At 52.0% G+C, this 57671-nt stretch carries 52 protein-coding genes and 2 riboswitches (1 of these 54 running past the window's edge); of the genes, 37 read left to right on the plus strand and 15 right to left on the minus strand.

Going from position 1 to position 57671, the window contains the following annotated elements; translation table 11 throughout:
- A partial coding sequence (locus BLQ99_RS15270; protein WP_171904618.1) for a 4Fe-4S binding protein occupies window positions 1-78 on the minus strand: 78 nt, incomplete at its 3' end.
- A gap of 200 nt (window positions 79-278) precedes the next feature.
- Here BLQ99_RS15270 and BLQ99_RS06165 point away from each other — a divergent pair.
- Genes BLQ99_RS06165 through BLQ99_RS06175 form a run of 3 tightly spaced genes read left to right on the plus strand, consistent with a single transcriptional unit; the run spans window position 279 to window position 3540 of the window.
- Window positions 279-884, plus strand: a complete 606-nt coding sequence (locus tag BLQ99_RS06165) for a TetR/AcrR family transcriptional regulator (RefSeq protein WP_093689180.1) — start codon at window positions 279-281, stop codon at window positions 882-884.
- Window positions 885-936: 52 nt separating this feature from the next.
- Complete coding sequence (locus tag BLQ99_RS06170; RefSeq protein ID WP_245690302.1) at window positions 937-1962, plus strand: HlyD family secretion protein; 1026 nt, start codon at window positions 937-939, stop codon at window positions 1960-1962.
- A gap of 6 nt (window positions 1963-1968) precedes the next feature.
- Window positions 1969-3540, plus strand: coding sequence for a DHA2 family efflux MFS transporter permease subunit (locus BLQ99_RS06175; RefSeq protein ID WP_245690304.1), 1572 nt, complete (start codon window positions 1969-1971; stop codon window positions 3538-3540).
- Window positions 3541-3693: 153 nt separating this feature from the next.
- Here the strand turns inward: BLQ99_RS06175 and BLQ99_RS06180 are convergent, their stop codons facing one another.
- The 4 genes from BLQ99_RS06180 to BLQ99_RS06195 are packed head-to-tail and all read right to left on the minus strand — an operon-like array spanning window position 3694 to window position 7059.
- Window positions 3694-4509 carry a MetQ/NlpA family ABC transporter substrate-binding protein gene (locus tag BLQ99_RS06180; protein WP_093689184.1) on the minus strand — a complete coding sequence of 272 codons (816 nt, stop codon included), beginning with the start codon at window positions 4507-4509 and terminating at the stop codon, window positions 3694-3696.
- Between the two features lie 25 nt (window positions 4510-4534).
- Window positions 4535-5353 (minus strand): MetQ/NlpA family ABC transporter substrate-binding protein, encoded by an 819-nt coding sequence (locus tag BLQ99_RS06185; RefSeq protein WP_093689186.1) that lies wholly within the window; start codon window positions 5351-5353, stop codon window positions 4535-4537.
- A 25-nt stretch (window positions 5354-5378) separates the two neighbouring features.
- On the minus strand, window positions 5379-6032 hold the full coding sequence (locus BLQ99_RS06190; protein WP_093689188.1) for a methionine ABC transporter permease: 654 nt from the start codon (window positions 6030-6032) through the stop codon (window positions 5379-5381).
- Entirely contained in the window at window positions 6001-7059 is a 1059-nt protein-coding gene (locus BLQ99_RS06195; protein WP_093689190.1) for a methionine ABC transporter ATP-binding protein, read from the minus strand. The genes BLQ99_RS06190 and BLQ99_RS06195 overlap by 32 nt, the downstream gene beginning before the upstream one ends.
- An 82-nt stretch (window positions 7060-7141) precedes the next feature.
- A riboswitch (SAM riboswitch) is annotated at window positions 7142-7256 on the minus strand.
- A 179-nt stretch (window positions 7257-7435) separates the two neighbouring features.
- Between BLQ99_RS06195 and BLQ99_RS06200 the strand changes: the two genes are divergently transcribed.
- From BLQ99_RS06200 to BLQ99_RS06210, 3 genes are read left to right on the plus strand one after another with little or no spacing between them, the layout of a single operon-like run.
- Complete coding sequence (locus BLQ99_RS06200; RefSeq protein WP_093689192.1) at window positions 7436-7774, plus strand: YerC/YecD family TrpR-related protein; 339 nt, start codon at window positions 7436-7438, stop codon at window positions 7772-7774.
- Window positions 7761-8948 (plus strand): ATP phosphoribosyltransferase regulatory subunit, encoded by a 1188-nt coding sequence (hisZ, locus tag BLQ99_RS06205; RefSeq protein WP_093689194.1) that lies wholly within the window; start codon window positions 7761-7763, stop codon window positions 8946-8948. Before BLQ99_RS06200 ends, hisZ begins: the two co-directional genes overlap by 14 nt.
- A 2-nt stretch (window positions 8949-8950) precedes the next feature.
- The gene (locus BLQ99_RS06210; RefSeq protein ID WP_093689196.1) at window positions 8951-9478 is read left to right on the plus strand and encodes an HDIG domain-containing metalloprotein; all 528 of its coding nucleotides are present in this window, start codon (window positions 8951-8953) and stop codon (window positions 9476-9478) included.
- Here BLQ99_RS06210 and BLQ99_RS06215 read toward each other — a convergent pair.
- Window positions 9475-10428 carry a D-2-hydroxyacid dehydrogenase gene (locus BLQ99_RS06215; RefSeq protein WP_245690306.1) on the minus strand — a complete coding sequence of 318 codons (954 nt, stop codon included), beginning with the start codon at window positions 10426-10428 and terminating at the stop codon, window positions 9475-9477. The genes BLQ99_RS06210 and BLQ99_RS06215 overlap by 4 nt on opposite strands.
- Window positions 10429-10578: 150 nt before the next feature.
- On the opposite strand from BLQ99_RS06215, the gene hisG reads away from it, so the two are divergent.
- The 13 genes from hisG to BLQ99_RS06280 all read left to right on the plus strand — a co-directional run bounded on the left by hisG (window position 10579) and on the right by BLQ99_RS06280 (window position 22304).
- Entirely contained in the window at window positions 10579-11244 is a 666-nt protein-coding gene (gene hisG / locus BLQ99_RS06220; protein WP_093689198.1) for an ATP phosphoribosyltransferase, read from the plus strand.
- Window positions 11241-12581, plus strand: a complete 1341-nt coding sequence (hisD, locus tag BLQ99_RS06225) for a histidinol dehydrogenase (RefSeq protein WP_093689200.1) — start codon at window positions 11241-11243, stop codon at window positions 12579-12581. The genes hisG and hisD overlap by 4 nt, the downstream gene beginning before the upstream one ends.
- A gap of 5 nt (window positions 12582-12586) precedes the next feature.
- Window positions 12587-13651, plus strand: coding sequence for a histidinol-phosphate transaminase (gene hisC / locus BLQ99_RS06230; RefSeq protein ID WP_093689202.1), 1065 nt, complete (start codon window positions 12587-12589; stop codon window positions 13649-13651).
- A complete protein-coding gene (gene hisB, locus BLQ99_RS06235; RefSeq protein WP_093689204.1) occupies window positions 13648-14235 on the plus strand; it encodes an imidazoleglycerol-phosphate dehydratase HisB in 588 nt (195 codons plus the stop codon). The genes hisC and hisB overlap by 4 nt, the downstream gene beginning before the upstream one ends.
- Before the next feature lie 16 nt (window positions 14236-14251).
- A complete protein-coding gene (gene hisH / locus BLQ99_RS06240; protein WP_093689206.1) occupies window positions 14252-14857 on the plus strand; it encodes an imidazole glycerol phosphate synthase subunit HisH in 606 nt (201 codons plus the stop codon).
- The gene (hisA, locus tag BLQ99_RS06245; protein WP_093689208.1) at window positions 14857-15591 is read left to right on the plus strand and encodes a 1-(5-phosphoribosyl)-5-[(5-phosphoribosylamino)methylideneamino]imidazole-4-carboxamide isomerase; all 735 of its coding nucleotides are present in this window, start codon (window positions 14857-14859) and stop codon (window positions 15589-15591) included. The genes hisH and hisA overlap by 1 nt, the downstream gene beginning before the upstream one ends.
- Entirely contained in the window at window positions 15591-16349 is a 759-nt protein-coding gene (hisF, locus tag BLQ99_RS06250) for an imidazole glycerol phosphate synthase subunit HisF (protein WP_093689210.1), read from the plus strand. Before hisA ends, hisF begins: the two co-directional genes overlap by 1 nt.
- Window positions 16346-17005, plus strand: a complete 660-nt coding sequence (gene hisIE, locus BLQ99_RS06255) for a bifunctional phosphoribosyl-AMP cyclohydrolase/phosphoribosyl-ATP diphosphatase HisIE (RefSeq protein ID WP_093689212.1) — start codon at window positions 16346-16348, stop codon at window positions 17003-17005. Before hisF ends, hisIE begins: the two co-directional genes overlap by 4 nt.
- Window positions 17006-17147: 142 nt before the next feature.
- The gene (gene sdaAB, locus BLQ99_RS06260) at window positions 17148-17807 is read left to right on the plus strand and encodes an L-serine ammonia-lyase, iron-sulfur-dependent subunit beta (RefSeq protein ID WP_093689214.1); all 660 of its coding nucleotides are present in this window, start codon (window positions 17148-17150) and stop codon (window positions 17805-17807) included.
- A gap of 12 nt (window positions 17808-17819) precedes the next feature.
- Window positions 17820-18704: an L-serine ammonia-lyase, iron-sulfur-dependent, subunit alpha gene (sdaAA, locus tag BLQ99_RS06265; RefSeq protein WP_093689216.1), complete on the plus strand. Its 885-nt coding sequence runs from the start codon at window positions 17820-17822 to the stop codon at window positions 18702-18704.
- Window positions 18705-18901: 197 nt separating this feature from the next.
- The gene (locus BLQ99_RS06270; protein WP_093689218.1) at window positions 18902-20515 is read left to right on the plus strand and encodes a peptide chain release factor 3; all 1614 of its coding nucleotides are present in this window, start codon (window positions 18902-18904) and stop codon (window positions 20513-20515) included.
- Window positions 20516-20587: 72 nt separating this feature from the next.
- Window positions 20588-21352, plus strand: a complete 765-nt coding sequence (locus BLQ99_RS06275; RefSeq protein ID WP_093689220.1) for a TSUP family transporter — start codon at window positions 20588-20590, stop codon at window positions 21350-21352.
- Window positions 21353-21404: 52 nt separating this feature from the next.
- Window positions 21405-22304: a LysR family transcriptional regulator gene (locus BLQ99_RS06280; protein ID WP_093689222.1), complete on the plus strand. Its 900-nt coding sequence runs from the start codon at window positions 21405-21407 to the stop codon at window positions 22302-22304.
- A gap of 23 nt (window positions 22305-22327) precedes the next feature.
- Here BLQ99_RS06280 and BLQ99_RS06285 read toward each other — a convergent pair whose 3' ends face one another.
- The 3 genes from BLQ99_RS06285 to BLQ99_RS06295 form a co-directional block, all read right to left on the minus strand.
- Window positions 22328-23128, minus strand: coding sequence for a tRNA 2-thiocytidine biosynthesis TtcA family protein (locus tag BLQ99_RS06285; RefSeq protein ID WP_093689224.1), 801 nt, complete (start codon window positions 23126-23128; stop codon window positions 22328-22330).
- Window positions 23129-23197: 69 nt separating this feature from the next.
- On the minus strand, window positions 23198-23965 hold the full coding sequence (locus BLQ99_RS06290) for a DUF4130 domain-containing protein (protein ID WP_171904614.1): 768 nt from the start codon (window positions 23963-23965) through the stop codon (window positions 23198-23200).
- Complete coding sequence (locus BLQ99_RS06295; RefSeq protein ID WP_093689228.1) at window positions 23928-25145, minus strand: putative DNA modification/repair radical SAM protein; 1218 nt, start codon at window positions 25143-25145, stop codon at window positions 23928-23930. Before BLQ99_RS06295 ends, BLQ99_RS06290 begins: the two co-directional genes overlap by 38 nt.
- A 160-nt stretch (window positions 25146-25305) precedes the next feature.
- A riboswitch (glycine riboswitch) is annotated at window positions 25306-25392 on the plus strand.
- Between the two features lie 160 nt (window positions 25393-25552).
- Between BLQ99_RS06295 and gcvT the strand changes: the two genes are divergently transcribed.
- The 15 genes from gcvT (at window position 25553) to rlmD (ending at window position 45176) form a co-directional block, all read left to right on the plus strand.
- Window positions 25553-26650, plus strand: a complete 1098-nt coding sequence (gcvT, locus tag BLQ99_RS06300) for a glycine cleavage system aminomethyltransferase GcvT (protein ID WP_093689230.1) — start codon at window positions 25553-25555, stop codon at window positions 26648-26650.
- Between the two features lie 3 nt (window positions 26651-26653).
- The gene (gcvH, locus tag BLQ99_RS06305; protein WP_093689232.1) at window positions 26654-27040 is read left to right on the plus strand and encodes a glycine cleavage system protein GcvH; all 387 of its coding nucleotides are present in this window, start codon (window positions 26654-26656) and stop codon (window positions 27038-27040) included.
- On the plus strand, window positions 27041-28390 hold the full coding sequence (gene gcvPA / locus BLQ99_RS06310) for an aminomethyl-transferring glycine dehydrogenase subunit GcvPA (RefSeq protein WP_093689234.1): 1350 nt from the start codon (window positions 27041-27043) through the stop codon (window positions 28388-28390).
- Window positions 28387-29856 (plus strand): aminomethyl-transferring glycine dehydrogenase subunit GcvPB, encoded by a 1470-nt coding sequence (gene gcvPB / locus BLQ99_RS06315; protein WP_281240874.1) that lies wholly within the window; start codon window positions 28387-28389, stop codon window positions 29854-29856. The genes gcvPA and gcvPB overlap by 4 nt, the downstream gene beginning before the upstream one ends.
- A complete protein-coding gene (locus tag BLQ99_RS06320; RefSeq protein WP_245690308.1) occupies window positions 29832-30677 on the plus strand; it encodes a lipoate--protein ligase family protein in 846 nt (281 codons plus the stop codon). The genes gcvPB and BLQ99_RS06320 overlap by 25 nt, the downstream gene beginning before the upstream one ends.
- A gap of 143 nt (window positions 30678-30820) precedes the next feature.
- On the plus strand, window positions 30821-32464 hold the full coding sequence (locus tag BLQ99_RS06325) for a putative manganese-dependent inorganic diphosphatase (protein ID WP_093689238.1): 1644 nt from the start codon (window positions 30821-30823) through the stop codon (window positions 32462-32464).
- Window positions 32465-32589: 125 nt separating this feature from the next.
- A complete protein-coding gene (pcrA, locus tag BLQ99_RS06330) occupies window positions 32590-34791 on the plus strand; it encodes a DNA helicase PcrA (protein ID WP_093689240.1) in 2202 nt (733 codons plus the stop codon).
- Between the two features lie 13 nt (window positions 34792-34804).
- Window positions 34805-36829 carry an NAD-dependent DNA ligase LigA gene (gene ligA / locus BLQ99_RS06335; RefSeq protein WP_093689242.1) on the plus strand — a complete coding sequence of 675 codons (2025 nt, stop codon included), beginning with the start codon at window positions 34805-34807 and terminating at the stop codon, window positions 36827-36829.
- 78 nt (window positions 36830-36907) lie between these two features.
- Complete coding sequence (gene gatC / locus BLQ99_RS06340; protein WP_093689244.1) at window positions 36908-37198, plus strand: Asp-tRNA(Asn)/Glu-tRNA(Gln) amidotransferase subunit GatC; 291 nt, start codon at window positions 36908-36910, stop codon at window positions 37196-37198.
- 10 nt (window positions 37199-37208) lie between these two features.
- Entirely contained in the window at window positions 37209-38672 is a 1464-nt protein-coding gene (gene gatA / locus BLQ99_RS06345) for an Asp-tRNA(Asn)/Glu-tRNA(Gln) amidotransferase subunit GatA (protein WP_093689246.1), read from the plus strand.
- Between the two features lie 3 nt (window positions 38673-38675).
- Window positions 38676-40109 carry an Asp-tRNA(Asn)/Glu-tRNA(Gln) amidotransferase subunit GatB gene (gatB, locus tag BLQ99_RS06350; RefSeq protein ID WP_093689248.1) on the plus strand — a complete coding sequence of 478 codons (1434 nt, stop codon included), beginning with the start codon at window positions 38676-38678 and terminating at the stop codon, window positions 40107-40109.
- Between the two features lie 144 nt (window positions 40110-40253).
- Complete coding sequence (locus BLQ99_RS06355) at window positions 40254-40934, plus strand: CPBP family intramembrane glutamic endopeptidase (protein WP_093689250.1); 681 nt, start codon at window positions 40254-40256, stop codon at window positions 40932-40934.
- Between the two features lie 13 nt (window positions 40935-40947).
- Window positions 40948-41187 (plus strand): hypothetical protein, encoded by a 240-nt coding sequence (locus tag BLQ99_RS06360; protein ID WP_093689252.1) that lies wholly within the window; start codon window positions 40948-40950, stop codon window positions 41185-41187.
- 71 nt (window positions 41188-41258) lie between these two features.
- Window positions 41259-43697, plus strand: coding sequence for a Lon protease family protein (locus BLQ99_RS06365; RefSeq protein ID WP_093689254.1), 2439 nt, complete (start codon window positions 41259-41261; stop codon window positions 43695-43697).
- Between the two features lie 99 nt (window positions 43698-43796).
- On the plus strand, window positions 43797-45176 hold the full coding sequence (rlmD, locus tag BLQ99_RS06370) for a 23S rRNA (uracil(1939)-C(5))-methyltransferase RlmD (protein WP_093689256.1): 1380 nt from the start codon (window positions 43797-43799) through the stop codon (window positions 45174-45176).
- A gap of 203 nt (window positions 45177-45379) precedes the next feature.
- On the opposite strand, the gene BLQ99_RS06375 is transcribed toward rlmD, so the two are convergent.
- The 6 genes from BLQ99_RS06375 to BLQ99_RS06395 all read right to left on the minus strand — a co-directional run bounded on the left by BLQ99_RS06375 (window position 45380) and on the right by BLQ99_RS06395 (window position 53568).
- Window positions 45380-47887 carry a DEAD/DEAH box helicase gene (locus BLQ99_RS06375; protein WP_093689258.1) on the minus strand — a complete coding sequence of 836 codons (2508 nt, stop codon included), beginning with the start codon at window positions 47885-47887 and terminating at the stop codon, window positions 45380-45382.
- Window positions 47888-50197, minus strand: coding sequence for a site-specific DNA-methyltransferase (locus tag BLQ99_RS06380; protein WP_171904615.1), 2310 nt, complete (start codon window positions 50195-50197; stop codon window positions 47888-47890).
- A gap of 18 nt (window positions 50198-50215) precedes the next feature.
- Window positions 50216-51856 carry a DUF2326 domain-containing protein gene (locus tag BLQ99_RS06385; protein WP_093689260.1) on the minus strand — a complete coding sequence of 547 codons (1641 nt, stop codon included), beginning with the start codon at window positions 51854-51856 and terminating at the stop codon, window positions 50216-50218.
- Window positions 51831-52073 carry an ABC-three component system middle component 7 gene (locus BLQ99_RS06390; RefSeq protein WP_065820984.1) on the minus strand — a complete coding sequence of 81 codons (243 nt, stop codon included), beginning with the start codon at window positions 52071-52073 and terminating at the stop codon, window positions 51831-51833. The genes BLQ99_RS06385 and BLQ99_RS06390 overlap by 26 nt, the downstream gene beginning before the upstream one ends.
- On the minus strand, window positions 52057-52179 hold the full coding sequence (locus BLQ99_RS15365) for an ABC-three component system protein (RefSeq protein WP_342721895.1): 123 nt from the start codon (window positions 52177-52179) through the stop codon (window positions 52057-52059). The genes BLQ99_RS06390 and BLQ99_RS15365 overlap by 17 nt, the downstream gene beginning before the upstream one ends.
- Before the next feature lie 156 nt (window positions 52180-52335).
- Window positions 52336-53568 carry an IS110 family RNA-guided transposase gene (locus tag BLQ99_RS06395; protein WP_093689262.1) on the minus strand — a complete coding sequence of 411 codons (1233 nt, stop codon included), beginning with the start codon at window positions 53566-53568 and terminating at the stop codon, window positions 52336-52338.
- A 699-nt stretch (window positions 53569-54267) separates the two neighbouring features.
- Here BLQ99_RS06395 and BLQ99_RS06400 point away from each other — a divergent pair.
- The 3 genes in view from BLQ99_RS06400 to BLQ99_RS06410 are tightly spaced (each overlapping or abutting the next) and all read left to right on the plus strand, a layout consistent with a single transcriptional unit that may run on beyond the window.
- Window positions 54268-55836 carry a recombinase family protein gene (locus BLQ99_RS06400; protein ID WP_093689264.1) on the plus strand — a complete coding sequence of 523 codons (1569 nt, stop codon included), beginning with the start codon at window positions 54268-54270 and terminating at the stop codon, window positions 55834-55836.
- Window positions 55833-56291 (plus strand): recombinase family protein, encoded by a 459-nt coding sequence (locus tag BLQ99_RS06405; RefSeq protein ID WP_245690310.1) that lies wholly within the window; start codon window positions 55833-55835, stop codon window positions 56289-56291. The genes BLQ99_RS06400 and BLQ99_RS06405 overlap by 4 nt, the downstream gene beginning before the upstream one ends.
- Window positions 56254-57671: the 5' portion of a recombinase family protein gene (locus BLQ99_RS06410; RefSeq protein ID WP_093689268.1), read on the plus strand. 151 nt of this gene lie beyond the right edge of the window; 1418 of the gene's 1569 nt are visible here — the first part of the coding sequence; its start codon is at window positions 56254-56256; its stop codon lies off the right edge, out of view. The genes BLQ99_RS06405 and BLQ99_RS06410 overlap by 38 nt, the downstream gene beginning before the upstream one ends.

A 57671-nucleotide genomic window follows, 5' to 3' on the forward strand; every position in this document is an offset into this window, starting at 1 on the left:
GGAAAGCACTTGTTTTGGACAGAAGGCCACACAAATGCCACAACCTTTGCAACGCTTCACCAGGGTCTTTAGCGCCATTTCGTTCACCTCCGTACTATGCTTACGATTTCATAACCTTAACTATTTTAACTGCTATACGACAAAATCCTTCAAAAATTTATATGAATATTTATTTATTATAAATAGTGTTGCGTTTAAAGCGACAGTCTTTACGTTGACACGGTTTTTTCCGCTTTCTATAATGAAATTGTATAAGTACCAGGGAGGTTCTGAACTAGATGCGGGAAAGCGGCGAAGATTCACGCAGCAGACGCCAGCAAATACTGGACGCGGCCTACAAGGTCTTTTCACAAAAGGGATATCACCGGGCAACGATCGATGAAATCATCGCACTGGCTGATACGGGTAAAGGAACGGTGTACAATTATTTTGTCAACAAGGAGCAATTGTTCTATACCCTGATTAAAGAGCGCAGCGCGCCGTTCGAGGCGGCTTTGGCTGAAGTAGTGGGCGGGGCGGAGCCGCCGCTGGTTAAAGTGGAAAGGCTCATCAAGCTTTTTCTCCGGTTTTATGTAGTCAATGCCGATTTGTGGCGCGTCATGATGCACGAGGTGCGAGGCTTCGGCAGCGAGGGCCAATCAGCTTTTAAAGAGGAGCAGCGGGAAAAATACCGTGCTTGGTTCCGCCATACTATCGGCATGCTGGAAAAGGTGCTGCAGGAGGGAATTGACCAGGGCGTCATCCGTGAGTGTGACGTGACCAAGGCGGCTTACGGCCTGTTCAGCGTCATTGTCATGATGGTTTTTCAAAAGTTTGTCGGCGACGATATTGATGCGACGGCCAAAACCATTGCCAATATCTTTTTATATGGCATTGCCCGTTAGGTGTGATTTTTTTATGCCGATATGTGACTAGTTAGTCAGAAGGGGGAGGAAGATGATGAACCAAGCAAACGGCGGTAAAAACCAAAAAATGATTATTGCCCTCTTGGTGTTTTTTGTTTTAGCCGGCCTCGGCGGCGGGGCCTGGTGGTGGTACTACACCACGAAGTATGTTACAACCGATGACGCCCGGATTAGCGGGACGATCGTCAATGTGAGCGCCAAAATTCCCGGCAAGGTGGTCGAGGTGCTGGTCAAAGAGGGGGACCAGGTAAAGGCCGGGCAGGTAATTGCCCGCATTGACAACCGGGAGATTCTGGCGCAGAAAGCCCAGGCGGAAGCGGCGCTGGCAGCGGCCAGGGCGCGCTATGAGGAAGTTGTAGCCGGCTCGCGGCCACAAGAAATTGAACAGGCCCGGGCGGCGCTGGATCAGGCGCGGGCGAACCTGGACAACGCACGGAAAAACTATGAGCGGATGGAAAAATTATATAAGGACGGGGCGATAAGCGCCGCTCAGCGCGATAACGCCGAAACCGCCTATGCGGTGGCCCGCGAGGCGTATAATGCCGCCAGCGAGAAACTCGACCTGACCATCGCCGGGGCGCGGGAAGAAACCGTGCGGGCGGCGGCGGCCCAAGTCAAGCAAGCCGAAGCCGCGCTGGAGGCTGCCTTGGTAATGTCGGACAACACGGTCATTGTGGCGCCTGTCAGTGGGACAGTAGCTTTAAAATCAGTCAATCCTGGCGAGGTTGTCGCTGCCGGCCAGCCCATTGTTACCATTGTTGACCCCAGCGACCTCTGGGTAAATGCCCGCATTGAAGAGACGAAGATCGACCGGATCAAAATTGGCCAAAAGGTAGAATATACCATTGACAGTTATCCCGGCCGCGTCTTTACCGGTACGGTATATGACATCGGGACGGCCACCAACTCGGTGTTTGCCATTATCCCTACCGAAAACGCTTCCGGTAATTTTACCAAAGTCACCCAGCGCATCCCGATAAAAATAACGCTGCCGAAAGACAGCCCGTACATTTTCCGCCCTGGTGCGTCGGTAATCGTTAAGGTTCATACCGATTAGGGGGGGATGAGCAGCGTGCATACCCCCAATTTAACTATAAATGACGCGAATTATAAATGGTGGGCGTTGGGCGTAACGATTATCGGCGGTTTTATGAGCATCCTTGACACCAGTATTGTCAACATTGCTGTCCCCAAGATGATGGCCGTTTTTGCCGTCGATACCGACCAGGCGCAGTGGATTTTGACGGCCTATATGCTGACCATGGGCGTCCTGCAGCCGGCAACAGGGTATTTTTGCGATGTTTACGGGACGCGCGCCATGTACCTGTTTAGCCTGGCCGTATTTACCGTCGGTTCGGCGTTGTGCGGCGCTGCCTGGTCCAATGACAGCATGATTATCTTTAGGATTATTCAGGCCGTTGGCGGTGGGATGATTATCCCGGTCACCATGGCGATAGTTTATCATGTGTTTCCGCCGGAGGAGCGAAACATGGCCATGGGCATCTGGGGGATTTCGGCGATGGTTGCCCCGGCCGTTGGGCCGACTTTGAGCGGTTATTTAGTCGAGTACTGGGATTGGCGGTGGATTTTTACCATCAACATTCCTATAGGTATTGTCGGTTACGTATTGGCCGTGCTGGTACTTAAGGAAACGCCCCGTATTCGGGGGCAGAAATTTGACTACGGCGGGTTTATCACCTCCGCCCTTGGGCTGTTCTGCCTGCTACTGGCTCTCAGCGAAGGGGTGGATGAGGGCTGGACATCGGCGTATATTATAACTTTGCTGTATATCGCCTTGGCCAGTTTAACTTTGTTTGTTGTTATCGAACTTAATCACGAGAACCCTATTTTAGACTTGACCTTGTTTAAAGATTGGAATTTCACGCTGAGCAGTATCGTTATTTTTATCGGGACGATCGGACTGTTTGGCGGCATCTTCCTCGTTCCGCTCTTTATGGAAAATATTCGGGGCTATACGGCGATGCAGACAGGTATGCTGATGTTTCCTTCCGCCCTTACTGCCGGGCTGATGATGCCTGTTGCCGCCAAACTGGCCGATAAGTTCGGCGCTAAGCCGGTTGTCGTTGTCGGCCTCTTTTTCCTAGGAGCCGGTACTTGGCCGCTAATGTACCTCGACATGGATACCAGCTATGAGCATGTCATGCTGGTCATGATTCTGCGGGGGCTGGGGCTGGGGCTGTTCATGATGCCCGTTACCGTCCTTGGGCTGAATACCGTCCCGCTGCCGAAGATTAGCCGTGCGTCCGCGCTTAACAATGCTATCAGGCAGGTCAGCGGTTCATTCGGTATTGCCGTATTGTCGACCGTGCTGCAAAACCGGCAAATCTTTCACTATGCCCATATTGCCGAAGGCTGGAATTTGGCAGCAGACGCCGCCGCTAAAGTGATTACTTACGGTGAACGGCTATTTGTGCAGCACGGCAGCGTAGCGAGCATTGCCAAAATCAAGGCGCTGGCCCTTGCGGCCCAGATCGCCCAGCGACAGTCGTATATTTTCGCTTTCGATGACGCTTTTTTGGTCTTGGCGGCCATTAGTTTTACCGGCATTGTCCCGGCCCTGCTGCTCAAACGGGCCCAAGGCGGGGCCAAAGGGGCAGCGGTAATTATGGAGTAGAAGTAATAATATGACAAAAAAACCAAAAAGACCCAAAAAACAAAAACATGAGAAGGTGTTAAGGGTTCGGCATGGGTGTAACCGTTAAATTTTAAATATAAAAAAGTAGCAGCCCCAGACGGCGTGGTGCCATCTGGGGCTTTGCTTTTTGTGCTACCATGCGGCTACGACAGAACCTTTGAAGTGTTCTTGGATAAACTTTTTGACTTCTTCAGATTGGTAAGCCTTAACTAGCTTTTGGAAAGCCGGATTGTCTTTGTCTTTGGTGCGGACGGCGATGACGTTGGCGTAAGGAGAATTGGCGTCTTCGATGGCGATGGCGTCCCTGGTCGGAACAAGGCCGGCGGTCATGGCATAGTTGGTGTTAATGGCGGCAATATCCACGTCGTCAAGGGAACGGGGAATCTGGGCGGCGTCCAGTTCTTTAATCTTAATATTTTTCGGGTTTTCCGCAATATCGGTAACGGCGGCTTTGAGGCCGGCGTTAGGCTTCAGCTTGATCAGGCCGACTTTTTCCAGGAGCAGGAGGGCGCGGCCGCCGTTGGTCGGGTCGTTGGGGATGGCGACAACGGCGCCTTGTTTAACGTCGGCGATTGATTTGACTTTTTTCGAGTAAATACCCATCGGGAAAATAACCGTTTTGGCGATCGAAACGATGTCATATTTGCGGTCGGCAACCATGTTATCAAGATAGGGCTGGTGCTGGAAACTGTTGGCGTCAATGTCACCCTGGCTTAAAGCCACATTAGGCTGCACGTAGTCGTTGAACTCCACGACCTGGATTTTCAGACCGTCTTTTTCCGCCACTTTTTTGACAACATCCATTATTTCGGCGTGGGGGCCGGCGGTAACGCCCACTTTTATAGGCCGGTCGGACGGCGTGGCGGCTTGTTTGCCGCAGCCGGCCACGAGGCCGAGCGTAAACAGCAGCGCGAGGGCTAATGCGATTGGCTTCGTCCATTTGTGCATTATTGGTTACCTCCTTAACTAAGAATTAGAATGCCGGTACTACCGCACCTTGATATTTTTCGGTGATGAATTTGCGGACTTGATCCGAGGTCAACGCTTTGGTCAGCTTTTGAATTTCCGGGCGGTTTTCATCGCCTTTGCGCACGACCAGAATATTTACATAAGGAGAATCTTTCTGTTCAATAAAGAGGGCGTCTTTCGTAGGCACGAGTTTGGCTTCCAGTGCATAGTTGGTATTGATTACGGCCAAAGTGACATCATCAAGGGCCCGGGGCAGCTGCGGCGCTTCGAGCTCACGGATTTTCACGTTCTTCGGGTTGGCGACAATATCTTTGACGGTGGCGTTGACGCCAACGCCGTCTTTGAGCCCGATCACGCCGGCCTTAGCCAGCAGGGCGAGCGCGCGCCCGCCGTTGGTCGGGTCATTAGGGATGGCAACCACGGCGTCGGTAGGAACGTCATTTAAGTTTTTGATTTTTTTGGAGTAAATGCCCATGGGTTCGATGTGGACGGCAGCGGTGTAAGTGAGCTGAAGGTTGCGCTCGGCGGCAAACTTATTGAGGTAGGGAATATGTTGGAAGAAGTTGGCGTCCAGTTCTTTTTCCGCTACGGCCAGGTTAGGACGGACGTAATCGCTCATTTCCACGATCTGAAGGTCAATGCCCTCTTTTTCCAGAGCCGGTTTAATTACCCGCAGAATTTCGGCGTGGGGAACGGCCGTGGCGCCTACTTTCAGTACCTTTTTATCACTGGCGGTAGCCGGAGCCTGGGTTTTGCCGCCGCAGCCGGCGACGACGGCGGTAAGGGCCAAAATTAAGGCGAGCAATAGGGCGATACGTTTCATGAATGAATTCCTCCTTGTTAATCGTTTATTTTTTGTTCAAACGGCGGGCAAGCCAGTCGCCGCACGACTGGACAAGCTGTACCTGAGCAATAAGGATAATGACGGTTGCGAGCATGATGTCGGCCCGGAAGCGCTGATAGCCGTAGCGGATGGCCAGGTCCCCCAGCCCGCCGCCGCCGATAGCGCCGGCCATGGCCGAATAACCAATCAGGCTGATTACAGTGATCGTCAGGCCAAGCACAATCGAGGGCAGCGCTTCGGGGATGAGTACTTTGGCGATAATTTGCAGCGGGGAAGCGCCCATAGCTTGGGCGGCCTCGATGACGCCGTAGTCGACTTCTTTGAGTGCCGATTCGACGATGCGGCCGACAAAGGGGATAGCGGCAATGCTCAGCGGCACAATGGCCGCATCGGTGCCGATGGATGTCCCGACAATGAGACGGGTCAGGGGAATGATGGCGACCATGAGAATAATGAACGGAGTCGAGCGGGTAGCATTGACGATTGCGCCCAAAACGCGGTTGACAGCGAGGTTTTCCAAAACATGGCCCTTGTCAGTCGTTACCAGGATGACGCCGAGGGGGACGCCAAACAGGGCGGCGATAAAGGCCGACACACCCACCATATAAGTAGTTTCCCATAACGACTCAGCCAACAGCACGAGCATTTCTTGCGACATAACCAATCACCTCTATTCCTAAATCTCGCGCCCGCAAGTAGTTGAGGGCGTTCTGGATGCCGGCCTGGTCGCCGGACAGTTCGACAATCAAGGTACCGAAAGGAGTGTGCTTGATGTGGTCGATATTGCCGTAAAGGATGCTGGTGTCAACATTAAACCGGCGGATCATGCCGGCAATTATGGGTTCTTCGGCCGTACGGCCAATGAAGGACAGGCGCAGAATAAGATTGGAGTCCGGCAGCGGTGTGGGCGAAAAGACGGTATTGGCAAAGAATTCGGGCAGGTCATGGTTGACAATGGTGCGGATGAATTCGCGCGTTGTTGCCGTCTGGGGACGGGTGAAGACGTCGAGTACCGGGCCTTCTTCAATAATGACGCCGTTTTCGATGACGGCCACGCGGTCGCAGATTTCTTTAATAACCTGCATTTCGTGAGTGATTAGCACAATGGTCAGCTGCAGTTTTTGATTGATGTCAAAGAGCAGTTTCAAAATGGATTGTGTAGTCTGCGGGTCAAGGGCGGAAGTGGCTTCGTCGCATAAGAGCACTTTTGGCCGGCTGGCTAAGGCGCGGGCAATACCGACCCGCTGTTTTTGACCGCCGCTGAGCTGGGACGGATACTGGTCCCGTTTATCGGCAAGCCCCACCAGTTCAAGGAGCGGCAAAACAGCCTGTGCAATTTCCGTTTTGCTTTTGCCGGCCAACTCAAGCGGGAAGGCTACATTTTCATAGACGGTGCGGGAAGACAGCAGGTTAAAGTGCTGAAAAATCATGCCGATTTTTTTGCGTCGCTCGCGCAAGTTTTTTTCGGACATCGTCGTTAGTTCTTCACCGTCGACCACTACCGAGCCGCGGGTTGGCCGCTCCAGCATATTGATGCACCGGATTAACGTACTCTTGCCGGCGCCGCTTTTACCAATGACACCGAAAATTTCACCGCGGCGCACTTCCAGGTTTATGCCTTTAAGAGCATGGACCGCTCCGTTAGTGCCGGGATAGACCTTTTCAATGCCGGTCAGTTTAATCATTTTTCTTCTCTCTCCTTTCCTGGGCATAAAGAAAACCTCTTCGCAGACGAAGAGGTTTTTGTTCTGTAAACAGAAACTCCCCCCCTCATCTGTCAGAACCTATCCGTTCTGCAGGAATTGGCACCGTTTCGCATCCGAAGGTGCGATGGTTGCCGCGGCGTCATCGGGCCAGTCCCTCAGCCAGCTCTTGATGAAAGAGTGTTTCGATATGCCGTTGTTGAGTTACATGCTATCATGTATAGCAATGTCTGTCAAGAAAAAATTAAAATTGCATTTTCATAAATTAAAGAATAAAAGACGTAAAGGCAGGAAAGAAATGAGAGAGGGCGAATAGTATGCTCAGAATGGTAATGCGTGCACGGGAGGAGTGTGGATTATGCCCGTTAACCCTAAGCTAAAAGAGCCTTTAACCGACCAATTGTTCCGGGCCATTTTACTGCTCGCCAATGAGGAGGAATGTTATCAGTTTTTTGAAGATATCTGTACCATCAGCGAGATAAAAGCCATGGCACAACGCCTGGAGGTGGCGCGGATGCTGAAGGCCGGTCATATCTACGACGACATTGTCGAGCGCACCGGGGCCAGCACGGCCACGATCAGCCGGGTCAAGCGCTGCTTGCACTATGGCGCTGACGGCTACAAAATCATTCTCGCCCGGTTGGAAGAGCAGGAAGAGCGTTTGCGGCAGGAGGATGCAGGCCATGAACCAAAATGAGTTTGTACCGCAAATTCCGTACGGGACACGGGATTTTTTACCCCGCGATGCGAAAAAAAAGCGCTTGGTGGAAAGCGCCCTTGCCGGCCTATTTACCCGGTGGGGTTATGACGAGGTAATTACGCCTACATTTGAGTATCTGGACATTTTATCGGTCGGTGCCGACCAAGAAATAGTTCAGCATATGTTCAAATTTCTCGATAAAAATAACCGGCTATTAGCGCTCCGGCCGGATATGACTACGCCTATTGCCCGGGTAGCGGCTACCCGGCTCCGCGAACAGCCGGTACCGCTGCGGCTGTTTTATTTGACTAACGTTTTCCGGTACGAGCAGGCCCAAGCCGGTCGACAATGCGAATTCTACCAGGCCGGTATAGAACTGCTGGGCACGGCGGGGCCTGCCGCCGATGCCGAGGTCGTAGCGCTGGCGGCCACGGCCATGCGGGAGGCAGGGCTGACCGTCTTTCAGATCAGCCTCGGTCAGGTGGAATTTATTAACGGTCTAATGAATGAATGCGAATTACCGCCGGCCGAGCGCCAGCGGATTAAAAATTGCCTGGTGCAGCGCGATCTAGTCGGCCTGGACGAGGCTCTGGCGACGAGCTCCTTATCGCCGGCCGGGCAGGCGCTTTTTAAGCGTATTCCGCTGCTCCACGGGCGGGAAAATATGCTTGATGCGGCCTATGGCATGGTGAGCAACGATATGAGCCGCCGCGCCCTCGATAACCTGGCGGAGATTTACCGGCTCCTTGAGTATTACGGCGTAAGCGGGCATGTCTCTTTTGATTTGGGAATAATCCGGAATTTTGACTATTATACGGGGGCTGTTTTTGAAGGCTATACGCCGGGCCTAGGCTTCCCCCTTTGCGGCGGCGGGCGTTACGATGGCATGGCAGGCGCTTTTGGGAAGGAATATCCGGCTACCGGTTTTGCTCTCGGCATCGAGCGCCTTATGCTGGCCCTTGAGCGGCAGGGTCTGACCCTGGACGGCGACGTTAAGGACGTCTATATTGGCTGGGCGCCGGGGCGGCTGAATGAGGCGATTGCGCTGACTGGCGAGCTCCGCGCGGCAGGGCGTATCGTCGGTCTTGGACTTCAGCCGCAGGATAAGGCGGCGGCCGAAGCCTGCCGTCAAGCCATGGGCTATGCTAAACTCATTTATATTGGTGGTTGAAAATGCACAAACGGGTACGGCAATTTTTCGCCGCGGTGACAGCCCGCATCAGTGAACAGGACAGGAGGTTTGTTAATCAGCACTTAACCAAAGCCGAGCAACAACTGTTTTGGCAGATGAGCGTGCCAGACCAGCGGCATGCGCTTAACGTGGCATATACGGCGGCCAAACTCGCGGCACAGCGTCCGGCGGCAAATTGGGAAACCGCGGTTAAAAGCGCGCTGCTCCATGACGTGGGACGGAGGCGGGGCGATATGAGCGTGACCGACAAGGTCTTGGCCGTCCTGGCCCATAAACTGGCGCCCCGGTGGGCGCGACAATGGGCAAAAGAAGGGCGTGGCGGAATTATTGCCAATCTCCGCCACGCCCTGTATATATATTTTAATCATGCCGAACGCAGCGCCCGTTTGCTCGAAACCGTCGGCACCCAGCGGGCGGTGGTTGATGCTGTCCGCAAACACCATAGCGCTCCGGCGCCAGGCGATACGCCGGAGCTAAATATATTGCGGGAAGCGGATGACAAGCATTAATAGCCCTTCTGCTTATCGACGACGTTGAACATTTCGCCGCCTTGGCAGAAACGGGCCAGGTTGTCGGCGAACAGTTTTACCGCCCGGTCGAGGTAGTAGGGGGACAAAGCGGCCAGGTGGGGAGTAATGATAACATTAGGCATATCCCACAGGGGGCTGTTTTCCGGCAATGGTTCGTGCTCGAAAACATCAAGGCCGGCGCCTTGAATGAGACCCTGCTCGAGAGCGGTAACGAGATCGGCTTCGCGCACCACCGTTCCGCGGGCGATATTTATGAAATAGGCCGTGCGTTTCATGGCTTCAAAATGCTCCAGCCGGAAATACTCCCGCGTTTCTTCCGTCTGCGGCAAGGCGACAACGACAAAATCGGACTGGGCCAGCATGTCGACAAGCCGGTCCGGGGTATAGAGCTTATCGACAAAAATTTCCGTTGTCATCTCGCGTTTGGTGGCGAGAACATTCATTCCCAATCCCTTGGCCTTTTTGGCAATTTCCCGGCCGATGCTGCCGAGACCGACAATACCGATTGTTTTTTCATGCAATTCGTCGGTGGGAACGCGCTTCCACCGTTTTTCTGTCTGTTGACGGATTAAACGGTTGAGGCCGCGGGTAAAGGCCAACATGAGGGCCAGAACGTGCTCGGAAACAGGAATGCCATGAATCCCCCTGGAGTTGGTTAGAATGACGGAACTAGCTTGTATTTCCGGAAAGACAAGGTTTTCCACGCCGGCGCTCAGGGCATGCACCCATTTCAATTTGGGAGCGGCTAAAAACAATTCCCGAATATCCATCCAGCCCCAGGACACCAGGATATCCGTATCAGCAATAAAGCTGGCCGCTTGGGCCAATTCACTCGTATGGACGGTAATGCCCGGCATTACGCCGGTGATAGTTTTAACATGCCGCTCGGCCAGGTGGTTGAGGACAAGGATATTGAGTGCGGGTATCATAATGCCCCTCCCTTATGCTAGTTAGTATTCTGCCAAATACTTCTACGTATTCATATAAATTCCTGGTAAGAGGATTGACGAAATTTCTCCATACATGGTAATATATTATCATATTAATACTTTAATTAATTAAAGAAATGAGGGGGATTCATGACAGCAGTGGACATGAATTACCTAACAGTAGCGCTGCCCAAAGGCAAGCTCTTTGACAAGGCGGTGCGGATGCTGGCCGGAGTCGGCTGCGCCGCTGAAGGTTTAAGCCAGGATTCGCGCAAGCTTGTTATCAGCAATGATGACGCCAAAGTTCGTTTCATTATCACTAAGACGAGCGATTTACCCACCTATGTGGAATATGGTGCTGCCGACATCGGGATTATTGGCAAAGATGTCCTGATAGAAGAAAATAAGGACGTTTATGAACTCCTTGACCTTAAATTCGGCTACTGCCGCATGGTTGCCGCCGTTCCCCAGGAGCTAATGCAGGACAAAATCAGCGATTACGCGCATATGCGGGTGGCCACCAAGTATCCGCGCATCGCGGAACGGTTTTTTCACAGCATGGGGATCCAAATGGAAATTATTAAACTGAACGGGTCGATTGAACTGGCCCCTATTGTCGGCCTGGCCGAACTCATTGTCGACCTGGTGGAAACAGGGCGCACGCTACGGGAAAACAATTTAGTCGAGGTGGCGCAAATTCAGCCTTCTACGGCCCGACTGATTGCCAACCGGGTGAGCTTCAAAATGAAATTCGAGCGGATTAACAGTTTGGCTGAAGCGCTCAAAGGTCTGGTAGAAAGTGAGGGTGAAAAATGAAGATAATATTCACCCCCAAATTGACGCCTCAGGAGATGGCGGCTTTATTTCGTAAGCCAGCCTTCGATGAAGTCGAGCTTAGTGAAAATGTCAGGTGGCGAGTGCGGGAAGTATTCGGGCGCGACATGACTGCCGGCGAGGTAGTGGCGCGAATCGTCGACGACGTGCGCCGGGAGGGGGACGATGCCTTGCTGCGCTATACGCGGGCGATTGACGGTGCTGAGCTCAGCCCGGCCACGTTAGCGGTAAGCGAAGCGGAATTTGCCGCTGCCGCCGGTATGGTAGAAAATGCAGCCGTCGCCGCCATTCGGCGGGCTATTGCCAATGTCCGCCGCTTTCACGCCGAGCAACTGCCGAAATCGTGGTTTACCGAACGGGAGCAGGGGGCTATTTTAGGCCAAAAGTGCATACCCCTCGACCGAGTGGGGATTTATGTACCAGGCGGCACCGCCGCCTATCCGTCTTCGGTAATTATGAATGCCGTTCCGGCAGTCGTCGCCGGGGTGAAAGAAATCATTATGACCGTGCCGCCGGCCCGGGACGGCAGGATTAATCCGTATGTACTGGTGGCCGCCCGGGAAGCAGGCGTGACCCATGTATTCAAGGCCGGAGGCGCCCAAGCAGTTGCCGCTCTGGCTTTCGGCACGGCTACCGTTCCGAAAGTGGACAAAATCGTAGGGCCGGGTAATTTGTTCGTCACGTTGGCGAAGAAGGCGGTCTATGGACATTGCGATATTGATATGTTGGCCGGGCCAAGCGAAATCCTGATTATCGCGGATAGCACCGCCGACCCTCGCTATGTGGCGGCCGACCTGCTTAGCCAGGCCGAGCACGACCCATTGGCCTCGAGTATTCTCATAACGGATAGCGAGGAGCTTGCCCGTCAGGTGACGGCAGAAATTGAAGTCCAACTGGCAGCTTTGCCGCGCCGGGAAATAGCGGTGGCGGCGCTAGAGCGAACCGGGTTGATCGTTATTGCCCGCGATCTGCGGGAGGCGGTGGAACTGGCCAATATGTCGGCGCCCGAGCACTTGGAAATCATCACCGCCGATCCGTTTAGCCTGCTGCCCTATGTCCGTCATGCCGGGGCGGTGTTCCTCGGCCCCTATTCTCCTGAACCATTAGGCGACTATCTGGCCGGACCCAACCATGTACTGCCGACGGGCGGAACGGCCCGGTTTTACTCGGTGCTCAATGTTGAGACCTTCATGAAAAAGACGAGCATTATTGCTTATACCAAGGCGGCCCTTGCCGCCGTCAGTGACGATATCATCCGGCTGGCGACCGTGGAAGGGCTCGAGGCCCATGCTAACGCCGTGCGGCTAAGGAAGGAGTGAAAGCCATGAAGGTAAGACCAGGTCTGGAGGTTTTACAGCCATACACCATTGATGACAGGGAATGGGCGATAAAACTGGATGCCAACGAGCGGCCCGCACCTTTGCCGTCCTTGATTCAGGCAGCGGTCCGCGAGCGGTTGAGTGGATTGGCGTTTAACCGTTACCCCGATATGGCCATGCGGAGCCTGCGGCAAAAAATTGCTGCCGTGAGCGGCCTCGCGGCCGATAATGTTCTGATCGGGAATGGCTCCAGCGAGCTCTTAGCCGCCCTTTGTTACACCTTTGGCGGCGCCGGTCGCGGTATTGTCTATCCTTGGCCGTCCTTTTCCATGTATGGCGTCTATGCCAAACTGGCCGACAGTGCGGCGGCGCCGGTCGCGCTGGGCGAGGACTTTGGCGTGGATGCTGCCGCGGTGCTGGCCGCCGCGGAGCGTCACTCTTCCGGACTGATAATTCTATGCAATCCTAATAATCCTACGGGTTCGGTTATCCCGCCCGCCGTTATTGAAAAGATTGTTGCGGCAGCTCCCTGCCCGGTGGTGGTGGATGAAGCCTATTACGAGTTTTATGGTCAATCAGCGCTGCCGCTCTTGAAGCAATACACCAATCTTATCGTGGTACGGACTTTTTCCAAGGCGTACGGTCTGGCCGCCGCCCGGGTCGGCTATTTGCTGGCGGCAAGTGCGATTGTCAGCATGGTTGGCCGGGCGCTGCTGCCGTATCACGTCAATGCCCTGTCGCTTGTCGCCGCGGAAGCGGTATATGACTTGCGGCAGGAACTGGAGCCGGGAATCAGGCAGATTATTGCCGAGCGTGAGCGGCTGGCCGGCGAGCTTGGCCGCTTGCCGGGGATTACCGTTTATCCGTCGGCGACCAATTTTCTCCTCGTTAAAGCGGTTGACGGCAAGCGGATAAGCGCCGGGCTGGCCGCCTGCGGCATCGGTATCCGCGATTTCAGCGCCGCGCCGGGTCTTGCCGGCTGCCTCCGGATCACCGTCGGCACGCCGGCGGAAAATGACGCCGTACTTAAGGTTATGGCCGCAATTACGCAAGGGGGGACGGCGGTATGACCAGAACGGCTACGGTAGAGCGCCAGACGGCGGAAACGCAGGTCAAGGCAACGATTAATCTCGATGGCGCCGGCCGGGCGGAAATTAGCACCGGTATTGGCTTTTTCGACCATATGCTGAGTTTATTCGCGAAACATGGGCTGTTTGACTTGATGGTGGCGGCTAAGGGCGATCTCATTGTCGATGGCCACCACACGGTAGAGGACACCGGGATTGTCCTGGGACGTACGGTTGCCCAGGCTTTGGGTGATAAACAGGGGATTCGCCGCTATGGGACAGCCTTCGTGCCAATGGATGAAGCGCTGGCGATGGTAGCGCTGGATATCAGCGGCCGGCCCTACCTGCATTTTGAAGCCGCTTTTCCGGGCGAGCGGATTGGCGATATGGCCAGTGAATTGGTGGAAGAGTTTTTGCGGGCCTTTGCTGTCCACGCCGCGCTTACGCTCCATGTGCGCCTGCTGTACGGCCACAATGCCCATCATATGGCCGAGGCCATCTTTAAGGCCCTGGGGCGGGCCCTGGACGAAGCGACGCGGTTGGACGGGCGCATTGACGGCGTTCTGTCGACCAAAGGAACGTTATAAAAGGAGGAGAGGCGGCATGATTGCCATTATCGATTACGGTATGGGCAACTTGCACAGCGCCGCTAAGGCTTTTGTCCGGCTAGGGGCCGAGGTGACTGTAACCGACCGGCCGGAAGTCATTGCCGCTGCCGCCAAAGTAGTACTGCCTGGCGTCGGCGCGTTCGGCGACTGTATGCGCAACCTGCACCGCGCCGGTCTGGTGGATGTCATTCGCGACGTCATCGCCCGGGGGGTGCCGTTTTTGGGTATCTGCGTCGGGTTGCAGATGCTGTTTGAAGGCAGTGAGGAAGACCCGGACGTGCCCGGGCTGGGCGTTTTTCCCGGCATGGTGCGGCGGCTGACCGCGCCGGGGCTGAAAGTGCCGCATATGGGCTGGAACAGTCTCGAGTTGAAGCAGTTTAGCCCGTTATTTCAGAATTTGCCGGATCCGGCCTATGTCTATTTCGTTCACAGTTATCACGCCGCTGCCGCTGAAGCGTCCTTGGTTACGGCGGTGACCGAGTATGGCGGTACGGTCACGGCGGCCGTGGGGCGCGGCAATGTTCAGGCGGTACAGTTCCACCCCGAAAAGTCCGGCGCCGTGGGTCTTAGTATCCTGGCCAATTTTAAGGAGATGGTATAATGGTAGTTTTTCCGGCCATTGACATCCGGGGCGGCAAATGCGTGCGGCTGACCGAGGGACGATTTGACGCCGAAACGGTCTTCAGCGATAATCCGGTCGAGGTGGCGGAGCGGTGGCGCCGGGAGGGGGCCGAGTACCTCCATGTCGTCGATTTGGATGGGGCGGTCGCGGGCCGGCCGGTTAATCTTGAGTTAGTTATCGCCATCGCGAAAAAAGTGGATATTCCTGTCCAACTGGGCGGCGGTATCCGCACTCTGGACACCATCGACACCGTTTTGGCGGCCGGCATCAGCCGGGTTATTCTTGGCTCGGTCGCCGTCCGGCAGCCCGCCTTGGTAAAAGAGGCCTGTGCCCGGTATGGCGACCGGATCGTCGTCGGTATTGACGCCCGCGACGGCGTGGTCGCCGTGGAAGGGTGGGGCGTCAGCGGCCAGGTGGGCGCCGAAGAACTGGCGCGGCAGATGGCCACCGCCGGTGTAGCGCGGATTATTTATACCGATATCAGCCGGGACGGCACGCTGACCGGCATTAATGTGGCAGCAACCTGCGCTTTGGCCCGCGCCGCCGGCGTGTCGGTTATTGCTTCCGGGGGCCTGCGGGACCTTGCTGATATTCGTGCCTTGCGCCAGGCCCGGACGGCCGGGATTGAAGGCGTTATCGCCGGCAAGGCCCTTTACACTGGCACTCTTGATTTAGGCAGCGCAATCCGGGTGGCGAAAGGAGAAGAGGCGTAATGCACACCAAGCGCATTATTCCCTGTCTGGACGTAAAAGCCGGGCGGGTTGTTAAGGGGACTAACTTTGTCGGGCTGCGCGACGCCGGCGATCCGGTCGAACTGGCCGCCGCTTATGACGGAGAACTGGCCGATGAACTTGTTTTTCTCGACATAACCGCCTCGGCCGAAGGGCGTCGCACCATGGTGGAGGTGGTGGAACGCACCGCCGCGCAAATATTTATTCCCTTTACCGTCGGCGGCGGCATCCGGACGGTGGCCGACATCCGCGCCATGCTAAAAGCCGGCGCCGATAAAGTGTCGCTAAACACGGCCGCGGTTAAAAATCCGAAACTTTTGGCCGAAGGCGCCAAAAGTTTCGGACGGCAGTGCATTGTTCTGGCAGTAGACGCCCGCCGGACCGCACCGGACCGGTGGGAAGTGTATATTAACGGCGGCCGCACCCCAACCGGGCTGGACGTGCTGGAATGGGTCCGGCGCGGCGTCGCGCTGGGGGCGGGGGAAATACTATTGACCAGCATGGACAAGGACGGTACGAAAGACGGGTATGATATTGCCCTGACCCGCGCCGTTTCCGAGTGCGTCGACGTGCCGGTCATTGCTTCCGGCGGCGCCGGCAAACTGGTGCATTTTTACGATGTTCTTGTCCATGGTAAGGCCGATGCCGTATTGGCCGCGTCGGTATTTCATTACGGGCAGTTTACGGTGCGCCAAGTGAAAGAATACTTACGGGCGCGGGGAGTGGAGGTCAGACTATGAATTGCGAAACCATAAAATATGACGCTCACGGGCTGGTACCGGCCATTGTCCAGGATGCTATTTCCGGCGCGGTGCTCATGCTGGCGTATATGAACAGTGAGTCGCTGGCCAAGACGCTCGCAACAGGCGTCACCTGGTTTTACAGCCGCAGCCGGAAACGGTTGTGGCAGAAAGGCGAAACTTCCGGTCATGTGCAAAAAGTAAAAGACATTTACTATGACTGTGATGCCGACGCTCTCTTAGTGAAGGTCGAGCAGACGGGAGTGGCCTGTCACGAAGGGACTTTTTCCTGTTTCAGCCGGCGGCTGGGCGGTGAGAAATCAGCTGCGGCCCAACACTCTGAGCCGTCCGGCATTTTGTCGGATTTATACCAGGTAATTTTGGACCGCAAAAAAAATCCGCAAGAAGGTTCATATACGACTTATCTGTTTGCGAAGGGACAGGACAAAATTTTAAAAAAAGTAGGCGAAGAGGCCGCCGAGACGATTATCGCCGCGAAGAACCAAAATAAAGGCGAGATTATCTACGAGATGGCCGATTTATGGTATCACTGCCTGGTGCTCCTGGCCCACCACGGCATTACGCCGGGCGAACTGCTGGCCGAACTGCAGCGCCGGCGAACTTGTCAGAGCAACGGATCGCCTGATCACGCTTGACAACGCTACTGGTGACTGTTTTGAAACGCTCACAATCCTGTGCCTGGTTGTCACCGGCAACGTCCCGGTGACAGCCAGGCTGTTAAACGGACAGGCAATGTGTTAGAATAAACTCAGGTGACTATTTACCTGGGGGGATAGCATGCGCGGGGTTTTCGATATTGTCGGGCCGGTCATGATTGGGCCTTCGAGTTCGCATACGGCCGGGGCGGCCCGGTTAGGCCGGATGGCGCTCCGCATTTTGGGCGAACCGCCGACGGAAGCGGTCATTGAGCTGCACGGATCGTTTGCCAAGACTTACCGGGGCCACGGGACCGATAAGGCGCTGGTAGCCGGACTGCTCGGCATGGCCGCCGATGACGAGCGGCTGCGGGACGCGCTCACCATGGCGGCCGGACGCCTGAAAGTTACGTTCGTGACCAAAGATTTAGGCGACGTTCACCCTAATACGGCGGCCATCAACCTAAGCGGCGTATCGGGGCGTAAACTGCGGGTTGTCGGCGCTTCCGTCGGCGGCGGCAATATTGTGATCACCGAAATTGACGGCTATGCCGTGGAACTCACCGGCGAATATTACACGTTAATTACCGTACACCGGGACAAACCGGGCGTGATTGCCCTCGTGACGCATGTGCTGGCGCAAGAAGGGGTTAATATCGCGTTTATGCGCGTTTCGCGGCAAGAGCGGGGGGCTCAGGCCCTCATGATTTTAGAAGCCGATCAACCTATTCCCGAGCACGCTCTCGCCGCCGTGCGGCATGTGCCGGCGGTACAAACAGCCATACTGGTGCCACCCGTATAAGGAGGAGAGTAAATGGGGCGATTTTCACGAATTGCCGAGCTTGTGGCGCTGGCTCAGCAGCAGCAAAGATCTGTCGGTTATATTGTCTGGCAGTACGAAACCGAGCGGAGCCAGCGGCCGGGACAGGAGATATGGGACCAAATGCGCCTCAATCTTGCCGTAATGCGTGAGGCCGTTCAGAGCGGCCTAGCCGGCCGGGAAAAGTCCTTTAGCGGGCTGGTCGGGGGCGATGCCGCGCGGATGAATGACCGGCTACAGGCCGGTTTACCGTTATGCGGCAGCGCCGTTTATAAGGCGGCCGCTTACGCGCTGGCGGTAAGCGAAGTTAACGCCGGCATGGGACGAATTGTGGCCTGCCCTACGGCCGGGTCCTGCGGCATTGTCCCCGGGGCACTGCTGGCTATCGGCGAAGAATTAGGCTGTGATGATGAAACGCTGGTTCAGGCTCTGTTCACCACGGCAGGCATTGGGCTGGTAATTGCCGAAAACGCCTCCATCTCCGGGGCGAAAGGGGGCTGTCAGGCCGAATGTGGGGCTGCGGCCGCCATGGCGGCCGGCGCTATCGTCGAAATGGCCGGCGGTACGCCGCGGCAAGTCGGCCATGCCTTGGCACTGGCACTGAAAAATATGTTGGGCCTGGTATGCGACCCGGTGGCCGGTCTGGTGGAAGTACCGTGCGTTAAGCGTAACGCCTTCGGCGCCGTTCACGCCCTTGTTGCTGCCGACATGGCCCTGGCGGGCATCGAAAGCGTTATTCCGGCTGATGAAGTAATCGACGCGATGTACCAAATCGGTTTAGTCATGCCGAAAACGCTGCGGGAAACGTCGGAAGGCGGACTGGCCCGCACTCCTACCGCCGTAGCCATCGAAAAACGCCTATTTGGCGAAAACGATTAAGCTGCACCGCTTAGGTTGCGGCTTTTTTGTTATTTCCGGCAGTTACTGACATAGGGCGGATTTTGTTAAAAAAAACGATGGGAAAATGGGAAATGCTCCATGATGGGACGGAAGCTTTGCCATATTGCCCATGTTTGGTTTGGCGGCGAAAATATGCTAAAATAGACAAGTTGATTTTAGTTTACGGGAGGTAGCCCATGACGATAGATTTGGCTAAAGAAATTCAGCGCCGCCGTACCTTTGCGATTATTTCGCACCCGGACGCGGGGAAAACGACGCTTACGGAAAAACTGTTGCTCTATGGCGGAGCTATCCACCTGGCCGGTTCGGTTAAGGCGCGCAAAGCTCAGCGGCACGCCGTGTCGGACTGGATGGAAATCGAGAAGCAGCGCGGCATTTCGGTAACGTCAAGCGTATTGCAGTTCGATTATAATGGCTATCGCATCAATATTTTGGATACCCCTGGCCATGAGGATTTTAGCGAAGACACTTACCGCACCCTTATGGCCGTAGACAGCGCCGTTATGCTTATTGACGCCGCGAAAGGGGTAGAGGCCCAGACCAAAAAACTGTTTAAAGTATGTAAACAACGCGGCATTCCGATTTTCACCTTTGTTAATAAATTGGACAGGCATGGCAAAAGTGCGTTTGAGCTGATGGAAGAGATAGAAAAAGTGCTGGGGATCCAGGCCTATCCCATGAACTGGCCCATCGGCATTGATGGCGACTATCAGGGCGTTTATAACCGGCAACTGGCCCAAATTGAACTATTTCAAAACGACGGGTCCCATGGGCAGTGGGTAATGCCTTCGGTGGTCGGCAGTGTGGACGACCCGGCGTTTACCGAGATTATCGGCAAAGAGATACACCAAGCGCTTTGCGATGACATAGCCTTGCTCGATATGGCGGGCGAAGCGTTCGACATTAAACGGGTGCTTAGGGGTGAACTGACGCCCATGTTTTTTGGCAGTGCCATGACTAATTTCGGCGTACGGCCGTTTTTGGAAGAATTTTTGCGGCTTGCTCCGCCGCCGGCGCCGCGCCTTTCCTCGCTGGGCCCGGTTGAGCCGGACAGCGAGCTATTTTCCGCCTTTGTGTTTAAAATTCAGGCGAACATGAATCCGGCCCACCGGGACCGGTTGGCGTTTATCCGGATCTGTTCCGGCAAATTCATCCGGGGGATGTCGGTGTATCATGCCCGGTCGGGCAAAACGCTGAAACTCACCCAGCCCCAGCAATTTTTGGCCCAGGACCGTTCCATAATCGAAGAAGCCTATCCGGGGGATATTGTCGGCCTGTTCGACCCGGGAGTCTTCAGCATTGGCGATACGCTTGTCGCCGAGGGCCATACGCTTGTGTTCGAGGACTTTCCCGTCTTTCCGCCCGAGCGGTTTGCCCGGGTGCAAGCCAAGGATACGATGAAACGCAAGCAGTTTGTCAAAGGCGTCACCCAATTGGCGCAGGAGGGGGCGGTCCAGGTATTCCGGCAGCTTGACGCCGGGTTTGAATCCTTCATCATCGGCGCCGTGGGGCAACTGCAGTTTGAAGTACTGCAGTACCGGCTGAAACACGAGTATGGCGTCGAGCTAATACTCCAGCCGCTGCCGTATGAACTGGCACGGTGGCTGGAGGCGGAGGACGTAGACCTAAAAGCGCTGCGCGGCATGGATAGGAGCATGCTGGTTCAGGATGGGCGCGAGCGCCCGGTAGCGTTGTTTGCGAATGAATGGTCCCTCCGCTTTGTTGAGGAGCATAATCCCAAGGTGCGTTTTTTGCCTGCTCCGCCTGACGCGCCAACGTCCGTCCGTTAGGCGGGCGAACCGCGGTTCGGAGTGTTGCCCTAATATTGCATAAGAGTTATGGCAGGAAAGGAAGAACAAGACATGGAAAATATCAGCCTGGAGATGGTGCTATTTTTGCTGGGCGCCGGTTTTACGGCGTCGTTTATCGATTCGGTTGTTGGCGGTGGTGGCCTTATTTCCCTGCCGGCGCTCCTTCTGACCGGTTTGCCGCCCAATATTGCCCTTGGTACCAATAAGTTGGCAAGTGTGATGTGCACCTTAACCAGTACAATTTCTTTCCTTAAATCGGGTAAAGTCAATATCGGGGCGGTGAAATACCTTTTTCCCCTCTCGTTCTGCGGCGCGGTAGCCGGCGTATACGTCGTCCGCCATATGCCGCCCCAATTTTTGCGCCCCTTGGTCGTTGTTATGCTCATTGTCGTAGCCATTTACGTCCTGGTCAAAAAAGATTGGGGAAAAGAGTCCACTTACCGCGGTCTCACGAAAAAGACCGGTCTGTTAAGCGCTTTGGCAGCCCTATTACTTGGCTTTTACGACGGTTTTTTCGGGCCTGGCACCGGTTCTTTCCTAATTTTCGCGTTTCTCCTGCTTGGGTTTGATTTTGTGGAGGCAGCCGGCAACGCCAAGGTGCTGAATTTCGCCAGCAACATTGCGGCGATCGTTACTTTTATGCTGCTTAAAGCGGTGAACTATCAATACGGACTGATTATGGGGGTTGGCATGATTGTCGGCGCGCTCGCCGGTTCACGTCTTGCTATCCGGCAGGGGGTAGCGTATGTTCGCCCCCTGTTCATCTCTGTGACGGGGCTGTTAATTGGCAAGCAGCTTTGGGATTTAATTCATTAAAAATTTACTGCTCTGCGGGCAAAATCAAACAGGCAAGGAACCGGAGGATGCCATGTTAGACTTACAATTGCTGGTATTTAAAACGGTTGTGGAAAAAAACAGCATTTCGCTGGCGGCGCAGGACCTGCACATGACGCAGTCGGCCGTCAGTCAGCACATTCAAAATTTGGAAAATCATTTCGGTGTTAAGCTCTTTGATCGCTTGCACCGCCGAATTGCCATCACCGCGGCCGGTGAAACGCTCTATCCTTACGCGGTGGAACTTGATACGTTATACCAGCGGGCGCAGAAGGCCATCCAGACTTTAACCGATGATGTGAGCGGCCGGCTGTGGATTGGCGCCAGTCTGACGATTGGCGAGTACATTATGCCAAAAGTGTTGGTCATGTTCCGCCAGCTGTATCCGAATGTGGATATGACCATGGAAATTTACAATTCCGAGCAGATTACCTCCATGGTCATAGATGGTGTTCTTGACGTTGGCTTCATTGAAGGACCGTATCAATTGTCCGGTAACATTTGCGCCGTGCCATGCGGTGGCGATGAATTGGCGGTTATAGCGCCGCCCGGCCACCCCCTGGCATCCGGCGAGCCCTGTGAGCTTGGCGCGCTGCTCAGCCAGCGCTGGGTGATGCGGGAGCGGACTTCAGGTACGCGTCGCTTTTTTGAGCTGTTCGTCGAGAAGGCAGGTTATGCGCTCGACCGTCTCAACGTGGTCATGGAACTGGGCAGTACTCAGGCAATAAAGGAAGCGGTAAAAGCCGGCTTCGGAATTGCCGCTGTTTCCGTTCTGGCCGTGAGCGACGAAGTGGAGCGGGGCGAAATGCGGCCAATTATCCTGAAGGAAGGGCCTGTCCGCCGGGATTTTACCATGATTTACAACGCCGAAAAGTTCTGTACCCTGGCCGTGGAAAAGTTTCTCGCTTTTGCCCCGCAGCATTTTGGCCGATAATAAAACAAAAACCTCCCGCCGGTTTAGTCAGGCGGGAGGTTTTCGCATGGATGCCAAAAAGCATGGTGTTTTTGTTGCATGTCTTGGCGGGGAGGAGGCGCTGGCCATAGTTCAATGAGCGAGCCTTCCCGCATCGCCGCGGCCAAATGGGTGTAGATTAGTTTATTTTTCCGCTCTAAACCGCGAATTAGTTCTTTGATTTCCTGGCGCTTGGTCTTGCCGTTATACGGGCAGGGACTCGGGATAGGCGTAAAACCGTGGTATTGAATGGTGCGGCGCAGTTCTTTTTCCCGGAAATAAATGAGAGGCCGGATGACGGTGAGTCCGGTGCGGTCTAGGTAGGTCTTAGGCAAGAAAGTTTTGATCTGCCCTGAATAGAGAATGCTCATAAGAAAAGTTTCGACGGCGTCATCGTGGTGGTGGGCATAAGCAATTTTGTTAAAGCCGTTTTCCTTGGCAAACCGGTTGATGGCGCCGCGCCGGAAAAAGGCGCAGCTATAGCAGGGGTCTTTGCCCGCATTGCGGGCGATGGCGCCGGCAATGTCGATTTTGAAGGTATGAAAAGGAACGCCCAGGTCGGCGCAGAACGCCGCCAGGCCGGTGGTGGCAAAATCGGTGGAAAACATGGGGTCAAGGGTGATAGCGGCAAGTTCAAATTTGCGGGGCGAATGGTCGCGCATGAGCGCCAGGGCGTAAGTAAGAAATACACTGTCTTTGCCGCCGGACAAACCGATAAGGATGCGGTCGCCGTCGCCAATCAGGTCAAATTCAATGACGGCTCGCCAGAGACGGCTAAAATATTGCTGTGGTAAATGTCGACGCATACGGCACCTCACAGGAAAAAGTTACATAAAATATTATATAAGCTGTGAGAAATTTTGCCAGTGGCAAAATTAGGTGGAAGCCTCCCGCGCCAAGATTTGGCCTTCCGCCAGCCAGTCCCAGTATTTTTTGGGGATAACCCGTTTTGCCAGGGCTATATTTTTACGGGTGGCAATATATTGGGACTGGTAGTAGGTTTCCCAGGCCTGGGTGAACTCGTCGCCGGCAACATGCGCCAGATAATCGGCGACCGGCACGGTAAACAAGCGCCCGTTTTCCAGAGCGAGAGCGCGGCCGTCCAAGAGCAAAACCAATCGCTGCTTGGGGTAACGGTCGGCGAATTTGCGTAGGATTAGGTCGGCCGTGTCATGGAATAGCTTGGGGCGAGCCACGAGAGCCCCGTCCGGGGCGGGCTGAAACCGAATAAACCCCAGCATCTTATGTACTTCCCGGGCGATAGCCCGGGCCCGGTTAATAAATAGCCTGCTGACATCACTTACCCCGCACAGACAGTAAGCATGGCCGTAGCGGAGGGCTTGTTCGGCGGCGGCGAAAATAACGGCGGCGCGGTCAGGGGACGCGTAACGCAGATTGGCGGCAATCAGCCGGGCAAGGGTGCGGCCCGGTGAATCGAGTAGCCAGTTGGCGTCTAAGCCGCAGTTTTGCCGTAACTGCTTTACTAGGCAAGGGAGGGAGGTATGATCGGCATCCAGCTGGTCGGTATACATAAACAGACCAAGCGATTCGTGGTCTCCCTTAAAGCAAGGCAGGTCATTATGGATTTGGGCCAATATCGCCGCTTTAAGTATCGACCCGGGGGTCGGCGAGCAGGAGATCACGATCATCACCCCAGAGGCTGAGTTGTTGATAATGTTCACGTTTTGGCGATTGGAGCAGCCGGCGGTTGCCGTAAAATTTGCCGTTGACAGTGAGAAACGCTAAGGCCCGTTTGGTGACTACCCCGATATTTTTCAGCTGGGCCGGGTCGCTAAACCGGTAGGTGCGCCGTACTTGGACAATCTTGGCCGCTGACCGCGGACCGATACCAGGAACTTTAAGCAGTTCGCGGTAAGAAGCTTTGTTAATTTCCAGGGGAAAATGCTGGGGGTTGTGCAGCGCATAAGCAAGTTTCGGGTCGAGGGATAGATCCAGGTTGCCAGTCGCGTCAAAAACAATATCGTCAATGGAAAAACCGTACAGGCGCAACAAAAAATCTGACTGATAAAGACGGTTTTCCCTAATTAGCGGCGTGGCCTTTACTGTGGCCAGCGGCGTGGCGGCGACAGGTTGAAACGCGCTAAAATAAGCGCGTTTTAACTCGTATTCCTGGTAAAGCCGGGTGACAGACAAGAGAATGTCCCGGTCGCTTTCACCGGCAGCGCCGACGATGTACTGGGTAGAATGGGTGGTATCCTGACGGTGCCGGAGGACGTCGCGGATGCTGGCCATGCCTGACAGCAGCTCGCCGGCAAACTGTTTGGTGCGGCTCAGCCGGGCAAGGTGCGACGCAGTCGGTGCCTCCATATTGAGGGAAATACGGTTAGCCAGGGCGGCGGCTTTTTCAATCTCGGCCGGCGTGGCCCCAGGGATAATTTTTAAATGGATATAGCCGCCAAAGCGATAGCGATAGCGCAGGATTTCGGCAACCTTGATAATCTCTTCCATGGTGCGGGCAGTGGAATGCCAAACCCCTGAGCTCAGAAACAGACCCTCTACATAATTGCGGCGGTAGAACTCCATGAACAGCTTTGCCAGCTCGTCGGCGGCAAAGCGGGTGCGGGGCACGTCGCGGGCGGCGCGATTGGGACAGTAGGCGCAATCGCGTTCGCAGTAATTCGTCAGCAGAACTTTGAATAAAGATATACAGCGGCCGTCGGGAGTGAACGAATGACAGACGCCGGCCGGGCTGGTCCGGCCGATGGCCGGCCGCTGATGTTTGCCAGGACGGGCGGCCGTTGCGGCACACACGTCATACTTGGCGCCTTCGCCCAGTAGTTTTAGCTTTTGCTCTATTTCCATGGCTCCACCTGCACACCCAAGTGTTACTGTATTTATTATAAGAGAAAAACATATGTTTGACAAACATTTGTTCAGGATAAAAATATGGATAATAAACGCAATATTCAGGCAGGAAAAGGGCTCACGTGCAGAGAAACTATATGCAAAAGCATAAAGTTGGATGATGACCGGGGGAGAGACCGCCTTAGGCGGCGCCGAAGGAGCAAACAGGCGAGAAACTCTCAGGCAAAAGGACCCTGGTTTGACACACCTCTGGAGAGAACCGCATGCTGCGGTCACCGAAGGGGAGCCGGATTTAGGCAATCTCTCAGGTAAAAGGACAGAGTAAGCGCCGCGCTTACTTAGTGTCCTTTTTTTCTTTTGTGCTTTTTGGAACAAATAATAATATAGTCTGAAGGGAGGATTTTATGAGCGACAAAAAGACGCCACTCTACGACATCCACGTGGCCAGCGGCGCCAAAATCATCGAATTTGGCGGCTGGCTCATGCCGGTGCAGTATACCGGCATTATCGAGGAGCACCGGGCCGTGCGGCAGGCGGCAGGACTCTTCGACGTATCCCACATGGGAGAAGTGTCGGTCAGCGGGCCGGACGCTACCGCCTATGTGAACAGGCTGGTGACCAATGACGCTTCCCGCCTGGCCGTCAACCAGGTGATGTACACTCCCATGTGCTATGACCACGGCGGGGTGGTTGACGATCTTTTGGTCTATCGCCTTGGCGAACAAGAATATCTGTTGGTGATTAACGCCGCCAATATTGACAAAGATTACGCCTGGATGGTGCAGCACGCGGCGAACTATGACGTTACCGTCAAAAACATTTCCGATGTTACCGCCGAATTGGCGCTGCAGGGCCCGCGGGCCGAAGCCATCCTGCAGCCGTTGACCGATGAAGATTTGAGCACCATTAAATATTATTGGCTGCGCCGGCACGTCCGCGTTGACGGGATCGACTGTCTGATTTCCCGGACAGGGTATACGGGAGAGGACGGTTTTGAAATTTACTGCGCGCCGGAGGAAGCTGGCAGACTATGGAACCGCCTGATGGAGGTCGGCAAGCCGCTGGGACTGGTGCCGGCCGGATTAGGCGCCCGTGATACGCTGCGGTTTGAAGCCGGTTTGCCGCTTTACGGTCACGAACTTTCCGAAAGCATCACACCGCTCGAAGCCGGTCTCGGCGTCTTTGTCAAGTTTGACAAACAGAGCTTTATCGGCTATGAGGCGCTGCTGGCCCAGAAAAACGCCGGTGTCCGGCGCAAAATTGTCGGGATCGAGATGGTAGGGCGGGGTATTGCCCGTGCCGGCTATGCCTGTCATGCCGCCGACCGGGTCATCGGCACGGTGACAAGCGGCACTTATGCGCCCACCCTCGATAAAAACCTGGCCTTAGCTATTTTGGAAACGGAGTTTTCGGCGCCGGGGACGGAAGTGGCGGTGGAAATCCGCGGCAAACTGGTAGAAGCCAAGGTTGTGGCCAAACCATTTTATAAAAGGAGGAAATAAATTATGAATATCCCGCAGGAACTTAAGTACACCAAAGATCACGAGTGGGTTCGCGTCGAGGGGACGCGCGCGGTCGTAGGCATCACCGACTATGCCCAGCATGAGCTGGGGGACATCGTTTTTATCGAGGTGCCCGCCGTCGGCAAACAGGTTAAGGCGCACGGCAATTTGTCCGTAGTCGAATCGGTCAAAGCCGTTTCGGATATTTATGCACCGGTTAGCGGTACGGTGGTGGAAGTGAACGAGGCGTTAAACGACCGCCCCGAAGTGGTCAACCAGGATCCCTACGGGGAAGGCTGGCTGGCCGTTATTGAACTGGAAGACGCCTCCGAATTGGAGGGGCTGCTCAGCGCCGACGCCTACCGTGCGCTGACCGAGGGGGGAAAATAGATGGCCGGGCGCCATTATTTGCCCAATACCGACGCCGACCGGCAGGCCATGCTGGCGGCGATTGGCGTAAGCAGCGTCGATGAGCTTTTCCAGGATATCCCGCCGGCGGTGCGGCTGGGCCGTCCGCTTGATTTGCCGCCGGCTCTGAGTGAACTGGAAGTGCTGCGGCTGATGCAGCAGCGCGCGGCCGAAAATGTCCATGTCGGTCAAATGCCTTGTTTTTTGGGGGCTGGCGCTTATGACCATTTTATTCCCGCCGTTGTGTCGCACCTGGCCGGCCGCGCGGAATTTTATACCGCCTATACGCAGTACCAGCCGGAAATCAGTCAGGGCGGCCTGCAGGCCCTGTGGGAGTACCAAAGCTATATCTGCGAACTGACCGGCCTGGATGTGGCCAACGCTTCGCTGTACGATGGGGCCACCGCCCTGGCCGAAGCGATGAACATGGCTTGTGGAGTTACTGGCCGCAGTAAAGTCGTAGTGAGCGCCGGCATCCATCCGTTTTATCGCCGCGTGCTGGCTACTTACGCCCGCGACCTCGGCTTTGAAATTGTCACCGTGCCAACGGTGGACGGTCAAACGGACCGCGCGGCGCTCAAGGCGGCCGTTAACACGGAAGTGGCGGCCCTGCTTATGCAAAACCCGAACTTCTACGGGGTTGTAGAGGATATGGAGGGTCTTGCGGAGCTGGTGCACGGCAACGGCGGTTTACTGGTTGCCTGCGTCAATCCCATTTCCTTGGCGGTCCTCAAGCCCCCTGGCGCCTATGGGGCGGACGCGGCGGTGGGCGAGGGGCAGCCGTTGGGCCTGGGGCTGAATTTTGGCGGGCCTTACCTTGGTTTTATGGCGGTGCGGGAGAAATACATGCGCCGCATGCCGGGGCGTATCGTTGGCCAAACCACTGATCTTGAGGGCAAGCGCGGTTTTGTGCTGACCCTCCAGGCGCGGGAACAGCATATCCGCCGCGAAAAGGCTTATTCCAATATTTGCTCCAATGAGGGACTGTGTGCCATTACCGCCGCCATTTACCTGTCTGCTTTGGGCAAGCAAGGCCTGGCGAAAGTGGCCCGTCTCTGCCTGCAGAAAGCGCACTACGCCGCCGGGCGCATCGCTTCCCTTCCTGGCTACCGGCTGGCCTATACCGCGCCCTTTTTCCATGAGTTTGTGGTGGAAACGCCGCTTCCGGCCGCGGAAATCAATGCCCGATTGCAGGAAAAGGGCATCATCGGCGGCCTTGATCTGGCCACTGTGGAAGAAGGACCAGCCAACCGCATGCTGCTGTGCGTGACGGAAAAACGGACGAAAGCGGAAATCGATGCCCTTGTGGCGGTATTGGAGGGGATAAAATGAGCCTGACGAACCGCAAGGCCCTGGTGTTTGAACTGAGTAAGCCGGGCCGGATCGGCGCCGACCTGCCGGAGGCCGATGTGCCGGAGCAGGAACTGGCCGCGCTCGTGCCGGCTGCGGCGCTGCGGGAAGCGCCGCCGCGGCTGCCGGAAATCAGCGAGGTAGACGTCGTTCGTCATTATACCGCCTTATCGCGGCGCAACTATGGCGTTGACAACGGTTTTTATCCGCTCGGTTCCTGCACTATGAAATATAATCCGAAAGTGAACGAAGAAGTGGCTAAACTGCCGGGCTTCAGCAATATTCACCCGCTGCAGGATAGCAAGGCCGTGCAGGGCGCCCTGGCCGTCATGTATGAACTGCAAAATTACCTTGCCGAAATTGCCGGCATGGATGCCTGCACCCTACAGCCGGCGGCCGGTGCCCATGGCGAACTGACCGGCCTCAAACTCATCCGGGCGTATCATGAAAGCCGTGGGGAGAAGCGGACCAAGGTCATCGTGCCTGACTCGGCCCACGGGACAAATCCGGCAACGGCTACTGTCTGCGGTCTGGAGACGGTAGAAATTAAGTCCAATCCCGACGGCAGCGTCAATCTTGAGGCCCTGCGGGCCGCCGTTGGCCCCGATACGGCGGCGCTTATGCTGACTAATCCCAGTACCTTGGGGCTTTTCGAGACGCAAATTATTGAGATTGCCAAAATCGTCCATGAGGCCGGCGCCCTCCTTTATTACGACGGCGCTAATGCCAACGCTATATTGGGGATTACCCGCCCTGGCGACATGGGGTTTGATGTGGTTCACTTCAATCTTCATAAGACGTTTTCTACGCCGCACGGCGGCGGCGGGCCGGGTTCGGGGCCGGTCGGCGTTAAGGAAAAACTTATTCCTTTCCTGCCGGTGCCGGTTATCGAGTTTGATGGCTGCCGCTACCGCCTTAATTACGACCGGCCCCAGTCGATCGGCAAGGTCCACGGTTTTTACGGCAATTTCAGTGTCATGCTGCGGGCCTATACCTATATCCGCATGATGGGACCGGACGGCCTTCGGCAGGTCAGCGAGGATGCCGTTCTTAACGCCAACTATGTCATGCGCGCCCTGGCGCCGTACTATAAGCTGCCCTTCGAGCGGCACTGCATGCATGAGTGCGTCTTTGCCGGACTCAAGGAGCACGCCCCGGAGGTTAAAACCCTTGATGTAGCCAAACGCATTCTGGACTATGGCTATCATCCGCCCACCATCTACTTCCCGTTAATCGTTCATGACGCGCTGATGATTGAACCTACCGAGACCGAGAGTAAGGAAACCCTGGATGAGTTCATCGCCGTTATGAAAGAAATTGCCCGCGAGGCGGTTGAGCAGCCCGAGCTGGTAACCGGCGCGCCGCAAACTACGGTGGTACGACGGCTGGACGAAGCAACGGCTGCCCGTAAGCCGGTGGTACGGTGGAAGGAACCACTCACGCCATGAACTGGCGGGTGATTTTTGACGGCCCGCATGATGCCAGGCATAATATGGCCGTCGATGAGGCCATTCTCTGCTGCCATGCCGCCGGGGCGGCGCCACCGACCCTGCGCTTCTACACCTGGCAGCCGCCGGCGCTCAGTATTGGTTATTTCCAGAAAGCGCACGCCGAAGTGGATGTAGACGCCTGCCGCGCCCGGGGAATTGACTTTGTCCGGCGCATTACCGGCGGGCGGGCCGTCCTGCATGACCGTGAACTTACTTACAGTGTTGTCGTCCGCGAGGATCACCCGCTGCTGCCGCCCACCTTGCTCGGTTCCTATCGTGTCCTAAGCCAGGGCTTAATCGCCGGTCTGCGTGCTCTGGGCGTAGCGGCCGAAATGTCGTTGCCGGGAGCGGCCTTTGGGCAAACGGCCCGGCTGCCGAAAAACGGCGCCTGTTTTGACGCGCCTTCTTTCTATGAAATTACCGTTCAGCGCAAGAAACTGCTTGGCAGTGCCCAGGTGCGCAAAGAAGGGGTACTGCTGCAGCATGGGTCGCTGCTCTTTGATTTTGATCCGGCCGCGCTCACTAGTCTCTTAAAGTTTCCTGATGCTGGCGAACGGGAGCGATGCACAAAAGTGTTGCAGGCCAAAGCAACATCATTGCGCCATATCCTGGGAACCGTGCCGGACGCTACGGCCGTGGCCCGCATCATGGCTGCTGAGTTCGGTCGGGCGCTCGGGATTACGCTGGCCGAAGGACGGCTGACGGCTGAGGAAGAAGCGCTGGCGGCCCGACTGGCAGCCGAAAAATTCGGCGCCGACAGTTGGAACTTTAGTAAATAAAGGCCAGATTAGGGCGTACCTGCTTGACCGGGTGCGCCCTTTGGCGTTACGATAAACTTTGGCCGTTTTGGTCGGTCGCAGTCTTCTTGTTTATTTTGGGTATAATACTGCGGAAGAGCTACCAGTGAAGCAAGGAGGAGTCCATGGCGAAACCTGTGTATGTGATCGGACATCGTATTCCTGACACCGATTCCATCTGCTCCGCCATTGGCTATGCCCATTTGAAGCAGGCCCTCGGCGAACATGCCGTACCGGCCAGAGCGGGCAAGATCAATGCGGAGACGAAGTTTGTCCTGGAATATTTCGGCGTTAAGGCGCCGGAGCTGATTAATGACTTTTATCCCCGCGTCAAAGATATCATGACCGACCGCGTGGTGACGGTCCGCCCCCAAAGCACTGTGCGCGAGCTGGGCCAACTAATGAAGCAGCATAATGTCAAATCTGTCCCCGTGACAGAAAGTGACGGCGCCCTGGTCGGTATCGTCACGGTCGGCGATTTGGCGAAACGCTATTTTGACGAACTGGAAATGCAGGATTTATCCGAGGCAGGCGTAGACTATGCCAGCGTGCTCAGGGCGCTGGACGGCCGGCTGGTCTGCGGTCAAAAGCTCGAATGGCCGGTAACTGGCAAAGTGCGGATTGCGGGGGCGCGGACGCAGACGATGGCCCAATTGGTAGAACCGGGCGACATTGTGCTGGTAGGCGACCGGAATAAGGCTCAACTAGTCTCCATAGAACAAGGCATCGCCTGCCTGGTGGTAACCGGCGGCGCCGCGGTTACGGACGCGGTAGAGCAGGCCGCCCGTAGCCGGGGCGTGATTATTATCAGCACTGCTTATGATACTTACACTTGTGCCCGGTTAATCAACCAGAGCATTCCGGTGCGCATGATAATGCAGACCAAGGTTGTCGCGTTTAAGCCTACCGACTTAGTAGCCGATATCAAAAGCGTCATCGTGGCCACCAATCACCGTAATTATCCGGTAGTGGAAAACGGACGCCTTATCGGACTGATCAACCGGGACCGCCTGATTGTGCCCGAACGGGAAAAGGTCATCCTGGTAGACCACAATGAGCCGGGCCAGGCGGCAGAGGGCATTGAAGAAACCCAGATCGTTGAGATTATTGACCATCATCGCCTGGGCGGGCTGGAAACAAGTGAGCCTATTTTCATCCGCCACGAGCCGGTAGGAGCGACGGCCACCATCGTGGCCAACATGTACTGGCACCGCCATATCGATCTTCCGCCACAAATTGCCGGACTGCTGCTGGCCGCCATTCTTTCCGACACGCTGCTGTTTAAATCGCCGACGGCTACGTCCAAGGACCGGGAGACAGCCGAGAAGCTGGCGATTGTGGCCGGGCTGGATATTCAGGAGTTTGGCCGGGCAGTCCTGAAGGCGGGTTCAAGTATTGCCGGCTTATCCCCGGCCGAGTTGGTCCAGAGCGACCTCAAGGAATTTTTGATTGGCGAATACCGGGTCGCGATCGCCCAGGTTTCGGTGATGGAACCAGCCGAGCTGCTCGGCTTAAAGGGCGAACTGCTGCAGGCGATGCAGTCGCTACGGACCAAAGAAACCTACGACTTGGTGCTGCTCATGATCACCGACATCTTAAGCGAAGCCACCCATCTTGTCTTTGTGGGCCAGCCGGCGGCATTGGTCAGCCAGGCTTTTGGCCAGCCGGCCCGCGAAGGGGTACTTTATCTGCCCGGCGTCATGTCCCGGAAAAAACAGGTTGTGCCGCCCCTGGTCGAGGCGGCGCGCGCAAAAGTTGGCGCCCCGTAAGGGTTCGCCGCTTTTTTGTCCTGACGGAAACCCCAAAATCGACAGGAAAACCGCGCTTTGTGGAGAAAATATTTATATTTATGTTTATGTTTATGGATAATGTTGCCTGATAACCGGGAGGAAAAATGCGAAACCTATTCGATAGATTGAACGAGAAGCAGTTAGAAGCCGTCACCCATATTAACGGGCCGCTTTTGGTGCTGGCCGGAGCGGGGTCAGGCAAGACGCGGGTCTTGACTTGCCGCATAGCCTATCTGCTTGAACAAGGTGTACGGCCGTATAATATTTTGGCGATTACCTTTACCAATAAGGCGGCCGCCGAGATGCGCGAGCGGGTCAACGCGATGGTGGGCATACAGGCCAAGGAAGTGTGGCTGAGCACTTTTCACGCCTTCTGCGCCCGTTTTTTGCGCATGGAAATCGAGCATTTGGCAGGGTTTAGCCGCAATTTTGTCATTTATGATGCGTCTGATGCCTTAGCCTTGGTAAAAAGCTGCCTGAAAGAACTCAACCTGGACGAAAAACATTTTCCGCCCTCCGGTTTGCAGGCCGCTATTTCCAATGCCAAGAACGCTCTGCAGGACGCTACAGACTTTGCCGTGCAGGCGGATAATTTTTATGGGCAAAAAGTAGCCGAGGTCTATCGCCTCTATCAGCAGAAACTGCAGCAAAACAATGCGGTTGACTTTGACGACCTGCTGCTATTGGCCGTGCGCCTGCTGGAACGAAATGAGGAGGTACGCCGCCGCTACCAGGATAAATTTCAGTATATCCTGATTGATGAGTACCAGGACACTAACCGGGCGCAGTATCTGCTCGCCCGCCTTTTGGCCGCCAAACACCGCAACATCTGCGTGGTTGGCGACGCCGACCAAAGCATTTACGCCTGGCGGGGGGCCGATATTCGCAACATCCTCGACTTTGAAGCCGATTATCCCGATGCCAAAGTTATCAAATTAGAGCAAAATTACCGTTCAACCCAGACCATTCTCGCCGCCGCCAATGCCGTTATTGAAAACAACATCGGCCGCAAACCCAAGGCGCTGTGGACGGAAAATCCCCGCGGCGAGCCGATAACCCATTACCTGGCCTTTGATGAGCGGGACGAAGCCCGGTTTATCGCTGACACCATTGCCAAGCTCCATGTGGTGTACCGGGCGTCGTACGGCCATATGGCTGTCTTGTACCGCACCAACGCCCAGTCGCGCGTCATCGAGGAAGCCTTGATGAAAAACGGCATTCCCTACACCATCGTTGGCGGCGTCAAGTTTTATGACCGCAAAGAAATCAAGGATATTCTGGCATATTTGCGCGTTATCCTGAACCCGGCCGACACAGTCAGCCTGCTGCGCATCATCAATGTGCCGCGGCGGGGCATTGGCGATACAACGATTGCCCGTCTGACCGATTATGCCGTGCAAAACGGGATTTCCCTGTTTGACGTGGTGTCCAATCCCGACATGGTGCCCGATTTGACGGCCCGGGCCAAGCGGCCGCTCGAAAATCTCGCCGAACTGATTTTTAACTTGATTGCCGTTAAAGACCAGTTGCCGGTAGCTGACTTAATTGAACAAGTGATGCAGGATTCGGGCTATCTGGCCGAACTGGAAAAAGAGCAGACGCCGCAGGCCGAAGGGCGTATCGAGAACCTGCGGGAGCTATTGTCTGTTGCCAAAGAATTTGCCACGACGGCCGCCGAAGACACCCTGGAAAACTTCCTGGCCCATGTGGCGTTGGTGTCCGATATTGATACGGCAGAACTGGCGGACGAGCGGGTAACGCTGATGACCCTCCATTCGGCCAAGGGACTGGAATTCCCTTATGTTTTTCTGGCCGGCATGGAAGAAGGGATTTTTCCGCACAGCCGCACCCTAATGGACGAAGAAGAGATCGAGGAAGAGCGGCGGCTATGCTATGTAGGCATCACGCGGGCTGAGCGCAAACTGTACCTAACCAATGCCCGACTGCGCACGATCTATGGCAACACGGTCATGTACCCCCCGTCCCGCTTCTTGGCCGAAATTCCGGAAGAACTATTCGAGCGGCATGGTGGCCCTTCGCGGCAGGCTACCGCCAGTGCAGTTACCAGGCCTATGGCGTCGGCGCCTTTTCGCCCGGCGCCGGGTAGTCCGGCAGCCACTGCCACTAGCCGCCCAGCCGCGCGGGAATGGCGGATAGGGGATAAAGCCCAGCACGCCAAGTGGGGAGTGGGGACGGTTGTGGCCGTGCGAGGCAGTGGTGACAACCAGGAAGTGCATGTTGCATTCCCCGGGCAGGGAGTGAAGCAATTGATGGTTAAATTCGCCCCCCTGACGAAAGTTGAGTAACGGAGGACTGAGTATGCAAGCGGCTATTCCCGCCACGCTGGAACAAGCCGCCCGCGAGGCTGAAGAGCTGCGGCGGCAGATCCATTATCACAATCACCGGTATTATGTGCTTGACGCACCGGAAATCAGCGATGCCGAGTTTGATGCGCTGATGCGGCGGCTGATCGCCATCGAGCAGGTCTATCCGTCGCTTATCACGCCGGATTCGCCTACCCAGCGCGTGGGCGGCGCACCGGCCGAAGGCTTTGACCGGACTCTTCACCTGACGCCGATGCTCAGTTTGGCGAACGCTTTTTCCGCTGAAGACCTGCGGGCTTTTGACAACCGGGTCCGGAGCGGACTGGGAACAGATAGGGTGGAGTATGTCGTTGAATTAAAAATCGACGGGCTGGCGGTCAACCTTGTGTACGAAGCCGGCCGCCTGGTGCGGGGAGCAACCCGCGGCGACGGGCAGTACGGCGAAGACGTGACGGCCAATGTTCGCACCATCCGGTCCGTGCCGCTGGTATTGCCGATTGCTAATCCGCCGGCCTTACTGGAAGTGCGCGGCGAGGTCTATATGCCCCGGCGGGAATTTGACCGCCTGAATGATGAGCGGCAGGCGGCCGGCGAGGCGCTCTTTGCCAACCCGCGCAACGCGGCGGCCGGTTCGCTTCGCCAGCTGGACCCGCGCGTTACGGCCCGGCGGGCGCTCGATATTTTTGTCTACGCTACCGGCCGGCGCGAAGGTCTTGAGGCGGATACTCATGCCCAAACGCTGGAAGCGTTAGCGGCACTTGGGTTTAAGGTCAATCCCTATTACCGCGTTTTCGGCAGCATTGAGGAAGTAATCGACTACTGTCACAGCTGGAGCGAGCGGCGGGTCGACCTGCCCTATGATATTGACGGTTTGGTCATTAAACTGAACAGTCTGGCCGGCCAGGCGCGGCTCGGGGCAACGGCCAAAGACCCGCGCTGGGCCATTGCTTTCAAATTCCCGGCCGAGCAGGCGACAACCATTGTGGAGGACATCTTTGTCCGGGTAGGTCGCACCGGCGTACTGACGCCGACAGCCCAGCTCAGGCCGGTGCGGTTGGCCGGCTCGACGGTAAGCCGGGCGACGCTCCATAACGAAGACTATATCCGCGACAAAGACATCCGTATTGGCGACACCGTCATAATTCACAAGGCCGGCGAGGTCATTCCCGAAGTGGTTTCGGTAGTGGCCTCACGGCGCACCGGCAGGGAGCGGCCCTTTGTCATGCCTGACCGCTGTCCCGAATGCGGCGGCCCTGTTGTTCGCGAGCAGGGTGAAGCGGCGCACAAGTGCGTCAATTCGGCCTGTCCGGCCATGCTGCGCGAGGGTCTCATCCATTTTGTCTCTCGCGACGCGATGAATATCGAAGGGCTGGGGCCGGCCGTCATTGGCAGCCTGCTGGATGCCGGCCTGGTCCGCGATGCCGCCGACCTATATGCCCTCCGCCTTGATGATCTGACAAAACTTGACCGTATGGGGCCTAAGTCGGCGCAAAACCTGCTCCAGGCCATCGAAGCCAGCAAGGAGGCGGGCCTCGCCCGCCTGCTCTTTGCCCTGGGAATCCGTTTTGTCGGTGCCAAGGCCGCCAGCACGCTGGCCCGCCACTTTGGCAGCATCCATGCCTTGGAAAAAGCTACGGCTACGGAACTGATGGCGCTGGAGGAAATCGGCCCCAGGATTGCCGAAAGCGTCGCTGCTTATTTTGCCGACCCGCAGAACATTGCCCTGGTACGCAAACTGGAAGCGGCCGGAGTGAAAGTGACGGAAGAGCGGCCTGCGGCTGACCGGCAGACGCTGGCCGGTATCACTTTTGTCCTCACCGGGACGCTCGCGACCATGACCCGGGCCGAGGCGACGGAGCTCATCGAGAGCCGGGGCGGCAAGGTTTCCTCTTCGGTCAGCAAAAAGACCAATTATGTTGTCGCCGGCGAGGAAGCAGGCAGCAAGCTGGCTAAGGCCCGCGAGCTAGGCATTCCCGTCTTGACCGAAGACGAATTCAAAAAGCTGGTGGGCGACGCCTAATCACCAGTTTTCACTAAATTTGGACAGGTATGGTATAATATAAACTATGCGAACTTTTGCGATTGGATGGTGAAGGAAATGAAAATTACGCGCACAGACGTTGAGCAGGTGGCGCTGTTATCCCGCCTGGAAATCAGCGACCAGGAAGCCGAGCGTTTTACGCAGCAGCTCAACGCGATCTTGGAATACATGGATGTGCTGAATAAAGTGGATACGGAGGGCATTGAGCCGACCGCTCACGTCTTGCCCCTGAAAAACGTGCTGCGCGAGGACCGGGTCCAGCCGTCCCTGGACCGCCGCCTTGCTCTGAGCAACGCCCCGGAAGAGGAAGAGGGCTACTTCAAGGTGCCCAAAATTTTGGAAGGTTAGGGGGAGTACCGTGAAACTGTATCAATATACTGCGCATGCGCTGCACGAAAAACTGCTAAAGAAAGAAGTGTCGGCCCGCGAAATTGCCGAAGCCGTTTTCGGTCGCATCGATGCGGTTGAGGGCGAAGTTCGGGCCTATATTACCCAGACGCGCGAGCAGGCCTTGGACCAGGCGCAAAAAGTGGACGAAAAAATTCGCCGGGGCGAAAAGATTAGCCCCCTTGCCGGCCTTCCCGGCGCCATAAAGGACAATATTTGCACGAAAGGCGTAAAAACGACCTGCGGCTCTAAAATATTGGCCAACTTTATCCCCCCCTACGACGCTACCGTTATGGTTAAACTAGCCGCCAACGATGCCGTTATCGCCGGCAAAACCAATATGGACGAGTTTGCCATGGGCAGTTCGACGGAAAACTCCGCCTTTTTCCCTTCCCGCAATCCATGGGATACGGCGGCTGTTCCTGGCGGCTCGAGCGGCGGGTCGGCGGCGGCCGTAGCCGCCGGTGAAGCTATTTGGGCGCTGGGTTCGGACACGGGTGGTTCGATCCGCCAGCCCGCTGCTTACTGCGGGGTAGTCGGCCTCAAACCCACCTATGGCCTGGTGTCCCGGTTTGGCCTGGTGGCTTACGCCTCATCGCTCGACCAAATCGGTCCCATCACCCGGGATGTTACTGACTGCGCGCTGGTGTTAAGCGTTATCGCCGGTCATGATGCCCATGACTCCACATCTATCCGGACGGAAATACCTGACTATACCAAGGCGCTCGTTCCCGACGTTAAAGGCCTGAAAATCGGCCTGCCGAAGGAATATTTCGTCGCCGGCCTGGACAGCGCCGTCGAACAGGCCGTGCGCCGGGCCGTCGACCAGTTCCGGGCGATGGGCGCGGAAATCGTGGAAGTTTCCATGCCCCATACCGAGTATGCCTTATCCGTTTACTACCTGATTGCCCCGGCCGAGGCCAGCTCCAACCTGGCTCGTTATGACGGCGTGGGCTACGGTTATCGCGGTGAAGGCAACGACATCGTCTCCATGTATAAACGGACCCGCAGTGAAGGGTTTGGCGCCGAAGTCAAGCGGCGGATTATGCTGGGTACCTATGCCCTCAGTTCGGGGTATTATGACGCTTACTACAATAAGGCCCTAAAAGTGCGTACGCTCGTCAAGCGGGATTTCGACCGGGCCTTTGAACAAGTTGATGTGCTGATCACGCCGACGGCGCCGACTCCGGCGTTTAAAGCGGGGGAAAAAGTCAATGACCCGCTGGCCATGTACTTGCAGGACATTTTCACCATCCCGGTCAACCTGGCCGGCGTGCCGGCCATTTCGCTGCCCTGCGGTTTTGCCGGCAACATGCCCATTGGCCTGCAGCTCATCGGCAAGCCATTGGGCGAAGCGACCATTTTGCGCGCCGCTTATGCCTTTGAGCAGAACAATGATTACCACAAGCGCTTGGCGCCGCTGGGGGAGGTTTAAACCATGGATTACGAAATTGTCATTGGCCTGGAAGTTCATACCGAACTCAAAACCAATTCCAAAATCTTTTGCGGTTGCAGCACGAAATTCGGCGCCGAGCAGAATACCAATGTCTGCCCGGTCTGTCTCGGTCTCCCGGGGGTGCTGCCGGTCCTCAACCAAAAAGTACTGGAGTTCGCGATCCGCACCGGTTTGGCGCTAAATTGCCAAATCCTGCCGTTTAGCAAGTTTGACCGTAAAAATTACTATTATCCCGACCTGCCGAAAAACTATCAGATTTCCCAATATGACTTGCCTATCGCTGTCAACGGCTACCTGGACATCGAGGTGAATGGCGAAGTTAAGCGCATCGGTATTACCCGTGTACATATGGAGGAAGATGCCGGCAAGCTGGTTCATGCCGGCACCATTGCTACCGCCGATTATGCGCTGGTCGATTATAACCGTACCGGTGTCCCCTTGCTGGAAATTGTTTCCGAACCTGATATCCGCTCGCCGGAAGAGGCAAAAGCCTATCTGGAGAAACTAAAGGCCATCCTGCAGTACATCGACGTATCGGACTGCAAGATGGAAGAAGGAAGCCTCCGCTGCGATGCCAACATCTCTCTCCGGCCGCGAGGGTCCACCCAATTTGGTACCAAAACGGAAATCAAAAACCTCAATTCGTTCCGGGCGGTCCAGCGGGGGCTGGAGTATGAGGCGGCCCGGCAGGCCCAAATCCTGGATGAAGGGGGGACAATCGTCCAGGAGACCCGTTCCTGGGATGAGACAAAGGGGATTACCCTGTCCCTCCGCAGCAAGGAGCAGGCCCATGACTACCGGTACTTTCCCGACCCTGACCTGGTGCCGGTCGTGGTTGACCCCGAGTGGGTGGAAGAAATTCGCCGCGGTCTGCCCGAGCTGCCCGATGCGCGCAAGAAGCGCCTGATGGACAGCTACGGCCTTTCTGCCTATGACGCCGAGATTATTACTGCCAGCCGGGCCATGGCCGACTATTTCGATAAGGTAGTGGCCCATGAGGTAGACCCTAAGGCCGCTGCCAACTGGCTGATGGGCGAAGTGGCCAAGCACCTCAATGCCCAGAACATAGATATTGCCGATTGCCCGATCAAGCCGCAGGATTTGGCCGGAATGTTAAAATTGATCGATAAGGGTACGATTTCGGGCAAGATTGCCAAGACGGTATTCGAGGAGATGTGGACCAGCGGCAAGGACGCCGAGGCCATTGTGAAAGAGAAGGGCTTAGTTCAGATTACCGACGAGGGCGCCATCGTCGCCGTGGTCGAAGCCGTTATCGCCGCCAATCCGCAGTCGGTGGCCGACTACAAGGCGGGCAAGGAACGGGCGCTCGGCTTCTTGGTCGGACAAGTAATGAAACAGACAAAAGGCCGGGCCAATCCCGAATTGGTGAACAAATTGTTGCGCGAACGGCTGTAAGACGTTGGCTTTTGTTCCATCCATACTTGCACAATATACTAATTTTCCCAACAGGAGCGTCGATATGGCGCTCCTGTTTTTGTGCATGAAAGCAAGGATGCCCGCGCATAATGGTACTGTTACGCTAAAAAAAGAGGGAATGTTATGTTGCCGGAGCAGGTGCCATGGGGCTTAAAAGAGGTGCTGCTTGTCCATGTTTTGCGGCTGGTGTTCGGGCTAATCCTTGTACGGGGAGTATTTCCGCTGGTTTTTGCCGCCAGTCCGTTAGTTATTGAAATAACCGACCGATTGTTGGTGTTGGCCCTGATCGGTCTGGTTATTCACCGCCATGGTGCTAAGTGGCGCGATTGGGGCGTTTCCTTCCGGCACGGCGTGCAAAATGGCCTGCGTGGGCTGGCCGGTGGCGCCGTTTTGCTCGGCGCCAGTCTTTACAGCGAGCGCCTCTATGTTTCGGTTTTTTTTACCAGTCCGGTGCAGCACCCTTTGGTCGCGCAGGTGCAAAACGCCGCCACGTGGCGTGACTTGGCCGTCCCGCTGTTTTTGGCCGCACTGGCGGCGCCGGTCATGGAAGAAGGTTTATACCGGCTGCTGACCTTTCCGGCGTTAAAGGCCCGCTTCGGCTTATGGGGCGGAGCACTCGGCAGCGCCGCCATTTTTGCCCTCTTTCACTTCAATGTTTACTGGTTGGCGGAGATGATGGTTGTCGGCGCCGGGTTGGCCTTGTTGTATTACTGGACAGGGTCGCTAATCAGCGCCGTTGTTGCCCACTCCTTCATCAATACCAGTAAAATCCTGATGCTGTATTTCGGGATCCCACTAATATGACGAGGTGAAAACTATGCCGTCGTGCAAAAGATGTGGAAATCAGCGCCTGTTTGGCGCCAGCAAAGTCCAGTCGGTTGTACCCTATACCAACGGCCCTGTTTCGGGACTTATTGGCCATTTTCATGCCACCGGCGATATGGAAACCATTACCAGTATGGGTGTCGACAAAGAAATTACGACGTTGGCGTTTCGACGGCCGGAAGACTATTTCGACCTGTGTTTGGTGTGCGGCAGCTCAGAACTACAGTGGTAATAGCTAAGAGGAATTTGCATAGAATAGTACGAAATCTTTTTATAAATGCTGAGTGAGAAGGGATGATTTAATTGACCAAATGGCAGGAACTTCCGGTAGAAAAACTCCGTTTTCACTGCGACGAGAGTTTGTTTAACTTTGAAACTACCGAAACCGTCCCGCCGCTGGATGTGATGATTGGTCAGGAACGGGCTGTCAAAGCCGTTGAGTTTGGCCTTTTCACGAAAAATCCGGGCTATAATATTTATATTTCCGGCTTAGCGGGAACCGGCAAAATTACTTATGCCAAGGCCGCAGTGCGCAAGGTTGCGAGCGATGAGCCGGTCCCTGACGATTGGTGCTATGTCAATAATTTCGAAAACCCCAGTCAGCCGCTTGCCCTTACCCTGCCGGCCGGCTTAGGGCGGGGCTTCTGCCAGGACATGCAGGAACTGGTCGATAATCTGAAAAGCGGCATTTCCAAGATGTTTAGCAGCGACGATTACGAACAGGCGAAAACAAATATCGTCAAAAAATTCCAAGCCCGCAGCGCCGAAATTATGGAGACCTTTGCCAATGAGGCCAAGCAGCACGGTATCCTGCCGCAATGGACCACTACCGGTTTTGCCGGGGTACCCATCGCCGAAGACGGGCGACCGATAACGCCGGAGGAATATCAACAACTGGACAAAAATAAACGCGAAGAAATTGAAAAACAGCTCATGGCCGTTCATGAAAAGGCTATGGAGGCCATGCGGCTGGTACAGCAGGTGGAACGCGAAGCCCGCGAAGAACTGAAAGATTTGGACGCCAAGGCGGGCCTCTTTGCCGCCGGCCATTTGATTGACGAGCTGAAAGAAAAGTACAAGGCCTACGATAAGGTGGTTCGTTATCTTGAGGCCGTCAAACAGGATGTCGTAAAAAACATTAACGACTTTAAACCGACGGCCGCCGAAGACGAAAATAATCCCTTTCTGCTGTTTAAGCGTAATATCCATGATGCCAAAGACAAATATCGGGTCAACCTGCTTGTCGATAACCGCGACATCGACGGCGCCCCGGTGGTTGTCGAGACCAACCCGACGTATTACAACCTCGTCGGCCGGGTCGAGTATGAAACACGCATGGGTGTTGTCAGTACCGATTTCACCATGATTAAGTCGGGTGCGCTGCACCGGGCCAACGGCGGCTACCTAATCCTTAACGTTCGGGACGTATTGGCCAATATCGGCGCATGGGAAGCCTTGAAGCGGGTGTTGAAGACCAAGAAGATCATAATCGAAAACTTGGGGGAGCAGTACGGCGCCATTGCCATGGCTTCGCTTAAACCGCAGCCTATCCCGGTCAATGTGAAGGTTATTCTCATCGGCAACCCGATTCTTTATCACCTACTATACGCTTACGATGAGGACTTTCGTAAACTCTTTAAAGTATATGCCGACTTCGATGTGGAAATGGACAACACGCCGGTAAACATCCAAAAACTTGCCGGCTTTATTGCCAGCACCGTGCGGCGGGAAAATCTAAAGGATTTTGACCGGGCGGCGGTCGCCAGGGTGGTAGAATACTCAACGCGGTTGGCCGGCAGCCAAACCAAACTTACGACCCGGTTCAGCGAAATCGTGGAACTATTATGCGAGGCTGACGTCTGGGCCACCCAGGACAATAGCCCGATTGTTACGGCGCAGCACATCGAGCGCGCCATTGAGGAAAAACGGCGGCGGTTCAACAAGTACGAAGAGAAACTGCAGGAGATGTTCGCCGAGGGTAAGCTGCTGATCGACACCGACGGGGAAAAAGTCGGCCAAGTTAACGGCTTGGCGGTGCTAGCTATCGGCGAATACATATTTGGCAAGCCGTCACGCATCACGGCCAATACCTATCTTGGCAAGAGCGGTGTGGTCAACATCGAACGCGAGACCAAGATGAGCGGGACCAGTCACAGCAAAGGTGTACTGATTTTAAGCGGTTATCTCGGCCAGAAATATGCGCAGCGGCAGCCGCTGACCTTGACGGCCAGTCTAACGTTTGAGCAGCTTTATGACGGGGTGGACGGTGACAGCGCTTCCAGTACCGAGCTGTATGCCATCTTGTCCAGTCTGTCTGGGCTGCCGATCAAGCAGTATATTGCCGTTACCGGCTCGGTGAACCAGAAGGGCGAGATCCAGCCGATCGGCGGGGCGACCCAAAAAATTGAAGGCTTTTTTGCCGTGTGCAAGATTAAGGGTTTGACCGGCCAGCAGGGTGTGATGATCCCTTACCAAAATATAAACAATCTCACGCTTTCCGACGAAGTGGTTGCGGCCGTACGGGAAGGTAAATTCCATATTTACCCGGTGCGGACCATTGATGAGGGGATTGAAATTCTCACCGGTGTGCCGGCCGGACAGCTGCAGCCTGACGGCACTTATCCGCCGGGCACCGTCCACTATCTTGTCAGCAAAAAATTAGAGGAATATACCCAGACACTTGTTAAATTGGGGAAGAGTGCCGAAGCCGGGCAAGATGGAGCCGAAAAAAACGAAACCTAAGATAAAAAATAATATAACCGCAGAGTGAGTGGCAAAAGCTATTGACGCCACCCGCTCTGCGGTTTAATCTGTTTGTAGCACAGAAAGGAATGGGTAGAGATGACCAAGACAGTTATTCCTGTACAAAAAGGAAAAAGCTATAAAGTTGAAGTTACCGGCCTCGGTCATAGTGGCGAAGGGGTGGGGCGGTACGAAGGTTTTACCGTGTTCGTCCCGGGGGCGTTGCCCGGCGAAACCGTTGTTGCGGCTATTACCGAAGTCAAAAAAAATTACGCCAAGGGCAAGCTGAGCAAAGTGCTAACGCCGTCGCCTGACCGGGTAGAGCCCTTATGCTCCCTCTTTCACCGCTGCGGCGGCTGTCAGCTCCAGCATCTAAGTTACGCGGCGCAGCTCACCGTTAAGCACAGGCAGGTCGTCGATGCCATTATGCGTATCGGCAAACTGGACGGTGTCGTGGTCCATCCCACCCTACCGGCGCCGAATCCATGGTATTACCGCAATAAAATGCAATTTCCGGTGGGGCTTGCCGACAACCGGGCAGTGGTGGGCTGTTATGCCCAGGGGACGCATACAATTGTCGACACTGAGCACTGCTATATCCAGCATCAGACGAACAATATCATCGCTGCCGTCGTGCGCGACGTCGTGAACAAGCTGGGCATTGCCACCTATGACGAACAGACAGGAAAAGGCGTCATCCGCCATATCCTTGGCCGGGTCGGGACGGCTACCGGCGAAGTAATGGCGGTAATTGTCACCGCGACCCGTGAACTGCCGCACCGGGAGCGCCTGATTGCAAAGCTCACCGGGGCGGTGCCGGGGCTGGTCAGTATTGTCCAAAATATCAATCCTAAGCGCACGAATGTCATTCTCGGGGAAGAAACCAAAGTTCTCTGGGGGAAAGAAACCATCACCGACCGGCTGGGCGAGTTTATTTTCCAGATTTCGGCGCGTTCCTTTTTCCAGGTCAATACCGAACAGACCGTCAGGTTATATAACAAAGCGGTGGAGTATGCGGGGCTCACGGGCGCGGAAACGGCGATTGACGCCTACTGCGGCACCGGCACCATCACTTTGTTTCTGGCCAAACGGGCCGCAAAGGTATACGGGATTGAAGTGGTCGAACCGGCGGTGCGGGATGCTTGGCTAAATGCCCGCAGCAACGGCGTGGATAATGTAGACTTCATCGTCGGAGACGCGGTGGACGTTATGCCTAAGTTGTACGCCAACGGCGTTCGTCCCCAGACGATCGTTGTCGACCCGCCCCGCGCCGGCTGTGACCGCCGCGTATTGGAAACATTTGTCCGCATGCAGCCCGACCGCATTGTCTATGTTTCCTGCAATCCCGCATCGCTCGCCCGCGATCTGGCCGTCTTGGCGGAGTACGGCTATGTGACCAGGGAGATTCAGCCAGTCGATATGTTTCCGCAGACCAGCCATGTGGAGTGTGTCACATTGATGTCAAAGGTTGAGAAATAAAAAACTGAAAAGCTTGTAAATAGAGGGTTTCCAGACATTTAGTTTTTCTCGAGGCCGATCTGCTGGATGTGGCAATGTCAGGAAACCCTTATTTTTATTGCTTGGGGGAACATATCAACCGTCGCGAAAATTAATAGTTGAGTTACCAGATTAGATAACCCCCTTTTTTACAGGGGGTCGAGGATGCAGGATGGATGTATAATTTAATCTTCTCGCTCAGCATCCGTATCAAAAATTCTATCAAGTTCCTCGTTTGATGTAATGCCACGAACTTTATTTCTAACAGCTACTTTTGCCATATCAAGTCTATAGAAATGTTCACGACCGTCTAATCCTTTCTTTTGCCGGATAAGTTGAATTCTTCCAAATTTATCCCAATGTTTCTCTGCGAATTTTGCTAGGCCAACTGCCTTGGGATAATTGTCCTTACGGCTGGGGTCGTGTGGTTCTAGAATATCAAAAATGTAACCTTGTGCATCAGCTCTCACTACCACTAAATCAGGAAACATAGAAGTGATAACACCGCCGACCTCATATGGGATTTCAAGTGACCACTTTTTACGATCAAGATTACGTAACCAGCAAACGGCACCGTTTTTTAGTTCTTCTTCAATAACTCCCTTTTCCCATGGGTTTAGTGATGCTTGGAATGTTCCATCCTCAGAACAATAGAGGTGTCGATCAATTTTTATACTGTTATCTGAAACTGAAAAATCGATTGAATCTGGCAATACCCAAGGAATAGCTATTGGTTGAGCGGAAGCATTTATTAATCTTTCATAGATGTTTTTTCGAGCCTCATTTAATCTTGCAATAGAGCGTTTATTATTCTCATATAGACTAATAAATTTCTCTTCTGCAAAGGCGTTTATTCGCTCCATAGCAGCAGTATCACTTGTAAGCACAATGACTTCAATCTTTACTTCAATATGGTCTCGGGTACTGTGGCGAATCCAATACTCCTTATGTAAGCCTTCTCCCAATATCCTTCCAGCTTGTTCAAAATGTCGAGAAATGTCAAATTCGGTAACAGTCATGGTTTGTGTAGCTTCATCAAATGAATAAGCATTTTCTCCATAGTCAAATGTTAGCGTATTAAGAGCAAATCCAGTGATTGAAGCAACTCGACCATCAAAGTCACCACTTACTTTTATGCGAGCAATTTCTTCGTCCATTTTTGATAAAACTGCATTTTTAACGGCTTTTTGTGCTTCCAAATCAATACCATCCATTGTTAATGCTCTAGAAAGCTGTATTAATAACTTAAGCGGTGCTTGCTTGCGGGATGAATCCAGGCGGTATGTAATGAGCTTATCCATTGAATCAAACACATCAGAATAAGCGAGGTTGCGCCCGAGTGTTATAAGCTCTTTATTTGTACCAGTTTCAGTGGGCATAACCGATTCACTATCATGTAGAGCATTAACAACATTTTTTACTGTATCTTTATCAAAGTATGGAAGAAACAGACTTACATTATTAAGTTCAGCATCGGAGGCAATTCTTCTTGCCAAAGGAGTGCGAATCATACGCCCCAAAAGCTGTGCTATGTAGGTATAGTCCTGCGCGCTACGAAATGACATCATTGTTTCAGCACGAGGACAGTCCCAACCTGTGGAAAGGTTCATTTTGAAGAACACAACCTTCACATTTTCTTCGTCTTCGATTCTAGAAGCTTCAATTTGATGAATTTCAACGTCACGCACTTTGATCGTACCATAATCATTAAAGGTATGTACCACTTCACCGGGCAATAACTTGCGTCCCATTGCCTCTTCCAACAAATCGATGCAAATCCCTAAATCGGTACGGGTTATTTCTCGTTCATTACCATCCTCAACTTGGACGACAAGGATAGGGTTTACCATTTTCTCATTTTCACGTTCACAATAAGCTTTCCAGTGAGCACATTTTTTAAGCCAATTTTCGACTGCACCTTTAAACATTGTCATATCGGCACCAAGCGGGATATCCGGGTAATGAATAATGATCCTGTCCTTCAAAAGCCCTGATTCACGTACTTGCTCAGGTGGAACAATAACTTTTTGTACTGTCGAAGTAGTCCCAGCAATTAAGTTATCAAATCTCTGAGGTGTTGCGGTTACGCCGATAACTAAAGGCATAATACAAAGTCCGTCTTCTTCGCTACCTTTGATGAATTTTTGCATGATGGATTGTGCTTTATTTTCTGCTTGAGCAGATGTATAAGTCCCTCTATGTGCTTCATCAATGACCACATAGAACTGTTTGGGAATGCGTTTAGCTGTATTTGTGAGTGTTTCCCAAATTGTATATTGCCTTGTATCGGACTTAGTTGTTAATAACTTGTCAGAACCGAGTTTTTGTGTGTTAATAAAATAAATACGTCCACCCTCCAAATACTCGGTATCAAAGTTTGAATCTACAGTTACTAAGTCCCGTACACGAATTTTGTCTGATTTGCTTTCAATTTTTAATCGCGTTTGCTCGTTAAGTTCCGGCGAATCGGAAAGCCAAACAAACACTGAATTCGGATCGCCGATATTATCTGAACCTCCATATAGGATTTCTTCAAAAAGTGCAGTCATAATTATAGTTTTTCCAGAACCCGTAGGTGCGGAAAACGATATTACCTGAGGGTCTTTTTCGCTCCACATTAAATGAGCTTTATTAATTTTCTCATGCAATTCTGCAAGAGCCGTTTCCTGAAATGGAAATAAAGTAACTCTCATTTATGAATCCCTCCTACTTCCCAACACAAAGTTATCAATGTAATCGCGGTATAGTTGGTATGTATTTTTTATTTTTATGCCATCAGTCATTTCGCGGAAAGCTTCCTCCGAGTTTGTTACAAAATATACCACTTTAATATTATTTTCTTCTGAAATCTTTTTTGCAAACTCGGCATATTTTGTTTCATCAACCAGAACTGCAAATCCGTTTTGAGGAAGAATTAACATATCTGGTTCTTCATCGCTGTTTATTTCTGGCCTCCGGCCGATAGCACCGGATTTTAGCCAAAGCAATGGTAATATTTCGCGGAATTGTTGACCTAGTGATACGCTGTTTTTATCTAAAAAACCTAGTTTAAAATACTCAACATTTGCAGGAAAACCATCGCTCATGGGACGTTTAACTTGCAATGTTACATTCATTGGACCGAGCAAGTTTGATACCTGTGCTTTAATTTCCTTGAAAGTGGCAGCAGATTTTACCACTATATAAAAGTCTGTGATGTGGTCTTGATCTTCTAAAGCTTCCAGCCATTCATTAACAGCATTTACATCAAACAAGATCGTCGCCGAATGTTTATCCGAAACAATGAATTTACTATCTGCTTTGACTAATGATTGTGGTAATTGCGACTTTCCATCCTTACCGCGTAGCAAAGAAACAAGCTGCTTTTTTGCATTAGTTGTTAGTTCCGTAGGATTATCAATAAAGCCCAGCTGATAGAATGAACGCTCTACCTCTTTTGATACTGTTTGGTTTGTGTAATACTCTCCTGATAGGATAGTGCCATCATCACGTTTTCCAAGGATACTATATTTTATCCTAGGCCAAGTAACCGAGCGACATATACCATGTTTTTCCCATTCTAGGTCGCCAGGTTGATATCCTTGTTCGCGTAAAGCTTTTGATTCTGCGTCTGATACTTCGTTATTTGTTACTAAAATACAACGACGGTTACCATTATCCTCTACGTTTAGTAAATTTACCGCATGGAGCGTTGTTCCACTACCAGCAAAAAAGTCGACAATTAAAGCATTTTTCTTTCCTGATACAGCGAATAACAATGCATCATGGACAGCATAGAGTGATTTTGGGTAAGAAAAACCGCCACCAATTATGGTTTTAAGCATATCTGTACCATGGGCTTCTGCATTATATAAAGGATCAGTCCAAACCGTTTTTGGAGGTTCGCTTTCTCTACGTAAAATAATTTCTATTCGATTTCCTCTTTTTTCAATAAACATTCTATCTTTTACTGATTCTACGGTATCACGTCCATATCGCCATTTCTTTTCAATGCCATTCTTATCAATTGGCCAAACATAAATTGTACCATCTGCATTATATTCTACTTGAGCTGTAGGGTGTAACTCTTCATCGAGTAAATCACCAAAACCGATGATGTTATAGTTAGAGTCTAGAATTACTGGATAAAAACATGTTGCACCTTCGTAGCGACCTGAAGTGCTTCCCCAACGTCTTAAATTATATACATCTCCACCAGTATGTTGCTTGCGAAAAATAGTACTTTCTGATGAATATGAAAATATTGCATATTCATGAGTCACAGAAAATTTTTTGCCCTGAGTTCCGCCGGGATTATGCTGAATGGTTATGCAGGTATGAGTTAGGTTTGGAAAAATTTCGTGAAGGAGAATCCATAGATGAGCATATTCATTGTCATCTATTGTAGTAATCAAAACACCATCATCAGCAAGTATTCTTTTTGCTATCTTTAAACGTTTCTGCATCATGGATAGCCATTTACTATGACGCCAATTATCAGTGGAATCAACATAATCATTATTATATTTCCAATCCCGAGCACCGGTATTGTATGGTGGATCTATATAAATGCAGTCTACTTTCTTTGGATATAAATATTCTAATAACTGGAGAGCGTGGTAATTATCTGCTTCAATAATAGTGTGCCATAAATTACTGTCACGTGCATTCTCTACAGCAGCAATTGGCTGAAGCATGGGGAAAATAGGTTCTCCAAATTGAGCAACTGAAACCAACTCCGAAACTGGGATATTTCTAGTATCACCTGTTGTTTTGTTGCGGCAAAGGGCAATATCCTCTTCTATTTTTAACACCGTATACAAATCGTTAATATGACCTGTTTTGAGTGCAACCGTCGAGCCACGTTTTACAGGAACATCATAAAGAGGAGTACATTCAGGAATGTGCTCTTCAAATACAAGACCAAATTTTTTATTTTTTGATAAGCGGGCAAATTCCTGTTCTAATCGATCACGCAAAGAAGTGTCAGGAATTTGACGCAGTAAATCATTTATTGCAGCCATAGTTTTTTCCTCCTATGTTTAATAATCATTAGATTCGTATTTACTCCACGAACGACCAAATAGTTCATTACCATCTGATAATCGCAAGATTGCTGTTTCTTCTAAAATCTTGTGCGCTTTCTCAGTTGTAGAATCAGCTTTATCAAACGCAATGAAAACCTGGCGATTACTGGATTGATAACGTTCCAATATATGTTCTAAGTGTATATCCTCAATACGTTTAAGGATATTGGAGTCGTGGATAAGTGCAGGGATTGGACGTAGTTCAAGTATAGTTAAATCGTATATAACTAGGCTCTTGAAAGCGGTTCCCTCACTTGTGTTTCCGGGTGTTTCAAATATAATTTCCTTTTGAGGAGTTATCTGCAAAAGTGGGGCGATTTCCTGCTGTTCAGTTACTACGTCGTTAATTATTTTCATTCGTAGGTTAATGTTATCTTGTATTTCATGTATTATTTCGGTTTGTTGCAGCAGCAGATCTTTTAATTTCCTCTCCGCTTCAATGCGAGCTTCTTGAAGCTCTTTCTGACGAATTAAATCCGCCGTTTCTTCTTCAAGTCTATCAATTGTTTTAGACACATTAACACACTGTGATAGTATTCTCTCTGACATTTCCTTAGCTAAGCCAGTTTCTTTAATTTTTCTATTAAGGCGATTTATTTCTTTATCATATCGATCAATTATTTGCTGCAAACGCTCAATTTCCTGATTCATCTCTTCGCCTAAAATTTCTCTAATTTTCTCATGAAAATATTCAATCTTTTCAAATGCTGCTATATTAGCATTTGGGAAAAAGTGTAACAATGAATCAAATTCACTTGCGATTTCGGCCTTGCTATCAGCTATATTGCTCGTAATAGCATTAAGCTGCGATTGCAAGCGATTACGTTTGCGAATAAAACTATTCAATTCTTTTTGAATTGCAGTTATTTGTTCGAATGTATGTGTATCAAACCCAAAAACTGCTAATTGCGCTTCTTCGTTGTTTTTCATTAATTTTTGAAGCCTTTTCTTTAAAGACTCGATCATTTTTTGATTGGTTTCGATTTTTTCTATATCCACTCTCTGATGTTGGCGATATTTGAGCTGCGAAAATTTAATCCCAAGTTCTTCTTCCATGCTCTTAATCGCAGATAGAATTTCATAATGCCCAAAAAGTTTTAATAAAAAATCGACTGCCTTTTCATCTTGTTCACGAGGTTTTACAAGTAATGGATACTTTTCTAGCGTATTTTCGCGCCCATAAATGCGGAAAAAACGCTCAGTTATATCTGAAAAAGTAAGAGAGGGGATACCAACTTTATATTCTTGAAATAGAAAGCTACGAAATTCATCAAGTGTCAATTTTGTAATAAAATGTCCGTCCTTATCACTTCGATATACATTTTTAGTATCTTCAGTACTTCTATAAAAATAGTACGGTTGTCCTTCAAACTCGTAAGTGAAATGGATGGTATGTGGGCCTATTTCCTTTTTTATATCATCCGACATGGAGTAGTATCTGTCACCGCCGAATGCATAATCTATAACCCACAGAAATGTTGATTTTCCTATTGCATTAGTACCGCTGGAACTGCCCAAAACCGTGTTTAATCCTTCATTAAGTTTTATCACTTGATGATTTGGAGCAAATTTATCGCATCGTATCTCTTTCAACATAGCGCAGTACCCTCTTTTCCTCAATTAGTTTAATTCTGCCTAATGCAAACAAGCAGTCTAAAGCACTTAGAAAATCAGCCATGTTTTTTTGGCGTGGCATGGTTCGTTCAAATAATTCTTTTGGGGACATATCTTGCTGTGACAATGCTTCTAAAATACCTGGAAAAAGCGCAATAATACTGTTTGAATATGATGTTACTTTATTTGGTAATCTCATCGAACACCTCACACCTTTGCACGAAGTAGGAGATTATTATCTCACAAGCCTCTCTGTATTTACGACCGGTCTTTTCAAATAATGTCTCAACAAGCCTAGCGGTAATATGTCAATGGGCTGAAAATGAAAAAATGGAAAAAATGCTAACAACTTTTGCGATTTTGCTGAAAAAAGGGTACACCAAATAAACCTGCTTTTTAATGTAAAAAAATGCCAATAAAAAGCAGGACAGCAAGGAAGGTTTATAACCAGAAAAAGGTTATTATCCTCTCCCTTCAGGTGGCGTGTACAGCTTCTTGGTCTTTAGTAACATAAAGACCAGCCGCACCAATTTGCGGGCAGTTAAGACGAGAGCACGTTTATGCTGATGCTTCATTGCTTGTGCATATTTGTTTTGGTAAAAAGCATTATATTCGCTGTCATGAAGCCGAACCAGATTAGCAGCTTGTATCAGATAATAGCGCAGATACTTATTGCCAGTGCGCACGCGTTGAGTTTCCTCGCTTTCAAACTCGCCCGACTGATATTGTGACCAGACTAGACCGGCGTATTTGGCGAGGGAATTATGATCTTTAAAGCGAGAGATATCGCCTATTTCGGCAATAATGCCGGCGGCAAACACCGGGCCAATACCTTTGACAGAAGTCAGCGTTTGCGGGATTGACTTCATAATCTTAGCAATCTCTTTATCAAGCTTATCAACTTCTTTCTCCATTGTCTGAATGACACTGAGGATGACAGCCAAAGAGATATTTACAGGATCAGCCAAGAGTTTATCTAAACGGTACGAAGACCGTGCAAGCTTTTGCAGATATGCCGCAAGCTCCTCAGGATTATCAAAGCGGTTTTTCCCTTTCGCCTTCAGAAAGTCAACCAATTCCTCAATAGACATGGTGGCGATCTGTTCCGGCTCTAATTCTTGCAGAACTGCTAAGCATGTTGCGCCAAACAAATTGGAAAAAGGGTTATCCTGACGCAGGCCGCTAAACTTAAGAAAGACCTGGTTAAGGAAGAAAGTTTTGTCGCGAGCGATATTCTGCATGAGAAAAAACCGAGTTCTGGTAAGCCTCTGCAAAGCCTCAAACTGAATGCAAGATGTCAATTGGTGAGGGAGACGGCCAAACCGAAGTTGGTCAGCAATAACCCAGGCATCCAGGCGATCGTTTTTCGGCAAAGTATCATACCCTTTCTTAAAACGAGCGACCTTTCTTGCATTTAGGACAAAGACTTGAGCCTGAAACTCCGATTGCTGCTGGAGCTTAGCGTTTAGAAAGTGAGCTAAATGCCAACCGAGATTCGAAGTTGCTTCCATTCCGACTCGCACGAGTGAACATTGATATTTGCGAGCAACAGTAAGTAGCCGATTTAGCAGCGTTTCGGCACCAAACAAATCGTTTGCAACAGTAAATGCAGCAAGAGCATCTCCGGCATCATTCATGAACTGTACCGAATGAGAGCGGAGGCTCACGTCAATTCCCACCATAAGGCTAGCCATATCCACACCTCCCTTCAAAAAATAATCAGCTACTTTTCAGACCTGGGTGCCCATGGGAACCATCTAAATCAGCCTCGTCATCAGAACTCATGCACAAGAGAACAGACAGTTTGGTTGTTACCCCCAGTTCTCCGGCCGGTGCAACTAGCGGTCAGATAATCAATGATGGACCACGGGTAGCAGGCTTTTCAGAGCAGTATCTAGCAAGATCCGCAAGGAGGGACAGAAATCTCCCGAAAAGTACCTGTCAGTCCCATTGTCCCATGGGCTGGTCTGAAACACAAGTTAGGGATACTGAAAAAAGGCAATAAAAAACCAGCCGAGCCACGAAGAGCGAACAAACTCTGGACGGCCGGTTAGAATCTCACTTCCGGAAATAGTTACACTAAGATGAGCCGTTGCTCTGGGCGAAAAGAATATCGCCAAAGTTTCGTATAACCAATTCGGAGAAACGATATTAAGTTGTCAAACAACAATTTCAACTGTTCGTTCTGACGGGAATTTCAGTTAAATCGGGAGTGGGATTCACAACCTTGTAATCGCGCGCCTTACAGGTTAGATGTGGAACCCGGTTTCCCGATACTGAAAATGCCAGTCAAGAACGTGAACCGGTTCAACAGTTAGTTATTAGATAGCATTTTTAACTGGAAATTCTGCTATCTAATGGGTTTAATACTATTATACGAGGAGGTGAAAACAGTGAGAAAGGTAACAAGGATTGATGGAAACAATGCTCTCCAAGCTTTCAAGCCAAAGGTGAGGGTAGCGGCTTATTGCAGGGTTTCAACAGACAGTGATGAACAAATGGCAAGCCTGGAAGCACAAAAAGACCATTATGAATCCTATATAAAAGCAAATCCTGATTGGGAGTTTGCAGGGATCTACTATGATGAAGGCATATCAGGCACAAAAAAGGAAAACCGAACTGGACTTTTGAGACTGCTTGCAGATTGCGAAAACAAGAAAATTGACTTTATTATAACCAAGTCAGTCAGCAGATTTGCCAGAAACACAACCGACTGCATTGAAATGGTGCGAAAACTTACCGATCTCGGTGTTTTCATCTATTTCGAGAAAGAGAATATAAACACGCAGCGCATGGAAGGCGAATTGGTGCTGACAATTTTGAGCAGCCTTGCAGAAAACGAGTCATTATCCATTGCAGAAAATAGTAAGTGGTCTATCAGGCGTAGGTTCCAAAACGGAACATACAAAATTTCGTACCCTCCCTATGGTTACGATTATGTGGATGGAAAGCTATTTATCAATAAAGAACAGGCTGAAATCGTAAAGCGGATTTTTTCTGAAGCTTTGGCAGGTAAAGGTACACAGAAAATTGCAGATGGGCTAAATTCGGATAAAATCCCAACAAAGAGAGGTTCACACTGGACAGCGACAACTATCCGCGGCATTTTAAGCAATGAAAAATATACTGGGGATGTCCTTCTGCAAAAAACCTATACAGATGAGAATTTTAAGCGGCATTATAATCATGGGGAAAAAGATCAATACATGATAAAAGATCATCATGAAGCCATTATATCTCATGAGGAATTTGAAGCCGCCCAAGAGATATTAAAGCAAAGAGGAAAAGAAAAAGGTGTAATTAAGGGAAGCAGCAAGTATCAAAAACGCTACCCTTTCTCTGGGAAAATCAAATGCGCAGAATGTGGCAGCAATTTTAAGCGTCGAATTCATGGCAGCGGTGACCGTAAATATATTGCATGGTGCTGCACAAAGCACATAAAGGACGCATCAAGCTGCTCCATGAAGTTTGTCAGAGAGGATGCGATCCATCAGGCCTTCGTTGTTATGATTAATAAGCTTATTTTCGGTCATAAATTCATTCTAAGACCATTGCTACAAAGCTTAAAGAAGACAAATTACTCAGATAACATAACAAAGATTCAGGAGATGGAAACAAAAATCAAAGAAAATACAGAGCGAGTTCAGGTGATTATGGGACTTATGGCTAAAGGATACCTGGAACCCGCTCTTTTTAATACACAGAAAAATGAGCTGCTCAAAGAAGCAGCCATATTAAAAGAACAAAAAGAAGCCATAAAACGCGCAATCGATGGGAGCATGACTGCTCTTGTTGAGGTTGAGAAGCTTCTTAAATTTGCAACGAAAGCTGAAAAGCAGATTGATGCATTCGATAGCAGAATATTTGAGGATTTTATTGAAGAAATCATTGTGTTTTCACAAGAAGAAATAGATTTCAAAATGAAATGCGGGTTGAACTTAAGGGAAAGGTTGGTGAAATGATGAGCCATATACCTTTTGGATATACCATTCAAAACGGCAGGGCTGTCGTTAATGAAGAGGAAGCAGTTAAGATTGAGAAACTATTTGAGGCTTATCTTTCCGGGCTTTCTTTAAGCGAAGCGGCTCAAAAAGCGGGCATTAAGCGTTACCACACATCTATTGCAAGAATGCTGACAGATAAACGGTATGTTGAGGATAAATTTTATCCGCCAATTATCAGCAAGGACACATTCGAAAAAGCACAACTGGAAAGACGCAGGCGAGCTGAGACGCTTGGCAGGATTTATGAACATAAAGGAAATGAAAAGAAATGCCTGAATTTTAAGTTTCATGCTTCAATACCAGATAATCTATACGATGATCCATTTCAGCAGGCAGAGTATGCTTATAGTCTTATTAAGAGCGAGGTGATTTTAGATGATAACCAGGAATGTTACGGTAATTCCTGCCCGTAAGCGAATTGGGAATAGTGCAAATGCAGAGGAATTACCTAAGCTTCGGGTAGCAGCTTACTGTCGTGTTTCTACGGACAGCGAGGAGCAGGCAACCAGTTATGAAGCGCAAATCGAGCATTATACAAATTACATTAAAAGCAATCCAGAATGGGAGTTAGCTGGTATATTTGCAGATGAAGGTATTACCGGAACCAACACGAAAAAGCGTGAAGAATTTAACCGGATGATAGAAGAATGCATGCAGGGCAAAATCGATATGATAATTACGAAATCTATCAGCCGGTTTGCAAGAAATACGCTGGACTGCCTAAAGTACATAAGGCAGCTTAAAGAAAAAAATATTCCGGTTTACTTTGAAAAGGAAAATATAAACACATTGGATTCCAAAGGAGAAATCCTGTTGACCATTATGGCATCTTTGGCACAGCAAGAAAGCCAATCGTTAAGCCAGAATGTAAAACTGGGTATTCAATACCGATATCAGCAAGGAAAAATCCATATCAATCACAACCGGTTTCTTGGCTATACAAAGGATAAGGATGGCAATTTAGTTATCGTACCTGAAGAAGCTGAGATCGTCAAACGCATTTACAGAGAATATCTTGAAGGTTCCAGTATGCTACAGATAGCTAGGGGTTTGGAGGCTGACGGAATTCTGACGGGTGCAGGCAATCCCAGATGGCATACCAGCACCATCAACAAGATTTTGAGGAATGAAAAATATATCGGTGATGCGCTATTACAGAAAACCTATACAGTAGATTTTTTATCAAAGAAAAGGGTACCCAATAATGGTATTGTTCCGCAATACTATGTAGAAAACAGTCATGAGCCTATAATCCCGCGTGAAATTTTTATGCAAGTTCAGGAACAGCTTGTCAAAAGAAGATGTGTGCATATAAGTAAGAATGGAAAGAAAAGAAACTATAGCAACAAGCATCCTTTATCACAGATGGTCTTTTGCGGCAACTGTCATGAGATATTCCGCAGGGTTCATTGGAATAACCGAGGAAAGAAATCAATCGTATGGAGATGCATTAGTAGATTGGAAAACACCGGTTTGTTTTGTACCGCTTCCACTATACTTGAAGATACGCTTAAAGAGAAAATTGTAGATGCCATCAATGTAGCGGTCAGCGGAAAAAACTCTTTTCTGGCCATACTGAAAAAGAATATTGAAACCGTATTAAACGAGGATTTGGACGAGAGTACGGCAGATATTGATAAAAGGCTGGAAGAGCTTCAAGCCGAGTTGATCCAATTGGCAAATTCAAAGGAAGCATATGATAATATTGTCAATGAGATTTACCGCTTACGGGACTTAAGGCAAGAAACCCTTTCAAGAAACGCTCTCCGTCAAGATAAGCGGGATCGGATCGC

The organism is Sporolituus thermophilus DSM 23256, assembly GCF_900102435.1.
Classification (GTDB): domain Bacteria; phylum Bacillota; class Negativicutes; order Sporomusales; family Thermosinaceae; genus Thermosinus; species Thermosinus thermophilus.

Excerpts from the sequence above, each read along its gene's own strand:
- BLQ99_RS06175 (WP_245690304.1), top strand. The coding sequence starts at position 1,969 with ATGAGCAGCGTGCATACCCCCAATTTAACTATAAATGACGCGAATTAT.
- BLQ99_RS06275 (WP_093689220.1), top strand. The coding sequence starts at position 20,588 with ATGGAAAATATCAGCCTGGAGATGGTGCTATTTTTGCTGGGCGCCGGT.
- BLQ99_RS06165 (WP_093689180.1), top strand. The coding sequence starts at position 279 with ATGCGGGAAAGCGGCGAAGATTCACGCAGCAGACGCCAGCAAATACTG.
- hisC (WP_093689202.1), top strand. The coding sequence starts at position 12,587 with ATGAAGGTAAGACCAGGTCTGGAGGTTTTACAGCCATACACCATTGAT.
- hisA (WP_093689208.1), top strand. The coding sequence starts at position 14,857 with ATGGTAGTTTTTCCGGCCATTGACATCCGGGGCGGCAAATGCGTGCGG.
- hisH (WP_093689206.1), top strand. The coding sequence starts at position 14,252 with ATGATTGCCATTATCGATTACGGTATGGGCAACTTGCACAGCGCCGCT.
- BLQ99_RS06385 (WP_093689260.1), bottom strand. The coding sequence starts at position 51,856 with ATGTTGAAAGAGATACGATGCGATAAATTTGCTCCAAATCATCAAGTG.
- pcrA (WP_093689240.1), top strand. The coding sequence starts at position 32,590 with ATGCGAAACCTATTCGATAGATTGAACGAGAAGCAGTTAGAAGCCGTC.
- BLQ99_RS06270 (WP_093689218.1), top strand. The coding sequence starts at position 18,902 with ATGACGATAGATTTGGCTAAAGAAATTCAGCGCCGCCGTACCTTTGCG.
- gatC (WP_093689244.1), top strand. The coding sequence starts at position 36,908 with ATGAAAATTACGCGCACAGACGTTGAGCAGGTGGCGCTGTTATCCCGC.
- BLQ99_RS06190 (WP_093689188.1), bottom strand. The coding sequence starts at position 6,032 with ATGTCGCAAGAAATGCTCGTGCTGTTGGCTGAGTCGTTATGGGAAACT.
- hisD (WP_093689200.1), top strand. The coding sequence starts at position 11,241 with ATGAAGATAATATTCACCCCCAAATTGACGCCTCAGGAGATGGCGGCT.
- sdaAB (WP_093689214.1), top strand. The coding sequence starts at position 17,148 with ATGCGCGGGGTTTTCGATATTGTCGGGCCGGTCATGATTGGGCCTTCG.
- BLQ99_RS06380 (WP_171904615.1), bottom strand. The coding sequence starts at position 50,197 with ATGGCTGCAATAAATGATTTACTGCGTCAAATTCCTGACACTTCTTTG.
- BLQ99_RS06355 (WP_093689250.1), top strand. The coding sequence starts at position 40,254 with ATGTTGCCGGAGCAGGTGCCATGGGGCTTAAAAGAGGTGCTGCTTGTC.
- gcvH (WP_093689232.1), top strand. The coding sequence starts at position 26,654 with ATGAATATCCCGCAGGAACTTAAGTACACCAAAGATCACGAGTGGGTT.
- BLQ99_RS06200 (WP_093689192.1), top strand. The coding sequence starts at position 7,436 with ATGCCCGTTAACCCTAAGCTAAAAGAGCCTTTAACCGACCAATTGTTC.
- hisIE (WP_093689212.1), top strand. The coding sequence starts at position 16,346 with ATGAATTGCGAAACCATAAAATATGACGCTCACGGGCTGGTACCGGCC.
- BLQ99_RS06215 (WP_245690306.1), bottom strand. The coding sequence starts at position 10,428 with ATGATACCCGCACTCAATATCCTTGTCCTCAACCACCTGGCCGAGCGG.
- BLQ99_RS06285 (WP_093689224.1), bottom strand. The coding sequence starts at position 23,128 with ATGCGTCGACATTTACCACAGCAATATTTTAGCCGTCTCTGGCGAGCC.
- BLQ99_RS06185 (WP_093689186.1), bottom strand. The coding sequence starts at position 5,353 with ATGAAACGTATCGCCCTATTGCTCGCCTTAATTTTGGCCCTTACCGCC.
- BLQ99_RS06170 (WP_245690302.1), top strand. The coding sequence starts at position 937 with ATGATGAACCAAGCAAACGGCGGTAAAAACCAAAAAATGATTATTGCC.
- rlmD (WP_093689256.1), top strand. The coding sequence starts at position 43,797 with ATGACCAAGACAGTTATTCCTGTACAAAAAGGAAAAAGCTATAAAGTT.
- BLQ99_RS06180 (WP_093689184.1), bottom strand. The coding sequence starts at position 4,509 with ATGCACAAATGGACGAAGCCAATCGCATTAGCCCTCGCGCTGCTGTTT.
- gcvT (WP_093689230.1), top strand. The coding sequence starts at position 25,553 with ATGAGCGACAAAAAGACGCCACTCTACGACATCCACGTGGCCAGCGGC.
- gcvPA (WP_093689234.1), top strand. The coding sequence starts at position 27,041 with ATGGCCGGGCGCCATTATTTGCCCAATACCGACGCCGACCGGCAGGCC.
- gcvPB (WP_281240874.1), top strand. The coding sequence starts at position 28,387 with ATGAGCCTGACGAACCGCAAGGCCCTGGTGTTTGAACTGAGTAAGCCG.
- BLQ99_RS06395 (WP_093689262.1), bottom strand. The coding sequence starts at position 53,568 with ATGGCTAGCCTTATGGTGGGAATTGACGTGAGCCTCCGCTCTCATTCG.
- ligA (WP_093689242.1), top strand. The coding sequence starts at position 34,805 with ATGCAAGCGGCTATTCCCGCCACGCTGGAACAAGCCGCCCGCGAGGCT.
- hisG (WP_093689198.1), top strand. The coding sequence starts at position 10,579 with ATGACAGCAGTGGACATGAATTACCTAACAGTAGCGCTGCCCAAAGGC.
- hisF (WP_093689210.1), top strand. The coding sequence starts at position 15,591 with ATGCACACCAAGCGCATTATTCCCTGTCTGGACGTAAAAGCCGGGCGG.
- hisZ (WP_093689194.1), top strand. The coding sequence starts at position 7,761 with ATGAACCAAAATGAGTTTGTACCGCAAATTCCGTACGGGACACGGGAT.
- BLQ99_RS06375 (WP_093689258.1), bottom strand. The coding sequence starts at position 47,887 with ATGAGAGTTACTTTATTTCCATTTCAGGAAACGGCTCTTGCAGAATTG.
- gatB (WP_093689248.1), top strand. The coding sequence starts at position 38,676 with ATGGATTACGAAATTGTCATTGGCCTGGAAGTTCATACCGAACTCAAA.
- BLQ99_RS06360 (WP_093689252.1), top strand. The coding sequence starts at position 40,948 with ATGCCGTCGTGCAAAAGATGTGGAAATCAGCGCCTGTTTGGCGCCAGC.
- sdaAA (WP_093689216.1), top strand. The coding sequence starts at position 17,820 with ATGGGGCGATTTTCACGAATTGCCGAGCTTGTGGCGCTGGCTCAGCAG.
- BLQ99_RS06195 (WP_093689190.1), bottom strand. The coding sequence starts at position 7,059 with ATGATTAAACTGACCGGCATTGAAAAGGTCTATCCCGGCACTAACGGA.
- BLQ99_RS06210 (WP_093689196.1), top strand. The coding sequence starts at position 8,951 with ATGCACAAACGGGTACGGCAATTTTTCGCCGCGGTGACAGCCCGCATC.
- BLQ99_RS06295 (WP_093689228.1), bottom strand. The coding sequence starts at position 25,145 with ATGGAAATAGAGCAAAAGCTAAAACTACTGGGCGAAGGCGCCAAGTAT.
- BLQ99_RS06405 (WP_245690310.1), top strand. The coding sequence starts at position 55,833 with ATGATGAGCCATATACCTTTTGGATATACCATTCAAAACGGCAGGGCT.
- hisB (WP_093689204.1), top strand. The coding sequence starts at position 13,648 with ATGACCAGAACGGCTACGGTAGAGCGCCAGACGGCGGAAACGCAGGTC.
- BLQ99_RS06325 (WP_093689238.1), top strand. The coding sequence starts at position 30,821 with ATGGCGAAACCTGTGTATGTGATCGGACATCGTATTCCTGACACCGAT.
- BLQ99_RS06280 (WP_093689222.1), top strand. The coding sequence starts at position 21,405 with ATGTTAGACTTACAATTGCTGGTATTTAAAACGGTTGTGGAAAAAAAC.
- BLQ99_RS06390 (WP_065820984.1), bottom strand. The coding sequence starts at position 52,073 with ATGAGATTACCAAATAAAGTAACATCATATTCAAACAGTATTATTGCG.